The sequence below is a fragment of the Streptomyces sp. NPDC048254 genome, from assembly GCF_043201895.1.
GTDB lineage: Bacteria > Actinomycetota > Actinomycetes > Streptomycetales > Streptomycetaceae > Streptomyces.
Genome location: NZ_JBICZJ010000020.1, coordinates 1 through 57274, shown reverse-complemented (window position 1 = coordinate 57274; position 57274 = coordinate 1). Strand labels below are relative to the sequence as shown.

At 68.3% G+C, this 57274-nt stretch carries 50 protein-coding genes, 3 tRNA genes and 2 pseudogenes (1 of these 55 cut by a window edge); 31 read left to right on the top strand and 24 right to left on the bottom strand.

The annotated features are described in order from the left end of the window. The 8 genes and pseudogenes from ACGFZQ_RS40700 to ACGFZQ_RS40665 form a co-directional block, all read right to left on the bottom strand. On the bottom strand, window positions 1-453 hold the 5' portion of the coding sequence (locus tag ACGFZQ_RS40700) for a TetR/AcrR family transcriptional regulator (protein WP_393844774.1). 282 nt of this gene lie to the left of the window's left edge; 453 of the gene's 735 nt are visible here — the first part of the coding sequence; its start codon is at window positions 451-453; its stop codon lies beyond the left edge, outside the window. Between the two features lie 153 nt (window positions 454-606). After that, a pseudogene (locus ACGFZQ_RS40695) lies at window positions 607-1958 on the bottom strand (MFS transporter). A 57-nt stretch (window positions 1959-2015) separates the two neighbouring features. After that, window positions 2016-4286, bottom strand: coding sequence for a glycosyltransferase family 39 protein (locus ACGFZQ_RS40690; protein WP_393844656.1), 2271 nt, complete (start codon window positions 4284-4286; stop codon window positions 2016-2018). Beyond that, window positions 4283-5773: a glycosyltransferase gene (locus tag ACGFZQ_RS40685; protein ID WP_393844655.1), complete on the bottom strand. Its 1491-nt coding sequence runs from the start codon at window positions 5771-5773 to the stop codon at window positions 4283-4285. The genes ACGFZQ_RS40690 and ACGFZQ_RS40685 overlap by 4 nt, the downstream gene beginning before the upstream one ends. A 14-nt stretch (window positions 5774-5787) precedes the next feature. Beyond that, entirely contained in the window at window positions 5788-7419 is a 1632-nt protein-coding gene (locus ACGFZQ_RS40680; RefSeq protein WP_393844654.1) for an ATP-binding protein, read from the bottom strand. After that, window positions 7416-8156 carry a response regulator transcription factor gene (locus ACGFZQ_RS40675; RefSeq protein WP_026179246.1) on the bottom strand — a complete coding sequence of 247 codons (741 nt, stop codon included), beginning with the start codon at window positions 8154-8156 and terminating at the stop codon, window positions 7416-7418. Before ACGFZQ_RS40675 ends, ACGFZQ_RS40680 begins: the two co-directional genes overlap by 4 nt. Before the next feature lie 306 nt (window positions 8157-8462). Further along, window positions 8463-9332, bottom strand: a complete 870-nt coding sequence (locus tag ACGFZQ_RS40670; protein ID WP_393844653.1) for a DUF2797 domain-containing protein — start codon at window positions 9330-9332, stop codon at window positions 8463-8465. A 106-nt stretch (window positions 9333-9438) separates the two neighbouring features. Then, window positions 9439-9807, bottom strand: coding sequence for an HGxxPAAW family protein (locus ACGFZQ_RS40665; RefSeq protein WP_393844652.1), 369 nt, complete (start codon window positions 9805-9807; stop codon window positions 9439-9441). A gap of 197 nt (window positions 9808-10004) precedes the next feature. Between ACGFZQ_RS40665 and ACGFZQ_RS40660 the strand changes: the two genes are divergently transcribed. From ACGFZQ_RS40660 to ACGFZQ_RS40650, 3 genes are all read left to right on the top strand, one after another. Next, entirely contained in the window at window positions 10005-10523 is a 519-nt protein-coding gene (locus ACGFZQ_RS40660; protein WP_393844651.1) for a MarR family winged helix-turn-helix transcriptional regulator, read from the top strand. A 99-nt stretch (window positions 10524-10622) separates the two neighbouring features. Then, the gene (locus tag ACGFZQ_RS40655) at window positions 10623-11144 is read left to right on the top strand and encodes a hypothetical protein (RefSeq protein ID WP_393844650.1); all 522 of its coding nucleotides are present in this window, start codon (window positions 10623-10625) and stop codon (window positions 11142-11144) included. Window positions 11145-11239: 95 nt separating this feature from the next. After that, window positions 11240-11791 carry a hypothetical protein gene (locus ACGFZQ_RS40650; protein WP_393844649.1) on the top strand — a complete coding sequence of 184 codons (552 nt, stop codon included), beginning with the start codon at window positions 11240-11242 and terminating at the stop codon, window positions 11789-11791. 464 nt (window positions 11792-12255) lie between these two features. Here the strand turns inward: ACGFZQ_RS40650 and ACGFZQ_RS40645 are convergent, their stop codons facing one another. Together ACGFZQ_RS40645 and ACGFZQ_RS40640 are read right to left on the bottom strand one after the other, a co-directional pair. After that, window positions 12256-12477 carry a hypothetical protein gene (locus ACGFZQ_RS40645; RefSeq protein ID WP_351695681.1) on the bottom strand — a complete coding sequence of 74 codons (222 nt, stop codon included), beginning with the start codon at window positions 12475-12477 and terminating at the stop codon, window positions 12256-12258. A gap of 228 nt (window positions 12478-12705) precedes the next feature. Continuing rightward, on the bottom strand, window positions 12706-14664 hold the full coding sequence (locus ACGFZQ_RS40640; protein WP_393844648.1) for a SpoIIE family protein phosphatase: 1959 nt from the start codon (window positions 14662-14664) through the stop codon (window positions 12706-12708). Window positions 14665-15126: 462 nt separating this feature from the next. On the opposite strand from ACGFZQ_RS40640, the gene ACGFZQ_RS40635 reads away from it, so the two are divergent. The 5 genes from ACGFZQ_RS40635 (at window position 15127) to ACGFZQ_RS40615 (ending at window position 19977) form a co-directional block, all read left to right on the top strand. Next, entirely contained in the window at window positions 15127-15867 is a 741-nt protein-coding gene (locus ACGFZQ_RS40635; RefSeq protein ID WP_393844647.1) for a DUF5996 family protein, read from the top strand. Between the two features lie 1001 nt (window positions 15868-16868). Beyond that, window positions 16869-17231, top strand: a complete 363-nt coding sequence (locus ACGFZQ_RS40630; RefSeq protein WP_393844646.1) for a hypothetical protein — start codon at window positions 16869-16871, stop codon at window positions 17229-17231. Window positions 17232-17443: 212 nt separating this feature from the next. Then, a complete protein-coding gene (locus ACGFZQ_RS40625) occupies window positions 17444-18259 on the top strand; it encodes a DUF5819 family protein (protein WP_393844645.1) in 816 nt (271 codons plus the stop codon). 1 nt (window position 18260) lies between these two features. Then, window positions 18261-19550 (top strand): HTTM domain-containing protein, encoded by a 1290-nt coding sequence (locus ACGFZQ_RS40620; RefSeq protein ID WP_393844644.1) that lies wholly within the window; start codon window positions 18261-18263, stop codon window positions 19548-19550. 7 nt (window positions 19551-19557) lie between these two features. Then, window positions 19558-19977, top strand: coding sequence for a thiol-disulfide oxidoreductase DCC family protein (locus ACGFZQ_RS40615; protein WP_393844643.1), 420 nt, complete (start codon window positions 19558-19560; stop codon window positions 19975-19977). Between the two features lie 92 nt (window positions 19978-20069). Here ACGFZQ_RS40615 and ACGFZQ_RS40610 read toward each other — a convergent pair. Next, window positions 20070-20336: pseudogene (locus tag ACGFZQ_RS40610) on the bottom strand (DNA mismatch repair protein MutT); the annotation flags it as partial. A gap of 232 nt (window positions 20337-20568) precedes the next feature. Here ACGFZQ_RS40610 and ACGFZQ_RS40605 point away from each other — a divergent pair. Next, on the top strand, window positions 20569-21021 hold the full coding sequence (locus tag ACGFZQ_RS40605) for a tyrosine-type recombinase/integrase (RefSeq protein ID WP_393844642.1): 453 nt from the start codon (window positions 20569-20571) through the stop codon (window positions 21019-21021). 100 nt (window positions 21022-21121) lie between these two features. On the opposite strand, the gene ACGFZQ_RS40600 is transcribed toward ACGFZQ_RS40605, so the two are convergent. Further along, window positions 21122-21194 (bottom strand) — tRNA-Arg (locus tag ACGFZQ_RS40600). Between the two features lie 255 nt (window positions 21195-21449). Continuing rightward, a tRNA-Ser gene (locus ACGFZQ_RS40595) sits at window positions 21450-21540 on the bottom strand. 171 nt (window positions 21541-21711) lie between these two features. On the opposite strand from ACGFZQ_RS40595, the gene ACGFZQ_RS40590 reads away from it, so the two are divergent. Then, the gene (locus ACGFZQ_RS40590) at window positions 21712-22134 is read left to right on the top strand and encodes an SSI family serine proteinase inhibitor (RefSeq protein WP_393844641.1); all 423 of its coding nucleotides are present in this window, start codon (window positions 21712-21714) and stop codon (window positions 22132-22134) included. A gap of 341 nt (window positions 22135-22475) precedes the next feature. Further along, entirely contained in the window at window positions 22476-26576 is a 4101-nt protein-coding gene (locus ACGFZQ_RS40585) for a PAS domain-containing protein (protein ID WP_393844640.1), read from the top strand. Window positions 26577-26701: 125 nt separating this feature from the next. Here the strand turns inward: ACGFZQ_RS40585 and ACGFZQ_RS40580 are convergent, their stop codons facing one another. The 8 genes from ACGFZQ_RS40580 to ACGFZQ_RS40545 form a co-directional block, all read right to left on the bottom strand. Next, window positions 26702-28357, bottom strand: a complete 1656-nt coding sequence (locus tag ACGFZQ_RS40580) for a long-chain fatty acid--CoA ligase (RefSeq protein ID WP_393844639.1) — start codon at window positions 28355-28357, stop codon at window positions 26702-26704. 125 nt (window positions 28358-28482) lie between these two features. After that, window positions 28483-29040, bottom strand: coding sequence for a SigE family RNA polymerase sigma factor (locus ACGFZQ_RS40575; protein WP_393844638.1), 558 nt, complete (start codon window positions 29038-29040; stop codon window positions 28483-28485). 192 nt (window positions 29041-29232) lie between these two features. Continuing rightward, complete coding sequence (locus ACGFZQ_RS40570; protein WP_393844637.1) at window positions 29233-30399, bottom strand: lipid-transfer protein; 1167 nt, start codon at window positions 30397-30399, stop codon at window positions 29233-29235. Next, window positions 30396-30818: a MaoC family dehydratase gene (locus ACGFZQ_RS40565; RefSeq protein ID WP_393844636.1), complete on the bottom strand. Its 423-nt coding sequence runs from the start codon at window positions 30816-30818 to the stop codon at window positions 30396-30398. Before ACGFZQ_RS40565 ends, ACGFZQ_RS40570 begins: the two co-directional genes overlap by 4 nt. A gap of 16 nt (window positions 30819-30834) precedes the next feature. Then, a complete protein-coding gene (locus tag ACGFZQ_RS40560) occupies window positions 30835-32133 on the bottom strand; it encodes an acyl-CoA dehydrogenase family protein (RefSeq protein ID WP_393844635.1) in 1299 nt (432 codons plus the stop codon). Window position 32134: 1 nt separating this feature from the next. Next, window positions 32135-33082, bottom strand: a complete 948-nt coding sequence (locus ACGFZQ_RS40555; RefSeq protein WP_393844634.1) for a bifunctional MaoC family dehydratase N-terminal/OB-fold nucleic acid binding domain-containing protein — start codon at window positions 33080-33082, stop codon at window positions 32135-32137. Beyond that, window positions 33066-34235, bottom strand: coding sequence for an acyl-CoA dehydrogenase family protein (locus ACGFZQ_RS40550; RefSeq protein ID WP_393844633.1), 1170 nt, complete (start codon window positions 34233-34235; stop codon window positions 33066-33068). The genes ACGFZQ_RS40555 and ACGFZQ_RS40550 overlap by 17 nt, the downstream gene beginning before the upstream one ends. Before the next feature lie 184 nt (window positions 34236-34419). Beyond that, window positions 34420-34737, bottom strand: a complete 318-nt coding sequence (locus tag ACGFZQ_RS40545; protein WP_393844632.1) for a hypothetical protein — start codon at window positions 34735-34737, stop codon at window positions 34420-34422. A gap of 360 nt (window positions 34738-35097) precedes the next feature. Between ACGFZQ_RS40545 and ACGFZQ_RS40540 the strand changes: the two genes are divergently transcribed. Continuing rightward, on the top strand, window positions 35098-36045 hold the full coding sequence (locus tag ACGFZQ_RS40540; RefSeq protein WP_393844631.1) for a bifunctional DNA primase/polymerase: 948 nt from the start codon (window positions 35098-35100) through the stop codon (window positions 36043-36045). 357 nt (window positions 36046-36402) lie between these two features. Beyond that, complete coding sequence (locus ACGFZQ_RS40535; RefSeq protein WP_393844630.1) at window positions 36403-37671, top strand: tyrosine-type recombinase/integrase; 1269 nt, start codon at window positions 36403-36405, stop codon at window positions 37669-37671. A 136-nt stretch (window positions 37672-37807) separates the two neighbouring features. On the opposite strand, the gene ACGFZQ_RS40530 is transcribed toward ACGFZQ_RS40535, so the two are convergent. Then, window positions 37808-37894: transfer RNA gene (locus ACGFZQ_RS40530), tRNA-Ser, on the bottom strand. 244 nt (window positions 37895-38138) lie between these two features. Between ACGFZQ_RS40530 and ACGFZQ_RS40525 the strand changes: the two genes are divergently transcribed. The 6 genes from ACGFZQ_RS40525 (at window position 38139) to ACGFZQ_RS40500 (ending at window position 43527) form a co-directional block, all read left to right on the top strand. Beyond that, complete coding sequence (locus tag ACGFZQ_RS40525; protein WP_393844629.1) at window positions 38139-38669, top strand: Pycsar system effector family protein; 531 nt, start codon at window positions 38139-38141, stop codon at window positions 38667-38669. A 16-nt stretch (window positions 38670-38685) separates the two neighbouring features. Next, on the top strand, window positions 38686-39414 hold the full coding sequence (locus ACGFZQ_RS40520) for a hypothetical protein (RefSeq protein WP_393844628.1): 729 nt from the start codon (window positions 38686-38688) through the stop codon (window positions 39412-39414). Window positions 39415-39680: 266 nt separating this feature from the next. Then, window positions 39681-40910, top strand: a complete 1230-nt coding sequence (locus tag ACGFZQ_RS40515; RefSeq protein ID WP_393844627.1) for a helix-turn-helix domain-containing protein — start codon at window positions 39681-39683, stop codon at window positions 40908-40910. A gap of 55 nt (window positions 40911-40965) precedes the next feature. Then, window positions 40966-41406: a hypothetical protein gene (locus tag ACGFZQ_RS40510; protein WP_393844626.1), complete on the top strand. Its 441-nt coding sequence runs from the start codon at window positions 40966-40968 to the stop codon at window positions 41404-41406. Window positions 41407-42055: 649 nt separating this feature from the next. Further along, a complete protein-coding gene (locus tag ACGFZQ_RS40505; RefSeq protein WP_393844625.1) occupies window positions 42056-43171 on the top strand; it encodes a hypothetical protein in 1116 nt (371 codons plus the stop codon). Then, the gene (locus ACGFZQ_RS40500) at window positions 43168-43527 is read left to right on the top strand and encodes an ASCH domain-containing protein (RefSeq protein ID WP_393844624.1); all 360 of its coding nucleotides are present in this window, start codon (window positions 43168-43170) and stop codon (window positions 43525-43527) included. Before ACGFZQ_RS40505 ends, ACGFZQ_RS40500 begins: the two co-directional genes overlap by 4 nt. Before the next feature lie 1657 nt (window positions 43528-45184). Here the strand turns inward: ACGFZQ_RS40500 and ACGFZQ_RS40495 are convergent. Beyond that, window positions 45185-45685 carry an SCO5717 family growth-regulating ATPase gene (locus tag ACGFZQ_RS40495; RefSeq protein ID WP_393844623.1) on the bottom strand — a complete coding sequence of 167 codons (501 nt, stop codon included), beginning with the start codon at window positions 45683-45685 and terminating at the stop codon, window positions 45185-45187. Between the two features lie 169 nt (window positions 45686-45854). Here ACGFZQ_RS40495 and ACGFZQ_RS40490 point away from each other — a divergent pair, with 169 nt between their 5' ends. The 8 genes from ACGFZQ_RS40490 to ACGFZQ_RS40455 all read left to right on the top strand — a co-directional run bounded on the left by ACGFZQ_RS40490 (window position 45855) and on the right by ACGFZQ_RS40455 (window position 51849). Next, window positions 45855-46214, top strand: a complete 360-nt coding sequence (locus ACGFZQ_RS40490) for a hypothetical protein (protein WP_393844622.1) — start codon at window positions 45855-45857, stop codon at window positions 46212-46214. Further along, window positions 46211-46423 carry a hypothetical protein gene (locus tag ACGFZQ_RS40485; RefSeq protein ID WP_393844621.1) on the top strand — a complete coding sequence of 71 codons (213 nt, stop codon included), beginning with the start codon at window positions 46211-46213 and terminating at the stop codon, window positions 46421-46423. The genes ACGFZQ_RS40490 and ACGFZQ_RS40485 overlap by 4 nt, the downstream gene beginning before the upstream one ends. Continuing rightward, window positions 46420-47841 carry a cell division protein FtsK gene (locus ACGFZQ_RS40480; protein WP_393844620.1) on the top strand — a complete coding sequence of 474 codons (1422 nt, stop codon included), beginning with the start codon at window positions 46420-46422 and terminating at the stop codon, window positions 47839-47841. The genes ACGFZQ_RS40485 and ACGFZQ_RS40480 overlap by 4 nt, the downstream gene beginning before the upstream one ends. 52 nt (window positions 47842-47893) lie before the next feature. Beyond that, window positions 47894-48622 (top strand): DUF2637 domain-containing protein, encoded by a 729-nt coding sequence (locus ACGFZQ_RS40475; protein WP_393844619.1) that lies wholly within the window; start codon window positions 47894-47896, stop codon window positions 48620-48622. Window positions 48623-48773: 151 nt separating this feature from the next. Then, window positions 48774-50258, top strand: coding sequence for a replication initiator (locus ACGFZQ_RS40470; protein WP_393844618.1), 1485 nt, complete (start codon window positions 48774-48776; stop codon window positions 50256-50258). Continuing rightward, on the top strand, window positions 50255-50461 hold the full coding sequence (locus tag ACGFZQ_RS40465) for a helix-turn-helix transcriptional regulator (RefSeq protein ID WP_393844617.1): 207 nt from the start codon (window positions 50255-50257) through the stop codon (window positions 50459-50461). The genes ACGFZQ_RS40470 and ACGFZQ_RS40465 overlap by 4 nt, the downstream gene beginning before the upstream one ends. Next, window positions 50455-51534, top strand: a complete 1080-nt coding sequence (locus ACGFZQ_RS40460; protein ID WP_393844616.1) for a site-specific integrase — start codon at window positions 50455-50457, stop codon at window positions 51532-51534. Before ACGFZQ_RS40465 ends, ACGFZQ_RS40460 begins: the two co-directional genes overlap by 7 nt. 123 nt (window positions 51535-51657) lie before the next feature. Beyond that, the gene (locus tag ACGFZQ_RS40455) at window positions 51658-51849 is read left to right on the top strand and encodes a hypothetical protein (protein ID WP_393844615.1); all 192 of its coding nucleotides are present in this window, start codon (window positions 51658-51660) and stop codon (window positions 51847-51849) included. A gap of 106 nt (window positions 51850-51955) precedes the next feature. Here the strand turns inward: ACGFZQ_RS40455 and ACGFZQ_RS40450 are convergent, their stop codons facing one another. Further along, window positions 51956-52594, bottom strand: a complete 639-nt coding sequence (locus ACGFZQ_RS40450; RefSeq protein ID WP_393844614.1) for a C39 family peptidase — start codon at window positions 52592-52594, stop codon at window positions 51956-51958. Between the two features lie 587 nt (window positions 52595-53181). Here ACGFZQ_RS40450 and alr point away from each other — a divergent pair. The 4 genes from alr (at window position 53182) to ectA (ending at window position 57089) form a co-directional block, all read left to right on the top strand. Then, complete coding sequence (gene alr / locus ACGFZQ_RS40445) at window positions 53182-54222, top strand: alanine racemase (protein WP_393844613.1); 1041 nt, start codon at window positions 53182-53184, stop codon at window positions 54220-54222. A gap of 40 nt (window positions 54223-54262) precedes the next feature. Beyond that, window positions 54263-55195: an ATP-grasp domain-containing protein gene (locus ACGFZQ_RS40440; RefSeq protein ID WP_393844612.1), complete on the top strand. Its 933-nt coding sequence runs from the start codon at window positions 54263-54265 to the stop codon at window positions 55193-55195. A 130-nt stretch (window positions 55196-55325) separates the two neighbouring features. Next, on the top strand, window positions 55326-56513 hold the full coding sequence (locus ACGFZQ_RS40435; protein ID WP_393844611.1) for an MDR family MFS transporter: 1188 nt from the start codon (window positions 55326-55328) through the stop codon (window positions 56511-56513). Between the two features lie 96 nt (window positions 56514-56609). Beyond that, entirely contained in the window at window positions 56610-57089 is a 480-nt protein-coding gene (gene ectA / locus ACGFZQ_RS40430) for a diaminobutyrate acetyltransferase (RefSeq protein ID WP_393844610.1), read from the top strand. The last annotated feature ends 185 nt before the right edge of the window (window positions 57090-57274 follow it).

Genomic DNA, 57274 nt, shown 5'->3' with positions numbered 1-57274 from the left:
GCCGGTCACCCCGTGTGCGGGCAGGCCGGCGCGGCGGACGACCTGCTGGACCACGCGGGAGAAGGCCAGCGAGTGGGGGCCGATGTTGAGGTACCGGCCGGCCAGCGGGGAGAGCCAGGGGTGGCGGACCAGCAGAGTGCGGTACTCCGTGGCCAGCGCCCGCAGTTGTTCCCGCCAGTCGCTGTCGGCCGCCTCCGGCAGGCGCAGTTCGCCGAAGGCCGCGTCGAGGGCGAGTTCGAGCAGGTCGTCCTTGGTGTCGACGTACCAGTACACGGACATGGCGGTCACGTTCAGCTCGGCCGCCAGCCGCCGCATGGAGAACTTGTCGAGCCCGTCGGAGTCCAGGAGCCGGACACTGACCGAGGTGATGCGATCCCGGTCGAGCCCGGACGGCTGACCGCTACGGCCGCCCTTGCGGGCCTTCTCCTCCAGCCACACACTGGCCCGCGCCATCACGACACCTTCCTCCACGATCACTTCTGAAGATGCTAGAGCTCCAGCGCCCCTTTAGGGACGCGGGGCTGTGTCCGATATGCGGCTCCGCCGCGTGGGCGCGACCAGCCACATCCCACCCGCACCCGCCGATGGACATGTACCCCCTGCCCACTAGGCGACATTCCTCTCCGCCCTACTGAGCAGCCCCGCCGCCACGAACCCCCCGACCACCACAGCCACCGCCCCCACCAACTGCCCGGCACCCACCCCGGCCTTGGCCGGAGGACTCGCGCTCATGATGGCGTGCGCCATGGCCGGATTGGCGATCGCGCACCCCGCTCCGATCAGCAGCAGACCGAGCAGCGTGCCGCCGTACCCGCTCGAGTCCAGTACGGCGATGGACACCAGTCCGAGCGACATCAGCAGCATCCCCAGGGCTATCGCCACCGGCGTACCCGGCTTCGTCGCCCACCTCGCGGACAGGCCCGTGAAGTTGAGGGCGACGACCGTGAGCACGAGCGGTGCCGTGCGCAGCCCGGCCTCCAACGGGCCGTAGCCGAGGACGAGTTGCAGGTGCTGGGTGAGCAGGAAGAGCGCGCCGCCCATGCCGAAGGTGATGAGCACCGCGCCGGCGACGGCGCCCGTGGAGCGGCGGTCCCGGAAGAAGTGGGGGTCGAGCACGGGGTACGGGATCCGGTTCTCCCAGTACGCGAACAGGGACAGGACCACCACCGCCACGGCCGCCGTGACCAGCAGCCGTACCGACGTCCAGCCGTGCTCCGGGCCGGAGATGATCGCGAAGACCAGCGCGGCCATGCCGATCGTGGAGAGCAGCGCGCCGAGCAGGTCGGGGCGGTCGCCCTGCACCGGGGGTCCGGGGTTGCCCCCCGGGGGGACACGGCCTTCGACTCGGGGACCAGGACGACGACCGCCGCCAGGGCCAGCGCCGCGACCGGGAGGTTGATCAGGAAGATCGCGCCCCACCAGAAGTGGTTGAGCATGAACCCGCCGATCAGCGGCCCGGCGGCGAAGCCCAGCGCGTTGACGGCGCTCCAGATGCCGATGGCCTTGGGGTGCTCGTCGGGGGTGAAGATCTGCATCGCCACGGCGAGGGTGGTGGTGAGCAGGAGTGCGCCGCCCCACGCCCATGCCGGCCCGTGCGGCGATCAGCTGGGCCGTGGAGCCGGCCAGGCCCGCGGCCAGCGAACCCGCGCCGAACAGGACGAGTCCCGTGATCAGCATCTTCTTGCGGCCGATGGGGGTCCCCCCACGCCCTTCGGGCAGTGGGGGAGGTCGGCCGCGCTGCCCGCGGTGAGCAGCAGGCCGGACTGGACGAGCGAGTACGCGTTGATCATCTACTGGATGTCCGCGGTGGCCGCGTGCAGCTCCCGGGTGAGGGAGGGGATGGCCACGTTCAGAACGGTGTTGTCGAGCAGCACGGTGAGCTGCGCGAGGCAGATCACACCGAGGATCAACCAGCGCTGGGGGGCGTACAACGCGGTTTTCCCGAGCGTCCGGCACAGGGCACATGGCAAAGGGCGGTGGCCGAAGCCACCGCCCTGCCGCAGATCGGGCAACCGTCAGCTGCTGCTCGCCTGCTGCGTGAGGTCGTAGAAGGTGGACGAACCGACCGTCACCTTCTTGAAGTTCTTCTCGACCCACGAGGTGATCTGCGAGGACGTGCCGCTGCTGCTGCCGCCCATGCCGCCGCCGGTGCCGGAGGAGATGAAGTAGTGGATCTTGCCGTCCGCCACGTACTCCTTGAACTGGGCCAGCGTCGGGGACGGGTCGGTGCCGTTGAAGCCGCCGATCGCCATCACCGAGTCGTCGGTGGCCAGCTGGTAGCTCGCCGCGTTCTGGGCGCCGATGGCCGCCGCCACCCAGGTGTACTTCGAGGCGTCCTTCTCCAGCAGCTTCTTGGCCTCGGAGGTGACGGTCGCGCCGTTCAGCAGGCCGCCGACGCCACCGCCGCCGCCCATGCCGCCGCCTTCGCCCATCCCGCCGCCGCCCGGGAAGCCGTTGCCGTTCTGCGTGCTTCCGTTCCCGTTCTGGCCCTGGCCCTGCTGGTTCTGGCCCGGCATACCGCCGCCGGTGCCGCCGCCGAAGCCGCCGGTGCCGCCGCCCGGGAAACCGCCGGTGCCGTTCTGGCCCTGCTGGTTCTGGGTACTGCCGTTGCCGCCCTGCTGGTTCTGGCCGCCCTGGCCGAAGCCACCGCCGCCCATGCCGCCACGGCCGCCGCCCATGCCGCCACGGCCGCCGAAGCCCATCATGCTCGCGCCCGCCGGGCCCGCCGTCGGGATGGAGCCGGTGTGCGCGGAGCTCACCGTGCTGAGGGTGTACGCCGTCGGGCCCGCCAGCGCTGCCACCAGGCCCACCGCGGCCGCCCCGAGGGCGAGTTGGCGGCTGATTCGGCCCGCGAAGATCAGGCCGAGCGCGGCGGCCAGACCGCCGATCAGGACCAGCCACTTCAGCCAGGGCAGGTAGGTGGAGGTGCGGTTGAGGAGGACGTAGCCCCAGACCGCGGCCGAGACCACGGCGGCGGCGAGGGTGATCGACGCCCACAGCTCGGCGCGCTTCTCCCACAGCAGCCCGGCACCCATGCCGACCACGGCGGCGATGTAGGGGGCGAGGGCGACCGTGTAGTACTGGTGGAAGATGCCGGCCATGTAGCTGAAGACCACCATGGTGATCAGCAGCGAGCCGCCCCAGACCAGGAACGAGGCCCGGGTCACCGAGGTCCGCCGCAGCTTGCGCGTCGCCACCAGGCCCGCGGCCAGCAGGATCAGCGCGGCCGGGATCAGCCAGGAGATCTGGCTGCCGATCTCGGAGTTGAACATCCGGTCCCAGCCGGTGGCACCCCACTGCCCGGTGCCGGTGCCACCGCCACCGCCGCCGACGCTGCCGGTCTCGTCGCCGCTGAGGCGGCCGAGGCCGTTGTAGCCGAAGGTCAGCGACAGGAAGCTGTTGTCCTGCGAACCGCCGATGTAGGGGCGGGAGGAGGCCGGCCACAGCTCGACGATCGCGACCCACCAGCCGGCGGAGACGATCAGCGCGCCGGTCGCGAGGGCCAGCTGGCCGATCCGCTTCCTCAGCGTGTGCGGGCCGACGGCCGCGTACACGAAGGCCAGCGCCGGCAGGATCAGGAAGGCCTGCAGGGTCTTGGCGAGGAAGGCGAAGCCGATCGCCACGCCCGCCCACACCAGCCACTTCGTCTTGCCGTCCTCGACGGCGCGGACGACGAAGTAGCAGGCCAGCGCCATCAGGAGGGCCAGCATCGCGTCCGGGTTGTTGAACCGGAACATCAGCGCCGCGACGGGGGTGAGCGCGAGCACGGCGCCCGCGATCAGACCGGCGGCGGGGCTGAAGCGGCGGCGCACGGAGGCGTAGACGACCGCGACCGTGCCGACGCCCATGAGGACCTCGGGGCCGAGGATCGTCCAGGAGTTCAGGCCGAAGATCCGGGCCGCGATCTCCATCGGCCACATGAACGCCGAGGGCTTGTCGACGGTGATCGCGTTGCCCGCGTCCAGCGAGCCGAAGAACATCGCCTTCCAGCTCTTGGTGCCGGCCTGGACGGCGGCCGAGTAGAAGGAGTTGGAGTAGCCGTTGACGCTCAGGTTGTAGAAGTAGAGCACCGCGGTGACGAGCAGCAGGCCGAGGAAGGCCGGGCGCGCCCAGCTGGGGTCCTCGGGGCGGCCGCGCCAGAGTCTGCGGGCGAAGGGCTGCTTGGGCTCGCCCGAGTCCGCCTGCGGCACCGGCGCGGCCGGGACGTCCGGCGTCTGGCGGGGGGCCGGGGGAGCCTCGGGGGCCGGGCCCCACTGGGTCGGACGGTCGGTGTGGGTGCTGCTCATCGGGGATCCCCCGGATCGGTGTCATGGGGGCGCACCGGCTGCAACTGCATGGTGGCGTCCCTCCAGGTGCCGTCCGCGGCTTCGCCGGCGCGGAGTTGGGTGGTCGTGGCGGAGCCCTGGGCGTAGGGCTGGTGCGGCGGGCGCTGCGGCAGCGGGCCCTGCTGCTGGTATCCGCCGGAGGCCGTGGTGTACGTCGGCGACGACGGGGTGTGCGTGGCCACCACCGTGGAGGAGTCCTGCCGACCGCCGTCGCGGTCCGGGAAGACCCAGGCGCGGAAGAGCAGGAAGCGCAGGACGGTCGCGGCGAGGTTGGCGGCGACCAGCACCGCCAGCTCGGTGGAGTGCGCGGGGTCGCTGCTCGCCGCGTTCAGGGCGGCGAGCGAACCGCTGGTCAGCGCCAGGCCGATACCGAAGACGACCAGGCCCTGCGCCTGGTGCCGGACCGCCCCGCCCCGGCCGCGCACCCCGAAGGTCAGGCGCCGGTTGGCGGCCGTGTTGGCCACGGCCGACACCAGCAGCGCGAGCGCGTTGGCGATCTGCGAGCCGGAGAGCTGCCGGAAGAGGCTGTAGAGCACCAGGTAGAAGAGGGTCGACAGGGCGCCGACCACGCAGAAGCCGACGAGCTGGCGGGCCAGGCCCTTCGGCACGTCCTGGATGTCGCGGTCGCGCGGGTCGTCGCCGAACGGGCGGGCGACCCGGTCCAGCGGCAACGAACCGGTGGCCAGCGCCTTGCCGACCCGCCACACGCCCTTGAGGTCGTCGGTGGCCGTCTTCACGATGTGCACGGTCGAGTTCGGGTCGTCGACCCAGTCGACCGGCACCTCGTGGATGCGCAGGCCCGCGCGCTCGGCGATCACCAGCATCTCGGTGTCGAAGAACCAGCCGGTGTCCTCGACCATCGGCAGCAGCACCTGCGCGACATCGCGCCGGATCGCCTTGAAGCCGCACTGCGCGTCCGAGAAGCGGGCCTGCAGCGAGCCGCGCAGGATCAGGTTGTACGAGCGGCTGATGAACTCCCGCTTGGCACCGCGCACCACGCGCGACGAGCGGGCCAGCCGGGAACCGATCGCCAGGTCGGAGTGGCCGGAGATGAGCGGCGCCACCAGCGGCAGCAGCGCGTTCAGGTCGGTCGACAGGTCCACGTCCATGTACGCGAGGATCGGCGCGTCCGAGGCCGACCAGACGGTCCGCAGCGCACGGCCGCGGCCCTTCTGCTCCAGCCGGAACGACTTGACCTCGGCCAGCTCCGCCTCGAGCCGCTGCGCCACCTGGGGGGTGGTGTCCGTGGACGCGTTGTCCGCGATGGTGATGCGGAACGCGTACGGGAAGGTGCGCTTGAGGTGGTCATGCAGTCTGACGACGCATGGGCCGAGGTCCTTCTCCTCGTTGTAGACGGGGATCACTACGTCCAGGACAGGCGTACCGGCGTCTCCGGCCGGGAGGTGCTCCCGCGCCGGCAGGGTGCCGGGAGAAGAGTCGGTTCGCATGGGAACGACTCTGGTCAAGCGCCCTGTTGCACCCATGTGGTGGCACTGTGCTGTGCCTGTGAGTGCGATTGCCAATTCGTTTCGGGGGCCGGCTGCGGGGCCGCCGGGGCAAGCGCGGGCAGATACAGCGTGAACACCGTGCTGCCAGGAACGCTGTCCACAGTGACGGCACCGCCGTGCGCGGAGGCGACGGCCTGCACGATGGCGAGCCCCAGGCCGGTGGACCCGGTGGACCGCGACCGCGCGGAGTCGCCGCGCGCGAACCGCTCGAAGACGTGCGGCAGCAGGTCCGGCGGAATGCCCTGTCCGTTGTCCTCGACGTCCACGCACATCCACGGTCCGCGCCGCTGGATACGGGCGGTGATGGTGGTCCCCGGCGGGGTGTGCTTGCGCGCGTTGCCCAGCAGGTTGACCAGCACCTGCTGGACACGGGCCGCGTCGGCGGCCACCAGGGCCGGCTCGTCGGGCAGGTCAAGGCGCCAGTTGTGGTCCATGCCGGCCGCGCGCGAGTCGCTGATGGTGTCGACGACGAGCGGGATCAGGTCGGTGTGCTCGAACTGCAGCGGACGGCCGGCGTCCAGCCGGGCGAGCAGCAGCAGGTCCTCGACGAGAAGGGTCATCCGGCCGGCCTCGGACTCGATACGGCCGAGGGCGTGCCGGGTGTCGGGCCCGACCTCCTCCCGGCCGCGCCGGGTCAGCTCGGCGTAGCCGCGGATGGAGGCGAGCGGGGTGCGCAGCTCATGGCTGGCGTCGGCGACGAACTGCCGTACCCGCATCTCGCTCTGCTGGCGGGCGTGCAGGGCGCCGTGCACGTGGTTGAGCATGCGGTTGAGCGCGGAGCCGACCTGGCCGACCTCGGTGTGCGGGTCGCACTCCGACTCCGGGACCCGCTCGCTGAGGTTGACCTCGCCGGTGTGCAGGGGGAGTTCGGAGACGCGGGTGGCGGTGTTGGCGACCCTGCGGAGCGGACGCGTGGCCACGCCGACCATGACGGTGCCGGCGAGGGAGGCGGCGATCAGGCCGGAGAGGGTGAGGCTGATCTCGACGATGATCAGGGTGTTGATCGTGCCATCCACGTCGGAGGTCGGGATGCCGACGTAGAAGGTGCCGTTGTTGCCCTTGACGTACTGGGCCTGGTACGTGCCGAGGCCCGGGATGTCGACCGTGTGCGGCCGCTCGTCCTGGGCGACGGAACCGAGCGCCTTGGTCTGGGCCCCGGTGAGGTCGTCGGGGGTCATCTGGGTGTAGCCGGCGGAGTTGTTCTCCTTGGTACCGACCTTGCCGCTGGTGATCGACCCGTTCTCGACCTGGGCCGCGATGGTCTTCTGCGGCTGCGGCCCCTGGGTGACGAAGTCGCCGAGGGTCTTCGGCTGGCTCGGCTTGAGCTTGTTGGCGTTGCCGGCCAGGGGGCTGCCCTTGCCGTCGAAGCCGCCCACGGGCCCGCCGGCCGCGCGCAGCGCGACCTCGCGCAGGTTGCTGTTCAGCTGCCCGTACAGGTGGTCCCGCAGCACGAGCGTGGTGACGGTCCCGATCACCGCGCAGACCACGGCGATCAGGGTCACGGACACGACGACGAGCCGGGTCCGCAGGGTGCGCGGCTGTGCTGCTCGTCGCTTCTGCGCACGCGGCCGTCGTCGCCCGCTCATGACGCGGCGGGCTTGATCAGGTAACCGGCCCCACGCCGGGTGTGGATCATCGGCTCCCGGCCGGCGTCTATCTTCCTGCGCAGGTAAGAGATGTAGAGCTCGACCACATTGGCCTGCCCGCCGAAGTCGTACGACCACACCCGGTCCAGGATCTGGGCCTTGCTGAGCACGCGCCGCGGGTTGCGCATCAGGAAGCGCAGCAGCTCGAACTCGGTGGCGGTGAGGTGGATGCCCTCCCCGGCCCGCGAGACCTCGTGGCTGTCCTCGTCCAGGGTGAGGTCACCGACGACGAGCACCGAGTCCGACCGCCGGTCGGCGGCACCGGAGCGGCGGATCAGCCCGCGCAGCCGCGCCACGACCTCTTCGAGGCTGAAGGGTTTGGTGACGTAGTCGTCGCCGCCCGCGGTGAGACCGGCGATCCGGTCCTCGACGGCGTCCTTCGCGGTGAGGAACAGCACCGGCACGTCGGGCAGCTCGCGCCGCAGGCGACCGAGAACGGTGAGGCCGTCCATGTCGGGCAGCATCATGTCGAGGACGACGGCGTCGGGCCGGAACTCCCGGGCGGTCTGGATGGCACCCGTGCCGTCACCCGCACTCCGGATCTGCCAGCCCTCGTAACGCAGGGCCATGGACAGGAGTTCGGTGATCGACAGCTCGTCGTCCACCACAAGCACTCGGACGGGGCTCCCGTCCGGCCTCAGCAGTTCGGTGCGCCCCTGGGGCGAGGTCGTGGTCATGATGGACACCTTGTCGGGGTCCTCTGAGAACACGCTTTCACTAATCTGTGATTTCCCTAAGAAACACACAGGCGCCTCTCAGGGAACGCCTGGGAATCCCATCACCTGCGCACGAACTCGTGACCGCGCCCGCCTGCGGGCTGTGCGGATCATGTACGTCCGGTGTGCGCCCCGGCCCGCTGATGAAAGCCCGATGAACCGCTGATGAGAGCGTACCGGGGTGGCCGGCCGGGCGCCTGTCGGGTGGCTTCGGGCGGATCTCGGCAGGTCCGTCCCGGGGGTTCCTTCCCGGGTGGCCGGCACGGGTCAGAACAGACCCTCCTGGGGTGCGGTGAACTCCCGCACGGGTACGCCGAGTTCACCCTCCTCCCCCGCTCCGGCGGCGGCCAGTTCCCACCCCGGCAGCAAGCGCGTGTCCAGGACGACGACCCCGCGCCGGGTGGCGAGATGCAGATCCGGCCCGGCGGCCGCGACGAGCTCACCGCTCACCACGCCACCCGGGACCAGCTCGGCCACCTCTCCGACGGCGGCGGGCACCCCGTCAAGCCCGAACACCCGCACGTGGTCGACGACTTGGCAGGGCTCGGGAACGAGCGCCTCGGGCCAGGCCCCGAGCGCCAGGGCCCGCGCGTGCAGGACGACGACCTCGGCGGCCCGCTCGGTGTCGCTGCCCGGTAGGGCGGCCCGTACGACGCGCTTGTGGCCGTAGGGAATCCGGTCGGGCACCTTGAGCGCGGCCCGCAACAACTCCTCGGCCCGCCGCGCGGCCATCAACGGCCCGGCGCCCAGCCAGGTGAAGCACACGGCCCCCTGCTCCAGCAGCCGCGCCGGACCGCGCTCGACGGCGGTGATCCCGACCTTGACCATGCCGGGCCCGAACCACGCCAGATACACGTGGTACGGCCGGGGATCATCGGCGATGCCGTCGGCTGCCACGGAGTGCGCCCGGTCCAGCCGGGCACATTCCTCGCAGCGCGCGCCGGTACTGCGCCCGGACACGGGCGCGCGTACCGCGCAGGGATGCCCACGCGCTCCCACGCACTCCCGCACAGCTCCGTCGGTCCTGAAGGCGACGCGCCTCCCCGGCCCGAGCACACTGCGCCGCCCGCCGCTCCACACCAGCACGGGCCCGTCGTCCGACCACCGCAGCCCCGAGCATTTCCACACCTGTGCCATCACTCGCGAGCGTAGAGGGCGGCACTGACATTGATGCTGATACTCAGGTTCCGGTGGCTGTGGCGGAAGGGAGCGGCCGACGTGGAGGCGGGGTACCGGCTCCTGGTCAGCCGCCGGTCCGGGCGGTCACCGGCTCGGCATCACCCGTGGTGGTCACCGGCTCCAGCACGGACCCGGTACGTCGTCCCCGGCCCGCCAGCCGGCACGACACACATCCGGGGTGGCCGTCGCGGGCGCTGGTGTCCCGGGCCCCTAGCGGCCACTGCGTCCGGGGCCGGGGGCCGGGCGGCTTGCCCCAGCCGGCGAGATGCAGATACCAGGTGACCAGGACGCTCACGGCACTCACCGCGGCCCCTCCGACCAGGGCCGGTACCGAGACGGCGCACACCCCCAGCCCCAGCAGGCCGCTTCCGACCGTCGCGATCGCGGTACCCGTCCACCCGGCGACCGTGTGACCTTCGTCGTGCTGACTCACGTACCCGCCTCCCCTTCCTAGGCAGCGGAAACTTCACTGGCAGCAGAAACACAACATCCGACGCGAGGACGACTAGAATCCCTCACGGGCTAAGGAATTTACCCCCTACATCTCTCACGTGCTAAGGGATTCGGCGAATCTCCGAGGATCGACGCATCTCCAGGGACCTCGAACCCTTCAAGGAATCGGGAACGACCATGCACGGCAAGCCGCGACCGCCCGCGGACCCCGCCCGGGCCCGGTCCGCGATGGACCACCTCATCGCGGCCCATGTGATCGGCCAGCAGGAGCTGGCCCGGCGGCTCGGGCTCAGCGTCACGGACCTCACCTGCTTCGGCTTCGTCCTGGAGGCGGGCGAGGACCTGCTGACGGCGGGCGACCTGGCCGCCCGCGCCCATGTGACGACGGGCGCGGTGACGGGCATCCTCAACCGCCTGGAACGCGCGGGCTACGTCACAAGGCGCCCCGACCCCGACGACCGCCGCCGGGTCCGCGTGGCCGCGGTCCCGGACGCGGTCACCCGCGTCGAGGCCGTGTACGCCGGCCACTACGCACGCCTCACGGACCTGTTCGCCGACTACACCCCCGACGAACTGGCCACCCTCACCGACTGGTTCACCCGCGCGACGGAGCTGGCCCACGAATACCTGGAACGACTGAACCGCAACGGCTCCAAGGACTCCGCCCACTGCGGCGACGCTACGGATCCGGGCTGAGTCCTCCCCCGGGTAGAGCAGCCGCATCCACCCGTTTTCCACCCCGCTTCCACCCATGGGTCCACGTGCCGGACGGGGTCGGAACCGGATAGTCGGGGCATGACGATTTCCGACTGGATCATCGATGTGGCACTCATCCTCGTGGTCATCAAGCAGATGCGGGAGGAGCGGCTGACGGCCTTCAGGCTGCTGCTGCCCCTGGGCCTGATCACCTGGGTGGCGACCAGCTACCTGCACGAGATCCCGACAGCGGGCAACGACCTCTCCCTCATCGCGGCGTTCGCCGGAACAGGCATCGCCTGCGGCGTGGCCGGCGGCCTGCTCACCCGGGTCCGCTTCGCGGACGGGCACGTCCGGGTCAAGGCGACCCTGGGCGCGGCGGCCCTGTGGGTACTCAGCATGGGCTTCCGCCTGGGCTTCGCGATCTGGACCTCCCACCCCTCCGACGAGACCCGCATAGCCCACTTCTCCGCCACCCATGACATCACCGGCGAACAGGCATGGGTCGCCGCCCTGGTCCTCATGGCCGTCAGCGAGGTCGTCATCCGCCTGGGCATCATCGTCGTACGCGGCCAGACACTCCGCGGCCGCGAGCGCACCCGCGTCCTCGCCACGGCGTGAGCCGGAGCCGTGCACGGCGGCCCACGGATCCGCCGCCGTCGCCACGCCCCCCGGCCCCCACCGCGCATCTGGGGACCACGTACAACTCCCGCACCGTGACGCTCTACGACCAGCCCGCGGGCAAGCCCCGGACACAGCTCAAGAGCGGCAAGACCGATGCGCACGGGAACCTCGTCGCCTCTTACAAGATCACCCGCAACGCCGTCCTCAGCACCGCCTTCACGGGGGACTACCGCTACGCACCGCGTACGGTGACCACCACCGCGACCGTCACACCGACGACCCGGACGCAGACGCAGTGGCCGCTCTCGACCACCGGCATCGGCTCCACCACCTACCAGGTCTTCTACAAGTCCGAAGTCAACATGGGCTTCAACGTCCAGGTCACGCCCCGTCAGGACGGCGGCTGCACCTCGGTGTTCGTCGAGCACTACCACTCGGGGTCCTGGCACCAGGTCACCTCGAAGAGCTGCGTCCCCCTGTACGCCGACGGCTGGTACGGCTACGGCCGGTCTCTCAAGCTCTTCACGAGCAACGACCGCTACCGCATCCGCGCCCACTACACCCCGCCGGCCAAGGGCGCCCAGACCGGCAGCACCTGGACCCGGTGGACCTACCTCACGGTCCGGCCCGGCAACCCCTCGTAATCCCTGGCCCCTCGGGGCCACCCCGCCCCGAAACGCCAAAGGCCCCGGACCGAACCGGGGCCTTTGCTGTCGGTTGCCCAAGCTGAGGACGTTGGGGGCGGTAACGGGCGCCGGCTCCGTCACGCCCTTCCGGGGCGACCAGACGCCCGCACTCCTGGCGGCACCGCGGCGCCGCGACACTCAGCGGTCATCCGTCCAACCGACCGCTAGGCAGCCTCGGGCCGCGCCGTACGCGTGTCAGAGGCGGGCTCCTGTGCGTCCTCGGACCCCTCGGACCAGGAGATCTCGTCTTCTCCGAAGTCCGGGGCCTGGAAGGGCTTTGTGGTCGGAGGCGGCGATACAGCGGTGGAACGGCGGGGTTGCCCTTCCAGGGCGGAGAACAGCGACGTCGAGTCGATGAGAAGTCTGCCTTTCGTTACAGGTCCCTGACGGGGCCTGGCGTGCCGCGACCGGGCACGGCGGTCCTACAGCTTGGTCATCTTGGCGTACGGGCTCAGGATCCGCATTTGCGCCGAACCGAAGTCCACGAGCGCCGCGGTTCCCTCTTCGATGCCGATGACCCGGCCGAGGCCGTACACATCATGGGTGACCTGATCGCCCATCGCGAAGTGCTTGGGAGCTGGTGCGACCGGGGCTTTGAAGGGGCTGGTAGGCAGGTGACGCTTCGGTGCCGCAGGCTTTGTCATGGCTCAGTATGAGCCTACGCGCGGCCCGTTTGCTGTGGCCGTCGGCACAGATCCATTCGTGAACTCTCACGCCAGACCGCTGACCTGGTGTTTCGAGACGCTGTGCCGTCAGAACCTCGATCGAGCCGGGGCCGCCTCACTCGCCTGTTCGCCCCGCGTTCGGCTCAGGGCATGCCGGTCAGGGGTTCCGCACAGCCGTCCATGCCGATCGGGCGGGCAGGGGGCGCGTCACGCGCGTCGAACGATCAGCACGGCGATGTCGTCGGGGTTGTTCGAGGCGATGGCGGCATCGAGGATCCGGCCGGCTGTCTCCTCGGGGCTCAGTCCGTCGTGGAGGGCCTGGGCGGCCAGTGTTCCGGTCTGCTCGAGCCCGGCGTCCAGTGTGAGGTCCGGCCCTTCGACCACGCCGTCGGTGACCATGACCAGCGCGGTGTCCTTGTCCAGGGTGAAGGTCTCCTGCGGGTAGTCGGCGTCCGGCAGGATGCCCAGGAGCGGACCGCCCGACAGCCGGCGTACGTCATGGCTGCCGTCGTCGTGGGCGCACAGCAGGGGCACATGGCCGGCACTGGCGCCGGTGACCTGTCCGCTGCCCGAGTCGATGCGCAGCATGCTGCAGCTGGCGAACCGTGGTGCGTCCATCGCGACGAGCAGCTGGTTGGCGTTCCTCAGCACGGTTCCGGGGTCCGGCTCGTGGGCGGCGATCGCGCGCATGGAGCCGCGCACCTGCCCCATGAAGGCGGCCGCGTCCACGTCGTGCCCCTGGGCGTCGCCGATCTCCAGGACAACCGTGCCGTCCGGCATCAGGAAGGCGTCGTACCAGTCTCCGCCGATGTCGAGCCCGGAACCGCTGGGCCGGTAGCGGGCAGCGACCCGCAGGCCCGGCAGGTGCTCGGGCAGCTTCGGCAGCATGGTGCGCTGGACCGCCGTGGCCAGCTCGACGCGGGCCTGCTGGGATCTGATGCGCACCAGTGCCTGGCCGGCCAGCTCGGCCAGGGTGAGCGTGAACGCGGTCTCGTCCAGGGACGGGCGGTGCCCGCTTTCGTAGGTCACCACCCAGGCCCCGAGGGGGTGGTCGCCGGCGGGGCCGAGGGGGGTGATCGATATGGCGACGTCGGGGCCGCCCCGCTCCGGGGGCGCCGCGCACACGTGCGGCCAGCAGCGCAGAAGCTCCTTCCGATCGGCGATGAACTGCGGCTTGCCCGTGCGGATCACCTGGGTCAGCGGCTGCCGCTCGTCCAGGTCCATGCTGCGCACCTCGTCGGCGTGCCACGAGGGGAACCCGCCGTCCGAGGAGACGGAGAGGTGCCCGTGGTCGACGAGCGCGAGTGCCGCGCTGGTACCGCCGAAGGTCGCGGCGAGCCGGGTCAGAACGACCTGCTGAAGCTCCTGCTCGGAGGCGGTGCGGATGAGGGCGGAGGAGAATTCGGCGATCTCGCCGGCGCGGCGCCGCTCGGCCCCCAGCCTGGCCAGCATCTCCTTGCGGCGGGCCTCGTGCTTGGTGTCGTCGCGGATCATCCCGAAGACCTGCTCGGGACCGTCGTACCCCAGCCGGACCCTGCGGGTCTGGCAGGCCAGCTCGTACCGGTCGCCGTGGTCGGTGTGGAACCGCAGTTTGGTCCAGGTGCGCTGGGGAGCCTCCGCCGCCAGGAGCCGTCGCAGGGAGTCCCGATCGTCGGGGTGGACGTGCCGGACCACCCAGGGCAGGGACACCGAGGCCTCCGGGAACAGCGCGCCCACGTCGGCCGCGCCTCCCAGCCATTCGAGCTCCTGCACCTCGGGGTGGTAGATGCACAGGCCGAGGCCGGCGGCCCTCGCCGACAGCCGGAACGGCATCAGCAGGCTGCCGAGGTCCTTCTGCACGTTCAGGGAGTGCAGCCAGACGAGCTGCTCGCCCCCGTCGGTGGTCACCGGCCGCGCCTCGACGAGGAAGGCCAGAGATGCTCCGTCGGGACTGGGAAGGTCCAGCACCCGCATCGCCAGCCGCTGCCTGCTCGCGTGGGTCACCATGCGCTCGACCACAGGGCGCTGGCTTTCGGGCACCAGCTCCCACGCGTACCGGCCCACACACTGCTCCGCCGGCCTGTCGAGCGACGTGGCCATCGCCGTGTTCAGGGAGCGGACGATGCCGTCGGGATACAGCAGAGCCGACGGTTCAGCCCTTCGCAGGAGTTCGTCCGACGCATCCACCTGTCGCTCCTCGAGATCATCGAGGGATCAGTCGGTAGTTCCAATCATTGCATTCCGGTCATTTCGTCGCGCCGTCAACGCTTTGGGGCAACGCCTCGTGGCACGGGCGCCGAAGCCTCGTTGACCTGCTCTTGCCGCCTTGGTTCCGGGCGGCTGCCGGGCGCACCGTCCGCCGAGACGCTGACCTGCGTGTGACAATCGGTAGGTGGATCGCGGTTCCGCGTCCGAGGCTCGCCCGTCGCCGCGATGGGAGGCTCTCCGTGAGCGACCGTCTCAATGCGTGGCCGACGCTGGTCCGAGCGGACCTGGCGCCGATGGTCGACTAGCTGAACCGGGTGGTACAGGTCGCGGGCAAGTACACCCTCGACGAACCGTTCGAAGCCGGCTGGGGAAACACCGTCCTCGATGTCACCCCTCGTGGGCTGAACGTCGGCGCTTCGGCAGCGAGCCACGACGTTCGCGGTGCACTACAACCTGCTCGACGGTGACGTGGCCATCGAGGCCGACAACGGCTCGCGGACGGTGCCCTTGCCCAAGGGATCAGGCGCCACGTTCTATACGTCTTTCTGCGATGCCGCGGACGGGCCCGGCATACACCCACCGCGCAGCTCGTTGATATGCGAGATTCCGGATGCACCGCCGCGCTTCGAGGACGATCGCGTCGAACGCGTCTGGGACGACCACGCCGCCCGGCTGATCTGGACGGCGCTGGACCTTGCCGCTGACGGGCTCGAGGCGTGGCAGGCCCCCTTCCTGGGATACCGCCCCCGGGTCGGCGTGATGTGGGGCGTCGCCCTGTCCGCCACGCGTTACCGTGCGGGGACCGCCGTGCCGACGCCCCACCAGCCGCCCTTCCTGCAGAACGCCCAGCGCGACACGTACGTGTCGGTGGGATTCTCCTTCGGGGACGCCAAGGCGCCGGACGTCGGCATGTACGCGTACATCTGGCCCCCGCCGGACGGAGACCGGTCCTGGGGCGTTGAGGGTGCCGCATGGCATCCCGACGCCGGCCTGGTTCGTCTGCCGTGGGCCAGGCTCAGGGAGACAGCGGACCCGCACCAGGTCATCATGGCGTTCGGTGACGCCGTCCACGACGCCGCCGTCGAGACAGCGGGCTGGCCGTCAGAGCTCGTCGGGCCTCGTGTCGAGGGTTGGTACATGAGCAGGACACCGCCCGGGTCCGTCCAACACCAGCACGGCTGACCCACCGGCTGCCGTCCATCCGTCCGTGTGGTCGCAGGAGTTCGGACCAGGGCCTTTCACTTCGCCGCCGTACGCCCCCGGAAACAACAAGAGCCCCGGACTGATCCGGGGCCTTCACTCTGTGTGCACTCGGCAGGATTCGAACCTGCAACCTTCTGATCCGTAGGATCGGGCAGGCGGTTGGGCGGGGGCTCTGCCCTCGTCCCGGCTGATCGCTGGTGGTCGTGGTCGACGGCCTCTGGGTGGCGTCGTTGCCGTCAGGGTTGCCATCAGCGCTGAACGGTGGCACCGACTCGCAGAGTGCACAGGACTTCAGGCCCAGCCCGGCTGAGAGTTACAACTATCTCTACTGGTTCAAGGCGGCTCGCTCCGCTCACCGCGCGCGGCCCGGCCCCTGGCCGAGCCTGCGCTCCTATCTGTCTCCGCCCCGCTCCAGCCCGGCCGGCGCCCGTGCCGCGCGCACAGCAATCAGCCACCTGACCTCAGAGAAAGGGTAGTCGCGGCTGGGCGGTCGGCTCCACGGCTTTACGGAGCCACTTCAAAGCTGCTCCACCGACCTTTGGGACGCGCCCGAAGCCTTGCCAAACCGAGTCGCTCTGACGCATGGGCAGGCGAGGGGCACGCGGTGCCGGCGAGGTGCTCCAGGTCGTGAAACCGAGCGGATGGTGCAGCTCGACGGCACACCGCAACGCCCTGTGTTGCCGAACGAGCGGCAAGGTCACGCAAATTGCGCGTATAGGAACTGAAGTCAACGTGGCGTCGCCATTGACCGGAGCCAACCGTTTCAAAAGGGGTTGGTATAAGCCCGAGCGGGTGAAGATCCGAGTGCTATTACGTCGTTTGGGTCACCCTCCCCTGCGTGTTTCGCTACCTCTGCCATACCGAAAGGCTGAAGGATCCATACAGTCTTCTGATCCACCACAGAGAAAGGTAGTTCACTGATGAAGGCTTTCCGGGGCCTCGTTGTAGGGCTCGTGACCGGCGCCCTGTCTTTGGGGGGCGTGGCACTCGCCAATCCGTCCGTTCTACCCGCTCACCGAGTAATCACTGCCACCGGTCACATCCTCGGTTATGGCGGCGAGGGTGCGGACCACGGGAGCGGCTCCACGTCCCTGAACCTGGACCACAACTGCAAGGGCGGCACCTTCGGGTACTGCACCCAGAACGCGACGTTCAACCCGACAATCACGCTGATTCCCGTGGGCCTCATCGGTGGCTCCAACGGCACGAACAACCCGACCAACGCCAACAACGGGAACAACGGCAACAACGGGAACAACGGGAACAACGCCAACAACCCGAACAATGCCAACAACGGGAACAACGGGAACAACGGGAACAACGGGAACAACGGCAACGGCTGACAAGATCGCCTGATGCACGTCGACCCCTGCGTCACGGCATCCCACTGCTGCCGAAGCTGCGGCCCAATTATGTAGGGGCGCCAACAAGGGGCAGGGAATTCCGGCGTCGCCCTGACGGGCGGCGCCGGGGCGCCCGCCGTACGCGAGGCGCCGAAGCGGCGCACGGCTCTCTGCCGTTGCGCGTGCCGGTGAGACGGCAGATCACGAGGATCATGATGGAGCAGTTCACGAAGACAACGGGCGACTCCGCGCCGCCCAGAAGCTCCGACACGTGGGTGGGCCCGCCCAGGGCGTCCGCGGCAGCCGGCTCGGCAACGGGGTGCGTCGAACCGTCCACCCTTCCCGACACGGATGCCGCCGACGGCGCACCCCCTGCCGAAGGAGCCGGGCGAGATACCGCCACCCACATTCGGCTCACGACATCTCTGGCTGCATTGACGGCTACGGCCACCGTTCTGCTCGGCGCGGTGTTGTGGCACCTCGGCATGGTTTTCCTGACTCTCGCACCGGCTAACTCCGTGACGAACAGATACCAAAAGGCGATCAACGGTTATATCTATCCGGAATTCGGTCAGAACTGGCAGATGTTTGCACCCAACCCGCTGGCCCAGAATATGTCGGTCGGTGCACGGGTCCAGACGCTGGGGCGTGACGGCGTCCGACATGTCTGGGACTGGGAAAATCTTTCCTTCCCGCATCTGAATGCCATGAAGCACAATCCGGTTCCCAGTCATCTGGACCAAAATGTGCTGCGCCGGTCCTGGGATTTTTATACGCAAACGCACGATCTGAAGGACAAGCCTACGAACGGCATGCGCAGCGCACTGTCCACCGAATACCTGACGCGGATTACGCTTCAGCGTTTCGGCCGCCAGTGGAACGGCGAGCGGATCATCCGTATCCAACTCGCCAGCCGTACCAATGATGTTGCCCCTCCGAAGTGGACAGGGGAGAAGGCGCCGGACACGACGGCCTACAGGGTCCTGCCATGGTGGCCGGTCGAGGAAAAGTTCTACAAGGAGCTGTGACGTGTACGAAAACCGCAATGCGGCGACGGTCGTCGTTCCGGCGCCCCAACCTCCCGCGGACGGCGTCACCGCCCCCCGTCCCCCATCGGCCCCGGCGTCACAGCCGTTGACAACGGCGCCCCCTGCCGCTCTGGGCGCCCTGCGCGACCGTGTCGTCGGACATCTGTCGCGATTCATCGCTTTCGCCGTCCGTACCCACTCCCCGTACCAGGCCGCTGTCATCCGGATCGGATACGGCTTCTTCTTCACCTGCTACCTGCTCCGGGAGTGGCCGAACCGCCGCGTGCTGTTCGGTGACCACAACCCCTGGTCGCTGGCCATGACCAGGACCCTTACCGCCGACACACACGCGTTCACCGTGCTCACATGGTCGGGTGGCCGGTGGTGGTTCGAACTCGTCTACCACGGGGCGATCGCAGCTGCCGTACTGCTCATGCTGGGTTGGCGCACCCGCGCCACATCGGTGCTCTTCCTCGTGGGAGTGCTCGCGATCGAGAACCGAAGTCCTTTCGCAGGCGACGCCGGTGACGACATCATCCGCATCATGGCGGTCTACTTGGCCTTCACCCGCTGTGGCCAGGTCTGGTCGCTAGACACGCGCCGCCGTGGACCGCAGGTCGGCGACGCACGACGAGACCGGGCCGGGGCGGCGCTGTGGCTCACGCTCGGCCCGCCGCTGCTGTGGGCTTCATGCGTCCACTGGGACGGCTGGCTCGGGGTCTTCTGGGTGATGTGGAGCCTCCAGGGCCTGTGGTTCGCCCTGGGCCGGTGGGCCCATCGGCACGCGATGCGCTCGCTGCTGGACTCCGGCGCCGCCATGCTGCACAACTGCGCGATGCTGGTCATCGCCGCTCAAGTCTGCTTCATCTACGCCTCAGCGGGCCTGTACAAGAGTCAAGGGACGAAGTGGCAGGACGGAAGCGCCGTCTACTACGCGATGCGCCTGGATCTCTTCCGTCCCTGGCCGTGGCTGACCGACCTCGTCTCGGCGAACATGCTGCTGGTCTTCCTGCTGTGCTACGGCACAGTCATCATGCAGATCTCGTTCCCCTTCACACTCATGTACCGCAGGGTCAAGAACGTGCTGCTGGCAGTCATGATCCTCGAACACGTCGGGATCGCGGTCATCCTGGGCATCCCTTTCTTGTCGCTCGCCATGATCGTCAGCGACTCGGTCTTCCTGCCCACAGCCCTCCTCATCTGGGCCGACGGCCGGTCCGCAGGGCTGGTGCGGCGGATCCGCGAGCGACACGGACGTTCTAGGGGTGGGCAATGCCTGGAAGGGGCGTGAACGTCCGATGAGCCTCTCCCACCGCACCGAGAGGCGACTCCAGCACCTCCCCCTGCTCGTCTACGACGGCGACTGCGGTTTCTGCGCCGGTTCGGTGCGGTTCCTCAAGCGTCGTATCAAGCCCAAGTGCACCGTCAGGGCCTGGCAGTTCAGCGACCTCGACGCACTCGGTGTCACGGAGCGGCGGGCACGGCGCGAGGTGCTGTGGGTCACCCCGACGGGCACGGTGTACGGCGGCTCCCGAGCCCTTGCCAAAGCCCTGCTGAGCGCGGGCCGAGGGTGGCACATCCTCGGCGGTCTGCTCCTCACGGTCCCCGTCCGGTGGCTCTCCCACGGCGTCTACAGACTGGTCGCGGCCAACCGCCACAAGCTGCCGGGCGGCACAACCTCGTGCCATGCGGGCGTCCATCCGGGCCAGCCTACGTAGCGTCTTCAGCCGTCGCCCTGGCCACACCGCACAGAGGGACGCACCCACGTGGGGCCCGGATCGAACTCCTGAAGCGGGTGTCGCAGGTTCGATCAGCCGAGACAGGGCCGCTCCCGGTGCTCCAGGAAGTGACGGATCCGGAGCCGCTGCGTGTGGTGCATCGGGAGTTGATCGACCTCCTCCGGCTGCACGAACCGCAGCTCCGTGGACTCGTCCGAGATCGCCAGCCGGCCACCGACCACACGGGCGGTGAAGCAGATGTTGAACTGTCTGCGTACCTCACCGTCCGAGTAGGCGATGACGTGGTGAGGCTCGGTGTACGTGCCCACGAGCCCGGTGATCTCTACGTCCAGCCCCGTTGTCCCGTCGGCGCTGAAGGAGCATGCGCACGCAACGTGGCCCGGAACGTGGAGCTGAGCATGGGAACCAAGCGCGAGATCGAACCGCTCACCGCCAAGGAGGGGCGTCAGCTCCTGGCGGCGGCCCGGGACAACCGACTGTGGGCCGCGTACGAACTGGCGGTGCGTATCGGCCTCCGGCGCGGTGAGCTGCTCGGGCTGCGCTGGTCGGACGTGGACCTTCACGCAGAGCGTGCTCACCGTTCGGCAGGCCCTACAGCGCGTCGGCGGGGAACTGCTGATCGTCGCGCCGAAGACTCAGCGCTCGGCCCGTCGCGTGGCCCTGCCGGCCGAGTGCATCACGGAGGGCACGGGTCAGGGCCTCGTCTTCACCACCAAGAACGGGACCCCCATCGAGCCGCGCAACCTGAACCGCTCCTTCGAGGTGCTGTGCGTCCGCGCCGGCGTCCGCAAGGTCCGCTTTCACGACCTGCGCCACACCTGCGCCTCGCTCCTCCATGAACAGGGCGCCGACGCTCGCATGATCATGGAAGTCCTCGGCCACAGCTCGATCCGCGTGACCATGGACATCTACACCTTGGTACGGCTCGACTCCCAGCGCTCCGCGTTCGATCGTGTCGGCGACGCGCTGAGGGGTGACGGCAACGATCTGGACGACGATGACGGCGCCGCGGTGTCCGGGTAGCCGTCTGCTCGGCCCCCGAAATCCGGTTGCCGTCAAACACTGCCGTCAAGGCATAAAACAGAGGCCTTGTGGATCACTCCACAAGGCCTCTGACGTGCTGTGCACTCGGCAGGATTCGAACCTGCAACCTTCTGATCCGTAGTCAGATGCTCTATCCGTTAAGCTACGAGTGCTTGTTCTCTTGTCTTTTTTGTCTTCGCTTCCGGCCCTTCCGGCCCGCTCGCGGCGACAGGAAGAACATTACATGACTGCCGCCGCCATGTGAAATCCGTTAGGTGCACCCATTGTGACCTGCGGAAACGCCATATCTCGGGGTCCTGCGCACACCGGCCGCCGGGGGGTGGTGGTGATCACGGCGGAGTGAAGGCAGGGCCGTAAACGACTCAGGGAGCCCGGACCGAAAATGGTCGGGCTCCCTGAGTCAGGTGCGGAGGCGGAGGGATTTGAACCCTCGATGGGATTGAAGTCCCAAACCGCATTAGCAGTGCGGCGCCATAGACCGGACTAGGCGACGCCTCCCGCACAGCCGCCCGCGCGAGCGCGAGTGGTGCGTGCAGATGATGACACAGTCGAGCGTGCTGTCACCAATCGGCTCCCACGGTACTAGGCAGTCGGGCCGCAGGGCAAAGCCCTTCCCGTGAGGCCCGGAGCGCGCCGCAACATCCGGGCGGCCGACGCGTTGGGCAGGGCATGTCTCACTTCGCCGTGCGGGGCGCCCTCGGGGCCGTCGCCGCCGTTCTCGGATCCTTCCCCGCCCTGCCCGCCTCCGCCTCCGCCGACGTCCAGGGCGACCATCTCACCGTCACCGTCCGGCACGCCGGGGACGGGCGGGACGGCACGTACGAGCTGTCCTGCCATCCCGGCACCGGCAGTCACCCGGACGTGAGCGGGGCCTGCCAGGCGCTCGACCGGAACACGCGCTGGGGACGGGACACCTTCGCCCCGGTCGCCCCCGACACCGCCTGCACCATGCTGTACGGCGGCCCCGCCACCGCCCATGTCACCGGCACCTGGGCCGGCCGCCCGGTCGACGCGACCTACGACCGCAGCAACGGCTGCGAGATCGGACGCTGGAACCGCATGGTGCCCCTCCTGCCGGAGCTGGGTTCCTAGGGTCCGGCCCGACCTGGGTTCCCAGGGCCTGGCGGCCCGGTCGGCCCGGTCGGCCCGGTCGGCCCGGTCGGCCATGGAGCGATTCAGCCGTCAGGGCGGCACAGCGGTTCCATGGCGGAGGCCCTGCTCCCGTAAAAGTCTCGCGGAGGTACAGCGGAGGTACAGCGGAGGTGAGGCATGTCGGTCACATGTTCACCGTCACTTCGTCGTGCGACCTCCCTCTCATCCGGCGCCGTGAGCGCAACCGGTGCCTTTAGACTCCCTCGCGTGACACGCCGCGGGCCGGTTGGCAAGATGGCCCGAGCGGTCGGCAAGGTGCGGTAACAGGGAGGAAGCGTCTCGTGAGCAGCAGGCCATCCCGAGGCGCTGCTCGCCTCGCAGCCATACTCGATGCGCTGCCGGACGCGTTGGTGCTGGTCAACGCCAACGGGACCGTCGTCAACGCGAACACGATCGCTCTGGAGGCGTTCGAGGCACCGGGTACCGCGCTGGTCGGGCGAGGGCTGCTGGATCTGCTGCCGCAGTTCGACTCCCGGCTCATCCCGGGGTCCATGCGGCGGCCCGACCACATGGATCCGCGCGGGCGTACCAAGCCGACCCGGATGGTGGCGCGACGGACCGACGGCTCGGAGTTCCCGGTCGAGGTCACCAGCGCCAACCTGGAGAACGGTCAGCAGGCGTACGACGGTTACGGCTACGGAGCCGACGAGCTGCTGATGCTCGTCGTGCGCGACCTGACCGGCACCGTGGACACCGAGGCCGAACTGGCCCGCTCGCAGCGGCAGACCGAGATGATCCTGCGGGCCGCGAGCGAGGGTGTCGTAGGGACGGACACCGACGGGCGGATCGTGCTCGTGAACCCGGCCGCCGCTCAGATACTGGGATACCGGGCCGGTGAGCTGGGCGGCAAGGAGCTGCACAACCTGGTGCTGCACGCGCGCGCCGACGGCTCGCCCTTCCCGTACGCCGAGTCGCCGCTCGCCGACACCCTGCGCTCCGGGCGCAAGCACCGGGTGCGCGGCCAGGTGCTGTGGGCCAAGGGCGACAAGAAGGTGCCGGTCGATCTGACGACCGCGCCGGTACGCGACGGCGACCAGCTCGTCGGCGCCGTGATGACCTTCACCGACCGGCGGCCGTACGACACCCTCGCCGAGGAGAAGGACTCCCTGGAGACGGCACACGCCGAAGAGCTGGAGCGGCTCTCCGAGGAGCACGCCTCCGACCTGACCGCGCTGCGCCAGAAGCACGTCACCGAGGTCGAGGAGCTGCGCGAGCGGCAGGCCGAGGAGCTGGCGTCCGGCGAGGAGCGGTACGCGGCCCTCGGCGAGCGCGAGAAGGACCGGTACGAGGCTCTCTCCGGGCGGCACGAGCAGCTGCTGACCCTGCTCGCGCAGTCGCTGCGCGGCCCCCTCGACGAGCTGCGCCGGGAACTGGCCGCGCTCGCCGCCGACGACGCCGGGCAGCTGTGGCCTGAGGCCAACCAGGTGCTCCATCACCTTTCGGCCGGTTACTCGCGCATCACCCAGCTCATCGACAACGTGCTCGGCTACCAGGCGCTGGACGCCGGGACCGAGGACATCAACCGCACGAAAGTGATGCTGGACGCGGTCGTCGCCGCCGGTGTGGACGGGGCGGTGGAGCTGATCGGGCCCGGGCGGGTCCAGTTCGCCGTGCACGCGCCGCCCATCGAGGCCGAAGTGGATCCGCAGCGGCTCGCCGTCGCGCTCGCGCATCTCGTCGCGGACGTGGCGGGTGTCGACGCGACCGGCAACGCGCCCGTCTCGGCCGGCGGCTACACGGACAACACCGTGGTGGTCGCGGCGGCGCAGCGCGGTGAGGTCGTCCGTATCGAGGTGCGCGGGCCGTACCCCGGGGGCGACCCGGTGCACGAGCCGATCGTACGCGGGATCGTGCGCGCGCACGGCGGTGTGCTGCAGACGCACGAGGTGCCGGGCATGAGCGGCAGCGCGTTCGTCCTGGAGGTGCCGATCGGGGGCGGCGCAGGGGCCGTGACCCCGCCGGTCGGTACGGCGGTGGCCATGATCCCGGCCGCCGACGACAGCGGTGCCGGTGGACGGCGGCGGGCCCGGCGGTCCTCGGTGGACGCTTTCCTGGAGAGCGACGTGCCCGGCGGCGAGGGTGGCGAGGGCGAGGTCCCGGCCGTGCCGCCGACCGGGCGCCGGCGTCGGCGTGCCGCCGAGGCGGCGGCCCTGGAGAGCGGGCCCGCCGCGATCGAGAGCGCCGCGAGCGCCGAGAGCGCGGAGTCGGCGTCCGGCGGTAGCGGGCGCCGACGCGGACGGCCGGCCGACGCGGGCGCCGACGGAGACGCGGAGGGCGCCGGCGTCTCCGAGGGCGCCGTGGTGACGGCGGCCGAGCAGGGCGCCGGTACGGCCGCCGCGGGTACGGGCCTCGGTGGCACCGTTCCGCCGCAGGGCGTGCCCGCGCCGGCGGCGGGGCGACGCGCCCGGCGTGAGCCCGACGAGCGGCAGGCGCTGCCGCCGGCGCTGCCCGCACCCGCTGCCGCTGCCGTGCAGGACGACGAGGGGCAGCCGAGCGGGCGGCGGCGCCGTGCGCTGGCCGCGGCGGCCGAGCGGGCGGAGCAGCAGCAGGCGGGCCCCCGTCCGGTCTTCGCGCTGCCGCCCGCCGAGGCCGACCGCACCCCCGATCCGGTCGCGGTGGCGGGCGAGGAGGGCCGGCACGACGCCGTGGCCCACGACCAGGCCGAGGACCACACCCCGCCGCAGCCGCACCCCACCAACGCGCCGACGGGCCGCCGTCGACGGGCCGTGGGCCAGCCCGAGGAGACCGCGCCGGCCGCTGTGCCGACGGTGCCCGCGCAGGCGAGCGCACCCGGCCAGCCCGGCCAGCCGGTACCGCCGGGACAGCTTCCGCCCGGTCAGCCCGGCCAGGGCATCCCGGCCCAGGCCGGGCCCGCGGCCCAGGTCGCCGCACCGTCCGGCATCCCCGTCGCCCCTGCGGCCGCCAACCAGCAGCCCGTGCAGCCGGGGCAGCCCGGCCGGCCGGTTCCGCAGCCGCTGCCGGGCGTGGCCGCCGTACCGGCCCAGGCACAGCAGCCGCAGGCACAGCCGCAGATCCCCGCTCCGGCGGCCCCGGCCCAGCCGGCGCCCGCGCAGCCCGCGCCGGCCGCTGAAGCCACCCCGGCCGGCGCCCAGCCGCTGCCTGCGGAGGCCGCGCCCGTGGCCCCCGTACCGCAGCAGTGGCCAGGCGGCGCCGAGGAAGCGCCCGCGCCCGCCGCTCAACCCGCCCGCGCCGCGCAGCCGTTGCCCGCCGAGGCGGCGACGCCCGCGCCGGCCGACCCGGACTCCACGCAGGGCCGGGCGTTCAGCGTGCGGACACTGGGGCAGGGGGTGCCGTTCTCCCGGCAGGCCGCGCAGGTGCAGCAGCCGACGGCGACCCCGCCCCCGCACCAGTCGGGCGGCAACGGACGGCGCCGCAAGCTGGGCACGCGCAACGAGCAGCAGCAGCCCGAGCAGGCGGCCCGGCCGCATCCGCCGGCCGAGCAGCAGGTGGCCCAGCCGCTGCCCCAGCCGTCGCTGGCGGGGCAGTCCCGGCTCACGGGCGCCACCGAGGGCGCCGGACGGTCGTACGCGATAGGCGCACCGGACGTGAACGCCGCCGAGGGCCCGGAGCCGCTGGACGGTCCGGGCGGGGCGGTCGAGGTCGCGGATCCGCCGCGCCCGCAGCCGATGGACGACGAACTGCCCCCGGAGCCGCTGGACAACCCGCGCCGGCTGCTGGTGTGGCCCGCGCCGGACGTCACCACCCAGCAGGCGCTGAGCGACCGCGGCTACCGGCCGGTGATCGTGCACTCCCGTGAGGAGGTCGACGCGCAGATCGCCGCGTTCCCGGCGGCGCTGTTCGTGGACCCGCTGACCGGGCCGATCACGCGGACCGCGCTGCAGTCGCTGCGGCAGGCGGCGGTGGCGGCCGAGGTGCCGGTGATGGTCACGGCCGGACTGGGACAGGCGACGCGCGAGGCGGCGTACGGCGCCGATCCCGCCGTACTCCTGAAGGCGCTCGCGCCCCGGGACAGCGAGCAGCATCCGCCGCGGGTGCTGCTCATCGAGGAGCACGCGGAGATCGCCCTCGCCCTGACCGCGACGCTGGAGCGGCGCGGGATGCAGGTCGCGCGGGCGGCGAGCGACGCGGACGCGGTGACGCTGGCCGGGCAGCTGCGGCCGAACCTGGTGGTGATGGACCTGTTGCAGGTGCACCGCCGCCAGGCCGGCATCATCGACTGGCTCCGCGCGAACGGGCAGCTCAACCGGACGCCGTTGGTCGTCTACACGGCGGCCGTCGACCAGGCGGACCTGCCGCGGCTGGCGTCGGGGGAGACGGTGCTGTTCCTGGCGGAGCGGTCGACGAGTTCCGAGGTGCAGGACCGGATCGTCGACTTGCTGGCGCGGATCGGGACGAACTGACGTAGCGCCGTTGGGGAACTGCCGACCGTCGGTTCAGGTGGTCCGCGGCTGGTCGCGCCCACGCGGCGGTAGCCGCATATCGAATACAGCCCCGCGCCCCTGACGGGGCGCTCACAGCAGGGCATCTACAAGCTGGTGATGTCCAGCTCGCCCTCGGCGTACTGCCTCCTGAGGACCTTCTTGTCGAACTTGCCGACGCTCGTCTTCGGCACCGCGGCCACCACCGTCCAGCGCTCCGGCAGCTGCCACTTCGCGATCTTGCCCTCCTCGGCGAGGAAGACACGCAGGGTCTCGAAGGTGGCCGTGGAGCCCTCCCGCAGGACGACCGTCGCCAGCGGGCGCTCGCCCCACTTCTCGTCGGGTACGGCGACCACCGCGGCCTCGGCGACGTCCGGGTGGGACATCAGCGCGTTCTCCAACTCGACCGAGGAGATCCACTCGCCGCCGGACTTGATGACGTCCTTCGCACGGTCGGTGAGGGTGAGGAAGCCGTCGGAGGAGATGGTCCCGACGTCACCGGTCTTCAGCCAGCCGTCCTCGCTGAACTTGTCGGCGGGGCGCAGCGGGTCGGCGTCGGGGCCGTTGTAGTAGGCGCCCGCGATCCAGGGGCCGCGCACCTCCAGCTCGCCGGCCGACTCGCCGTCCCAGGGGAGGCGTTCGCCGCCGGGGCCGGTCAGCCGGGCCTCGACACCGGCCGGGAAACGGCCCTGGGTGAGGCGGTAGGCGAACTCCTGCTCCGTGCCGACCGCGTGGGCCGGCGGGCGGGAGACCGTGCCCAGCGGCGAGGTCTCGGTCATGCCCCAGGCGTGGCAGACCCGCATGCCCAGCTTGTCGAACGCGGCCATGAGGGAGGGCGGGCAGGCCGAGCCGCCGATGGTGACCTGGGTGAGCGAGGTGACGTCCCGGGGCCGGGCGGTGAGTTCGCCGAGCAGGCCCTGCCAGATGGTGGGGACCGCGGCCGCGTGCGTGGGCCGCTCCCTCTCGATCATCTCGGCGAGCGGGGCGGGCTGGAGGAAACGGTCCGGCATGAGCAGGTTGACGCCGGTCATGAAGGTGGCGTGCGGCAGGCCCCAGGCGTTGACATGGAACTGGGGCACGACGACCAGGGAGGTGTCCTGGTCGGTCAGGCCCATCGACTGGGTCATGTTGACCTGCATGGAGTGCAGGTAGATCGAGCGGTGGCTGTACACCACGCCCTTGGGGTCGCCGGTGGTGCCGGAGGTGTAGCACATGGCGGCGGCCTGGCGTTCGTCGAGCTCCGGCCAGTCGTACGTCGTCGGCTTGCCGGCGATCAGGTCCTCGTACTCGTGCACCTGCGCGGTGGCACCGGCGAGCGGGGAACGGTCACCCGGACCGGAGACGACGATGTGGTCGACGGTCGGCAGCTTGGACAGCAGCGGCGCGATCATCGGGATCAGCGAACCGTTGACGATGACGACCCGGTCGGCGGCGTGGTTGACGATCCAGACCAGCTGCTCGGCGGGCAGCCGCAGGTTGAGCGTGTGCAGGACCGCGCCCATGGAGGGGATCGCGAAGTACGCCTCGGTGTGTTCCGCGTTGTTCCACATGAGCGTGGCCACCCGGTCGTCGCCCTGGACACCCAGGTCGTCGCGCAGGGCGTGGGCCACCTGGGCGGCGCGGGCGCCGACATCGGCGAAGCTGCGGCGGTGCGGCTCGGCCTCGCCCGTCCAGGTGGTCACCTGTGACTCGCCGTGAACCCTCGACCCGTGCGTCAGGATCGTGGAGATCAGCAGCGGTACGTCCTGCATGGTGCTCAGCACGGCGGTCCTCCCGGGGGCGACATTGCCTACTCGGTGGTAAAGGGGCTGCGCTGATTCTGCTCACATACCGGACGGTATGTCACTAGGGGAGAGCGAACTAACACCGGTCGGCGGCCGTTCGCCCGCTATCGGGCGACGTCCAGCTCAGGGTCCTCGCGCAGCTTGCCGAGCGCACGCGACACGGCGGACTTCACCGTGCCCACCGACACCCCGAGCACCTCTGCCGTCTGCACCTCGCTGAGGTCCTCGTAGTACCGGAGCACGACCATCGCCCGCTGCCGCGCGGGCAGCTTCATGATCGCCCGCCACATCGCGTCGCGCAGCGCCTGCCGTTCGGCCGGGTCGTCCCCGCCGCCCGCCGGCTCCGGCTCGGGCAGTTCGTCGCAGACGAACTCGTCGACCCGGCGCTTGCGCCACTGCGAGGTCCTGGTGTTCAGCAGGGCCCGGCGCACATAGCCGTCGAGCGCCCGATGGTCCTCGATCCGCTCCCAGGCCACGTACGTCTTGGCGAGCGCGGTCTGGAGGAGGTCCTCCGCGTCACTGGGGTTCGCTGTCAACGACCGGGCGGTGCGCAGCAGGACCGGCTGGCGGGCCCTGACGTACGACGCGAAGGACGGGTACGGCCGGGTCTGCCTCGCCGAGACGGCGGCGTCCGAAGCGCTGGTGCAGACGGGTGTGGTCATGGCTCCACGCTATGAGCGAACAGCGTGATGGCGGATCGGCCGCAGGTCCCGATGGAGAGTCCGCCTCAGGTTGTAGGGGTAGGGCTGGCTACACCTCCTGAAGGTGGAGTACGCGGGCAGTGCTCCTGCGGGTTTACCCCTGAGGGGGCAGTACGGCCAAGGCGGCCGGCCGCGCCCCGGCAGGCCACCGGTTCATCCGCCCGAGGTCAGGACCAGCCCTGACGTCGGTACTCCGGTACCAGCGGTCACCAGGATCCGGCCCGCGCCCGGTATCTGGTTCACGCCCGTGCCCCGCAACTGGCGTACCCCCTCCGCGATCCCGTTCATCCCATGGAGGTACGCCTCCCCGAGCTGTCCCCCGTGCGTGTTCAGCGGCAACCGCTCCTCGGCCACGAAGTCCGCCGCCTCCCCGCGTCCGCAGAACCCGAACTCCTCCAGCTGCATCAGCACGAACGGGGTGAAGTGGTCGTACAGGATCCCCACGTCGATGTCGGCCGGGGCGAGCCCGGAGGTACGCCACAACTGCCGGGCCACCACGCCCATCTCCGGCAGCCCGGTCAGGTCATCCCGGTAGAAGCTGGTCATCTGCTCCTGGGCCCGCCCGGCGCCCTGCGCGGCCGCCGCGATCACGGCCGGCGTATGCGGCAGATCACGCGCCCGCTCCACCGACGTGACGACGAGCGCCTGTCCGCCGTCCGTCTCCTGGCAGCAGTCGAGGAGCCGGAGCGGTTCGACGATCCAGCGGGATGCCGCGTGGTCGGCGAGGGTGATCGGACGGCCGTGGAAGTAGGCCGCGGGATTGGTCGCCGCGTACTTCCGGTCGACCACCGCCACCTGCCCGAACACCTCCGGGGTCAGCCCGTACGCGTGCAGGTAGCGGTGCGCCGCCATCGCCACCCAGGACGCCGGGGTGAGCAGCCCGAACGGCAGCGCCCAGCCGAGCGCCGCCCCCTCCGCCGACGGCTCCCGGTGCTGCACGCCCGAACCGAACCGGCGCCCCGACCGCTCGTTGAACGCCCGGTAGCAGACGACGACCTCGGCCACCCCCGTCGCCACCGCCAGCGCCGCCTGCTGGACCGTCGCACAGGCCGCGCCGCCGCCGTAGTGAACCCGGGAGAAGAAGGACATTTCGCCGATCCCGCAGGCCTGGGCCACGGTGATCTCCGGGCTGGTGTCCATCGTGAACGTCACCATCCCGTCCACGTCCGCCGGGGTCAGCCCCGCGTCGGCCAGCGCGGCCCGCACCGCCTCCGCTGCCAGCCGCAGCTCACTGCGCCCCGAGTCCTTGGAGAACTCGGTGGCCCCGATCCCCACGATCGCCGCCCGCCCGCCGAGCCAGTCCCGGCCCCGCACGCTCATGCGTCCCCCTCGTCGGTGACGGTGACGGTCACCAGGCCCCCGGTGAGTTCGACGGTCACCGTGCCGGTCACGTGGTTGCCGAGGCTGTTGGCGCCGACCACCCGGATCGTCGCCATGCGCGTCTCGTCGTCCAGCTCCTCGATGCGGCCGGTCAACACCATCGTGTCCCCCGGGTAGTTGGGTGCGCCCAGCCGGATGGCGACCTTGCGGAGCTCTGCCGTCGGGCCGAAGTGGTCGGTGATGTACCGGCCGACCAGGCCGTTGGTCGTCAGGATGTTCATGAAGATGTCGGGGGAGCCCTTCAGCCGGGCCAGTTCGGCGTCGTGGTGCACGTCCTGGTAGTCCCGGGACGCGATCGCGCCGGCCACGATCAGCGTCCGCGTGATCGGGATCTCCAGCGGTGGCAGCCGGGTGCCCACGCCCGGCCGTGTCGTCTCAATCCTCACTCGCGATCAACCCCCCCAGTTCCTGGAGCACTTCGCCCCCACTGCCCAGATACGCGTCCAGCTGGCGCCCCCACAGGAAGTGCCGGTGCACCGGATGCTCGACGTCGGCGCCCGCGCCGCCGTGCAGATGCTGGCCCGTGTGCACGACCCGCTGCCCCGCCTCGGACGCCCACCAGGCGGCGGTCAGCGCATGCGTGGCGTACGGCAGCCCCGCGTCGCGCCGCCAGGCCGCCTCGTAGGCCGTCACTCGTATCGCCTCGGTGTCCATATGGGCGTCGGCTGCCCGGAGTTGCACGGCCTGCCGGGTGGCGAGCGGACGCCCGAACTGCTCGCGGGTGTTGGTGTGCGCGACGGCCCGGGCGAGGGAGCCCGCGCAGACACCGGCCTGGAGCCCGGCGAAGGCGGTGCGGGCGGTGGCCAGGGTGTCGGCGTAGGCGTAGGCGTGGGCGTAGGCGGTGGGGCCGGTGCCGGGGTCGGTGCCCGGGCCGGGGTTGGGGCCCGGGCCGGTGCCGAGGCCCAAGCCGGTGCCGGTGCCGGTGCCGGTGCCGAGGCCCGAGCCGATGCCGAGGCCCAAGCCGATGCCGGGGCCGGTGCCGGTGCCGAGGCCCGAGCCGGTGCCGGGGCCCGAGCCGGTGCCGGGGCCCGAGCCGATGCCGGGGCCCGAGCCGATGCCGGGGCCCGAGCCGATGCCGGGGCCCGAGCCGATGCCGGGGCCGGCGCCGAGGGGCTCGGCGGGGGCCTCGTGGAGGGTGAGGCGCCCCGCCGACCAGGGGGCGGTGAGCTCGGTCTCCTCGATGCCGGTGCCCTCCCCGAGCGGCACCAGCCAGAGCCGCCGGCCGGCGTCCGCGACCAGGACATGCGTGGCGTCGCGCAGCCACGGGACGACGGGGACGGTGCCGGTCAGCCCACCGCGCCCGGAAGGCCGTACACCCAGCTGGGCGGGAAACGCCCCGGCGACGACCACCGACCCGTCCCCGATCCCCGGCAGCAGCCGCTGCCGCTGTTCGCTCGTGCCGTGGGCGGCGATCGCCAGCTGCCCGTACACACAGGTCGCCGCATACGGCACCTGGGCCGTGGTGCGGCCCTGTTCCTCCAGGAGCAGCACCAGCCCCAGCAGGCCCAGTTCCTCGACCGCGGCCACCAGCCCGGCCGCGGTGAGGGCCTTCCACAGCTCCGGGTCGCTGCCGGTGCCGGCGGCCCGCAGCCGCTCATGGGTGGCCAGGTCGGCGAAGATCCGGGCGGCCAGGTCCCGGGCCTCGGCCTGCGCCTCGGTGGGCGTGAAGTCCATGTCAGACCTCCCCGTCGAAACCGGCGAGAGTGTCGTGGGTGTCGAGGGCACGGAAGACGGGCAGGGTCAGCGCGCCTTCCTCGTCCTCGTACCGGCGGAACTCCACCCGTACCGGCAGCCCGATCCGCACCTTGTCGTACGGCACCCCCACCATGTTGCTCACCATCCGCACGCCCTCGGCGAGTTCGATCAGGCCCACCGCGTACGGAGGGGCGAAGGCCGGGAAGGGTGGGTGGTGCATCACGACGTACGAATAGACCGTGCCCTCGCCGGCCGACTCGACCGTGTCCCAGTCGAGGCAGCCGCAGGCGTTGCAGCCGGGCAGCCAGGGGTGGCGCAGGGTGCCGCAGTCGGCGCAGCGCTGGATGAGGAGGCGGCCCTCGGCCACGCCCTCCCAGAACCCGGCGTTGTCCCGGTTGACCACCGGGCGGGGGCGCCGGGCCTTCCCGGCGGGCGGCCGGGCGCTCGGCGCGTACTTGAGGATGCGGAAGCGGTGGGTGCCGGCGAGGTCGTCCCCGACACGGACGTCCGTGCGGGTCGTGACGAAGTACCCGGTGCCCAGCTTCGTCCGCTTCCGCTCCGACACCGACTCGATCACCGTGTCGAAGACCACCTCGTCGCCCGGCCGCAGCGGCTTCAGGTACTCCTGCTCGCAGTCGGTGGCCACCACCGAGGTGCAGCCCGCCTCGTCGAGCAGGGTCATCAGCTCGTCGTACGCGCCGGTGCGCCCGCCGTGTCCCGACAGGCCGCCCATGGTCCACGCCTGGAGCATGGTGGGCGGGGCGATGGCGTCGGGCCCCTCGTACGCGGGGTTCGTGTCGCCCGTCGCCTCGCACCAGTGCCGGATCATGGGCAGGTTGACCGGATCCCTACCCACGCCCGAGACCGCCGCCGGCTGCCCCTCGTACGCCTTGAGCCGCACCCCCAGCTCGTCAGTCCCCCCGGCCACGGCCACCCCTCCTCATCCCGAGCCGCATCGTCGCGACGATCTCCCGCTGCACCTCGCTCACCCCGCCCCCGAACGTGTTGATCTGCGCCGCCCTGTTGAGCCGCTCCAGCTCGCCGTCCTCGAACGCCCCCGGCGATCCGGACCGGACCAATGCCGCCTCGCCGACGATCTCCTGACACATGCGATACGTCGCGACTGCCGATTCCGTTCCCGCGAACTTCACGCCGCTGGCCTCCGCGGGGGCCACCCCGCCCGCCCCCGCATCCCCCACCAAACGCCAGCTGAGCAGGCGGTTCGCCGCCAGCCGGGCATGCGCTTCGGCCAGCCGAAAACGCACCCAGGACTCGTCAACACGGCGTTGGCCCGTCACTGGATCGGGGGTGCGGGCGGCGGTGAGCGCGGCCTCGTAGAAGTCCTCGGCCTGCATGGCGGTCGCGGCGAGGGCGACCCGCTCGTGGTTGAGCTGGTTGGTGATGAGCGACCAGCCGTCGTGCTCGGCGCCGACCAGGTGGCCGGCGGGGACGCGGACGCCGTCGTAGTAGGTCGCCGTGGTGATCTGGCCGCCCACCGTCTCGATCGGGGTCCAGGAGAACCCGGGGGCGCCGGTCGGGACCAGGAGAATGGAGATGCCGCGGTGCTTGGGCACTTCGGGGTCGGTACGGCAGGCCAGCCAGATCCAGTCGGCGTGCTGGGCGCCCGAGGTGAAGATCTTCTGCCCGTCGATCCGCCAGCCGTCGCCGTCCCGCACCGCCCGGGTGCGCAGCGAGGCGAGGTCGGTGCCCGCGGAGGGTTCGCTGTAGCCGATGGCGAAGACCAGGTCGCCGCTGAGGATGCCGGGCAGGAAGCGGGCCTTTTGTTCGTCGCTGCCGTACTTCATGAGCGTGGGCCCGACCGTGTTGAGCGTGACCATCGAGACGGGGGCGCCGGCCCGGTAAGCCTCGTCGAAGAACACGAACTGCTCCTCGGCGCCCCGCCCTTGACCGCCGTACTCGACGGGCCAGCCGAGCCCGAGCAGGCCGTCCGCGCCGATGCGGCGCAGCAGGGCCCGGCGTTCCTCGGGCGCCTCGGGGGCGGGCGACGGGATCAAGGACCGGAAGTAGGTACGGAGTTCGGCGCGCAGCCGCCGCTGGCGTTCGGTGGGGGCCAGATGCATGGTTTCTGACTGTCCGTCAGATAGGGCGCACTGTCAAGGTCGAACAGGCGGCACGCAGCGCCGGAAGGCCGGGAGACACCGGAAGGTGGAACGCCGGAAAACGCCTGCGCGGCGGTACCGGAGTACCGCCGCGCAGGCGTGCTGCATCCCCACAGAGCACACCCCACCAGGGCTCAGACGGGGACTACCACAGCTGGGTGAAGTGGACGGCGACGTTGTCGTTGCCCTGCTGGACGGCCGTCCACGCGGAGCCGTTGACCTGCGCGGTGTTGCTCTGGTTCGAGGCACCGTTGCCCACCGCGTTCTGCTGCGTGGTGGAGGAGTTGCCGTTGTTGTCGTGGCCGACACCGCTGCCGATGATGCCCGCCACACCGGCGTTGGCGCTCGATCCGTTGTCCGCGATCGCACCGTTGTCCGCGGCGGCGACACCGGCGAAGAGAGCGGCGGCGAGCGGGAGGGCGGAGACGGCGGCGAGAACGCGGGCGGTACGGATGCTTGCCATGTTGTTTCCTCTCAGAGCCCGGCTATGCCGGAAGTACGTCAAGTAAGGCTGTTTCCAAGGCAGTTGGCCGACCGCCTCGGTGGTTGTCATCGACGTCGCGAGATCAGAGTTGCCCACCGAATCCCCGGCGAACCACCCCGGACACCCTCATTCGCCCTCAAGCGTGATGACAAGTCGATAAACCCCTTTCGCCATCTTTGGTTGACTCCAGCCCCAGTCATGACCAGTCCGGACATCACCCCTTCAAGCACCCCAAGGGGAGAACCGATCCGGCACCTTTTCCGGCCAAGCCGCCGCCCTCGGCGTGTCACGCCCGACCCCCCTCTTCCCTTTTTCGAACGTACGTACGAACATGAATCCATGGCCACCACCGACCGGCAGGCCACGACGCTGGCCCTCGCACACGCCCTGTCAGCCGCCGAGCGCGGCCTGGCCGTCATCCCCCTGTCCCGGACCAAGCTCCCGGCCCTGCGCTCCCCGCACCGATCCCTGCCCCTGGACCGCTCCCCGGACCGATCCCCGTCCCCCGACCGATCTCCGGACCGTTCCCCGGACCTCGACGAGCCGGAACCGGCGCTACTGCCCTGCCACGGCGAGTGCGGCCGCCCCGGCCACGGGGTGTACGACGCCACCACCGACCCGGCCCGCATCCGCGAGCTGTTCGCCGCGGCGCCCTGGGCGACCGGCTACGGCATCGCCTGCGGGCTGCCCCCGCACCGCCTCATCGGCATCGACCTCGACATGAAGTCCGGTACGGACTCCACCGCCGCCCTGCGCGAACTGGCACTGCGGCACCTGTTCACGATCCCGCCCACGGTCGTCGTGCTCACGCCGAGCGGCGGCCGCCACCTCTGGCTGACCGGACCGCCGGACGCCGTGATCCCCAACTCGGCCGGCCGGCTCGCCCCCGGCATCGACATCCGGGGCGCGGGTGGCTACCTGGTCGGCCCCGGCTCCCGCACCGACCACGGTGTCTACGCCACCGCCCCGGGAACCGAACACCTGGTCCCGGCGCCCTGCCCGCCGTCCCTGCTCCGCCTCCTGCTCCCGCCTCCGCGAGCGCCCCACCCCGCGACCCACCCCTCGGTCGGCAACCGCGGCCAGGGCCTGGTCCAGTTCGTCCTCGCCGCCCACGAGGGCCAGCGCAACACCCGCCTGTTCTGGGCGGCCTGCCGCGCCTACGAGAACGGCATCGGCCGCGCCCTGCGGGCCCCGCTGATCGACGCGGCGGTCCACACCGGCCTGACGGAACGCGAGGCTCGCGCGACGATCGCGTCAGCGGCCCGCATGACGGGCCACCGCCCCTGAAAATCGAACACAGAAAGCCACCCGCCCCCTGACCTGCCGCCCACGTCCCAGACCCGGGTCGTCCTCGCCTCCGGCCGCTCGATCGGCCTCTCGCGCCTGCGGCTCTCGCCGACGTACGCCGGACTGCCGGACTCCGGGCTCTGATCTCCGGACTCCGGCCGTTGGCCGCCGGGCTCTGGCCGCCGGGCTCAGGCCGTGGGCCGTCGGCTCCGAACTCCGGCCTGCGGGCTCTGACCGACCGCCGACCGCCGCGCTGGGCGTCCCAAGCCGTGGGAACTGCGTTGGCGAGTGGGTGAGCGGCCACACTCTCGCAGTTTCAAGCTCAAGCCCCAGGCTGACGGACGGCGAGCGGAATTGATGGCCGCGCTGCGCGACCGCCAGCAATTCGACGAAGAAACGGGGCTCCCCGCAAGCGAATTGGCGTCACGTACCTCCCCTTCATGGTACGAGCACGTTACCGGTTACGTGCTTATGAAATGGCCGCGAGCCGCTGCCAAGCACCGCGCGAGTATCGCGGAGTCGCTCGCCGTCATAACCCCCGCACTCGTGACCAGTAAAAGGGGAGCGCCGAACCCTACGGTTCTGCGCGCCGCCCTGTACCAATGGGCTTTCCGGGCGGTCCGCTCCCCTGACGGGGCATGGGTGCAGCGCCACATGGTGGAGAAGCCACCGGAGAGTATCCGCGCAGCCCTGGAGTGGATTGCGGCACACTCCATCAAGGTCAAAGACTTGGAGGACCCTGCGCTACTGCGGCCAGCTCTTGAAGCTTTGTCGCTCCGTCTGAACGGAGGCAAAGCCGCTGAGAACACGGCTAGGCGCAAGCGCATGGTGCTGAGCAACGTGCTTCGCTACACGGTTGAGGAAAAGGGGCTACTCACCGCAAACCCTCTTCCGCGTGTGGACTGGACGCCCCCTGAGAGCGATGACGAGATCGATTTCCGTTACGTGCCAGACCCTGCTCTTGCGCGGTCCTTGCTCGGGGCTGTCCGGGATTCTGGAGTGCGAGGCGAGCACCTGCATGCGTTTTTCGGGTGTCTCTACTACGCCGCCATGCGGCCCGGTGAAATCGTCGCTCTCACGGAATCGGACTGCACCTTGCCCCCCAACTCACCCGAGACCGTGAACGAGTGGGGCGAGCTGCTGCTGGGGGAGAGTCGCCCAGAAGTGGGCGGTGGATGGACGGATGAAGGAACGTCGTACGAGAAGCGCGGACTCAAGCGACGAAAGCGCGGTGCGACGCGGCCCGTTCCCATCCCGCCCGTCCTCGCGCATCTGCTCCGGGAGCACATCAAGCGCTACGGCACGGCCGATGACGGCCGGCTGTTCCGGGCGGTCCGAGGCGGGCGGGTCCCGTCAACCGAGTATTGCGACATCTGGGAGAAAGCGCGGAAGGCGGTGCTGTCCCCTCGGGAGGTCGAATCAGACCTCGCGGCTGTGCCGTACTCCCTCCGCCACGCGGGCGTATCCCTGTGGATCAAGTCGGGGGTGGACCCGGCGGAAGTCGCCGCTCGCGCCGGCCACAGCATCGCTGTGCTGTACCGCTTCTACGCGAAGATCCTTAAGGGCGGTCAGCAGCACTCCAACGACCTGATCTCTCGTGCCCTGGAGGAGGGAGACACCCCCTGATCCTGGCCCACAGATGGCCCATACGTACTGGTCAGCTCTGGGATACGGGCGAGAAAGGGTGAGACAGGCTGCACGCGGAAGGGGTGCCCCGTTGCCCGGGACACCCCTTCTGACCAGCACGTACGCTGACCTGCTGCGGTGGGTGTGGGATTTGAACCCACGGTGACATCGCTGCCACGACGGTTTTCAAGACCGTTCCCTTAGGCCGCTCGGGCAACCCACCTGTGCCCCGGCCCACCTGGGGCGGAGCGGGTACAGCGTACCGGCCTCCGGCCTCCCGCGGGGGCCGTGGTCCACACGGGGTCCACTGACTCCGTCTCCCGTGACACACCAAGATCACTGGTTCCGGCGCCCGCCGTCCGGTAAGCGCCACCGATGCCGTCCTCCGCTCGGGCCAACCAAGCTCCCCCACATGGCCTTTCGTCCATCGCGTCCTCATTGTCAGTGGTGCGGTGGATGATAGCTGTGTGACGGAAACGCCCCCGGCTCCGAAGCCCGCTCAGGGCCCAAACGCCGATCATGCCTGGAAAGCTCTCGGCCTGGTCATCGATTGGATCAAGCACGCCGAAACCAAGGCTGGCGCCACGCTTGCCGCCACTGGCGTCACCGGCGGAGTGCTCTACAACCTCGTCAAGGGTGTAACCGCTCCATCCGTCTGGTTGATCTTGAGTTCCATGCTCTGCGCCCTTGCCGTAGTCGGAGCTGGACTGTGCGCTGGCCTGGTCTTGTGGCCTCGCCTGAAGATGAAGGAAGCACCGACCAGTCTGCTCTACTTCCACCACATCGCCCGCGGCCAAACAACCGGCGATATGTACGCCACGTCTCTAGTCGCACTCACCCAAGATGTCGAGGCACTTGTCGCGGAGATTGCCAGACAAGGGTGGGCAAATTCGAAGGTAGCCCACAGTAAATACATGTGGGGCGGTCGAGCGATACGTTTCCTTCTATTCGCATTCATCACGCTCGCCATGACCGCCGCATTGCGCATCGCCAACTAGGAACTGGAGAAATGAAATGGACAGCAATCACAAATCCTACAATCACGTCGCCAGCGCTGCGCGAATCAAGGAATACCTTACGAGTGCACAGCAAAACTTCGAAGAAGTGGACTCCCTGCCCGACCGATCAAAACTCACATTCTCGAATGGTTACTACGCTAACTGCTCAGCCATCTTTGTAGACATCCGCGGCTCATCGAAGCTACCGAACCACTACAAGCGTCCCAGACTCGCACGCATCTACCGCGCCTACCTGTCAGAACTCGTAGCAATCTTTAACGGCGACTCCAATACTCGCGAGATCAACATTGCAGGTGATGCAACTTGGGCAGTGATCAATACTCCATACAAAACAGACATCGATGGAGTCTTTAGCTTGGCAGCCCAAGCAAATTCTATGGCCAAAGTCCTTAACTATGAGATGCGAAAGGCGTATTACGACCTACCGATCAAGGTCGGAATAGGAATGTCCTGGGGCCGGGCCCTTATGATCAAGGCAGGTTACAACGGTAGTGGGATCAACGACGTTGTCTACATGGGAGACGTCGTGAATCAAGCGGCCAAGCTCGCAAACTATGGCAACAGCAACTGGAACGTACCCGCAATCGTGACATCCTCAGTTTTCTACGAAAACCTAAACAAAGAGAATCAGAAGCTGCTCAACTACAACTATGGGCGGCAGTGCTACACAGGCGACGTGATTTCTATAGCAATGGAGGAATGGTTCGAAGAGAACTGCAAGTAGACGATGGCCGTCACCCTTGCGCGTTCCACCCACGTGCTTCCATTGCCGGTCAAGCTGCTGCGCTTCATCGCACTGGTGCCGGAAGTTGTCACTGTCTGAGTCCGTAACCCGCATCGACAACACCTCAGGTTGCTACTTCCCGACCGGAGCACTCCACACCCTGCCCGTGACCTGGGTACCGTCGAGGGTAGAAGCCCCGACGGATGGAGCACGATGCCTCGCCGCCTGCTGGACCGCCGGCGCCTCACCTACAGGGGGGCGCGCTGATGCTGGAAGAAGCCGAAGAGATCGGCCGTCGCGCACGCCGCGCACGGCTCCGCCCAGGCATGACTCAGGCCGACCTCGCTGCCGCTCTGGGCAAGACGCAGGGGTGGGTCTCGAAGATGGAACGCGGACACATAGAGCTGGACCGGGTCGGCCTGCTCAACCTGCTTGCCTCGGAACTGCACGTACACCCGAACGACCTGATCGGGCGGCCGTACAACAGCTCCCCGGCGGAGAATCAGTGGCAGGTCTCCGCCGCAGCCATCATGCGCGAACTGCGCCGCTACGACCTCACCCCCGTCTTCGACGGCACGCCCCGACCCGCGCGCCAGCTCTGGCAGGAAACCACTCGCCTTCACCGCCTGCGTGACGCTGCCGCCAACGTGGCGATCATGGAGGTTCTCCCCGACCTGTTTCGTGAGGCACGCGCCCTCGCTGAAGTCTCCACGGGGCACGAGCGGGAAGAGGCATTCGCCATCTACGCCGTGTGCTGCAAGTTCGCCCACACCTCCGCGCACGCCCTTGGGCACCCTGAGCTGATCGCCATGGCATGTGAGCGGGCCGCTTGGTCTGCCCGGCTGTCCGGCGACTCTGTCATGCCTGCCGTCGCCGACTGGATGCGTGTCTGGGACATGTGGGCCACGGCGGACTGGGACGACGCCATTGCCCTGTCTGACAAGGCAATTCGCAGCGTGCAGCAAGAATATGACCAGGGTGAGCCACTGGCCGTGCGGGCGTGGGGGTCACTGCAACTGCGCGCGGCGGTCTCGGCTGCACGGAGCGGTCGCAAGGCCGAAGCGAAGGACCGGATCAAGCATGCGCGGGGTGCAGCCAAGCGGATGACAGAGGCCGTCGGCCCTCCGGTCTACGACCGCCACAGCCTGACCTTCTCGCCGGGCAACGTGCAAATCCATGCGATCAGCGTCGCTCTGGAGATGCATGAGCAACGTGAGGCCCTGTCGATAAACCGGCGCACGAGTAAGGAACTGGTCGAGGCGCTCCCCAACTCCCGTCAGGGGCACCACCACATGGACCTGGCCCGCGCTTGGTTGTGGGATGGGAACCGCGACAAGGCGCTGAAGGAACTGGAGAAGGCCGAGCGCATCGCCCCCCAGCTCGTCCGCAACCACCCCATCGCCCGGTCAACCCTGCGCAGCATCGTGTACGCCGAGCGTGCGAGCACCCGTGAGAAGCTACGCCGCATGTCAGACCGCTTCCACCTCAACGGTTGAGGGTCGTATTCCTGCGGTTCATATTGGGCCCTGGAGATCTTCATAGCTTCGAGGCATGGCTGAACAGACCTCGAAGCAACTTCCGGCGCGGGGCGCCGAGTTAATCCCTGGCGCCCCGTTTCATCCTCGCCTTGGCGACCTTGCTCTCGACCTCGCCAAGGGCGGGAAGATCGGCGTGTGCGTCGCCCTGCCGAGCGACAGCTCCGCGTCGTACCAACTGCGCCCGCCTGGTGGTGGTGAGGAGTGGCGGGCCAGGTCCGACGGAAAGACCTTGCGCCCCGTGCCCGTCCCGGTCACGCATGCCACCCCCATGCAGCGGGACGCCGCCTACGACCATCGCGCGCAGCAGGCCGCGCTGCCGGTCACTGTGCACTACGAGGACGGCGGCGCCTGCGAGACGATGCTCGTGCTCACCCCGGCGCAAGTCGAGCTGTACTACAGCCAACTCGGTCGGCTCATCGAGGCGAGGGAATCGGCTCGGGAGCATGAGCGGTGACCCCGGCCGTGCTGATGCTCGCCCCACCGACCTCTGCACGGGCCCTCACGCGGCCTGCCGTCGCATTCCGCTGCGAAGCCACCGCCCATGACCTCAGTGGCTCCCGTGAAGTCCTGCTCGACACCTACCGCAGCCGTTCCCCACGCCTTGCTGCCCGGTGGCTGCGGGCTTCCGCGTACCGTTTCGCCCGGCTGCTGTCCCCAGACCTCGGTGCGGTGAGTCTCCGTAACGCACCGCTCATCCTCGCAGCGCCTGGACTCCCGCGTCCCGATGCGGAGTTGCGCGCCTGGGCCGACAGCGATCAGGCGTACGAGCAAGCGCTCATAGCCCTCGCCGAAGGCCGCGCGTTCGCGTTCACCGTGACGGACTACGACGCCCGATACTCCCTCCGCGTGTACCCGCTGCCAACTCGCCGGCCGCGCCTTCCGCAGCATCCCGACCTCGCCGGGTGCTCGCCTCATCTCCCGGCAGGGGCTGGCCGCCACCGACGTCCCCGCGGGCGTCGCCCGACCCGATGACTCCCGCCCCAACGCTTCTTCCGGTTCCCCCCGGCGCGGGGGCGGGTCCAACGCGCAACGCAGCTCTACCGCTGAACGCACACCCGTCGCTCTGCGGCGCAGTCCTGCCCATCTACCGAGGGGAAGACGCGGTGACCACCTACCCCGTATCGCCGAACACCGTGCTCGCCAACGCGCTCACACACGCCGAGGACCTGCTCAGGCCGCACATCACCAACGCGGCTCCGAAGCGCATCGTGTTCGTGGTGGGAACTCAGATCAACGGAGCCCCGCACGTCGGGACGTCCCTGGTGCAGTCGCTCACGTTCGCCACTGCGGCCCGGATTCGGGACAGGTTCGGCCTCCCGACCGAAGTCCAGTTCGGCGCCCTCGACAACGCCCCGTACGCCATCGTGACCGACAAGGAGACCGGGCACCGCTATCAGCGGGCTTACGCGCACGCCCTGGGCGAGGTCGGCATCGCTGACCAGGTCGACAAGCTGTACCGCCCACTGTTCACCGCTCTGTCCGAGCGCCTGAACGTGCCGTACTCCATCGAGACCTACAGCCAGCAGCAGGCGGGCGAGCACTTCCGCCGTACCTGGTTGCTCATGCTGCCCCGGTTGGAAGCCGCCCGCTGGTATCTGTCCCCGTCATCGGGCGTCCCGCACGTTCGCGTTCCGTGTCCCCGGCCTGGCTGCGGGTGGGCCGAGAAGTACGCCGAGCGCACCCACGTACGCGACGACGGCTTCGAGCGGGCAACCATCTCGGCCGAGTGTCTGCAGCATGGCGAGTACGAGGTCGTCATCGAGCCGACGAGCGGCGGCTACCTGGACCTCGCCACGCTCTACCGGAACCTCGTCAAGGAACTGGCCGTCACCGGAACGGTCGGCACCTTGCACGTCATGGTGAAGGGTGCCGACTGGATGCCCGGCTGCCTGCTCGTCGACGGTGCCCTACAGGCTGTCGGCCTCACCCGTGGACAGCTGACCGCGCGACTGTTCTGCCCCCAGGTGGTCACGGATACGGGTGCCAAGCTTTCCAAGTCCCTCATCCGGGAAGGCCGGGCCTCCCTGCCCGAAGGGGCAACCCCGTGGATGCTCGACACCCGAGAATGGCCGGGGTCGTTGACTGAGTACGTCGACCGCCTACTTGCCCTGACCGAGGTGTTACTCGCCGACCCTCGCCACTTCTTCCGCTCGTACTCGGCCGGTGAACTCTGCCGGCTCATGTCCACTGCAACAGCAAGGAGCGTTCCCGCCCGATGACGGAAACAGCCGCCGCACGCGTCCGCGAACTGAACCTCTACCGACGGTACTTCGACCTCGTCGCCGCCGGTCAGAAGTCGATCGAAGTGCGGGTGAAGTACCCCCACCTCGAAGACCTGGCCTCCGGAGACGTCATCCGCTTCCGCATCAAGGGCACGGACGAGACCTGCGACGTCCTGGTGAAGCGGGTCACGGAGTACAAGACGTTCGAGGAACTGCTCGACGGGGAGGGTCCGGCGAACGTCAACCCGGCCTCGTCCCGTGAGCAGCAGCTCGCCAACATCCGCGAGATTTACCCAGCGGAGAAGGAAGCGCTCGGCGCGCTCGCCATCGAAATCGAGCTGCTGCCCCAGTAGGCCCGCCGCACGGTCCTCGCTCCCCGAGGGGACAGCGGCTTCCTCGGCGCCCGCCGCTCGCCGCCCGTGCTATGAGCGGCGGGCGCCAACAACAAGAGACCGGACCACCCCTCAGCCTGGACAGCGATCTGGGGTGGTCCGGTCCTGGAATCCCTGGTCAGGACCCCGGTGCCTATGGTACCGGGGCGGTCGGCGTGCTCGAATTCGGGTGCGGCTGCAACCCCCGCTCCCCTTTGTTGAGTTGGAGAGGATCACTGTTGCGGTTCGGTCGGCGAAAACTCCCTTCAGACCTGAGCCACCGAAAGTCAGCCACGGCGGCGGGCGTGCCGAACGAGCACCCGTCACGTGTGTCTCCAGCAACCCCGTACTGACCTCAACCACGCTTCTTCCATGCGTCACGGGCCGCACCTCGATCTGGCCTGGGCGTAGCCGACGTGGCATGGCAATTGGGCGGTGCACGGATCTGCGGGACATGCGACTTGGAACGGAGCTCGGTTGGGTGGCGTGGTCTCGCTTGGTGAGCGTCGGCCTGGTCCTGGTGCTCGGAGTGGTCGGGTTGCTTCCTGGTCTGGCTGTACGCCTCGGCGATCCTGCGCGCTGAGCGGGTGGGGGCCGCCGGAGCGGTGGCGGAGACATGGAGCGGCGGCGGCCCATGGCCGCCCGCGCGCGCGGCCCGCCGTAGGCGGGCCGCCTTGATCCAGTAAAGAAACTCTGGACAGCTCCGCTGCCCTGGGCCCCTGGCCGGTCGTGCGGCCATGCACTGACCTCGGCTTCCCGACCGCTCGCCGGTTCCTTCGCCGCTTTAGGTCCGATAGATGCGCATCCGGACCCATTCGTTCCGGCGGTCGGCGGAATTTATCCACAGGCGGGGGATTGCAGGATGCCATTGCGAGCTTGGTCGGGGCTTACCAGGCCACCCCGTGACCGTTTCGTGACCTTGGTCGGGTGTTGGTGGTCGGTCTCGTGGTCGGTGGTGAGTGGTGGGCTGATTTTTGCCCGGCGACTGTCACACCGACTGCTTCTACGGCACCTGTAGCAAGCGAGGAGAGACGTCCGACTGGAGATGGAGAAGTGGCGTGGATCACAGAAGTGGGGGTCACACCGATGCGGATTTCGGCACCCCTATAGGCGATCCCCGATGGATCGAGCGGCGCAACATAGCACCGAAGTGCCGGTTACCCAAGCCGGCGATTCTCCGGACTATTGATGCTTCTGGCCGACGAATGGATGGACAAGTGACGTGAGCGCACGGAATCGCGCTTTCCCGTCCAGCGGGATGCAGCGGAATCCGAAGGACGGATTCTGCCCGCCCTGCGGGAGTGCAGTGCCGCGCGCCTCGTACGTGTCCGGTCTGGCATGTAGACCTAGCTCAACAGCCGCGATGACGGCTTGCCGAGCGACACGGGCAAGCCCTGATCCGGCGGAGGATGACCGCTGGGCAAGCCTTCGGACAAGCCCCCGGCGGTTGGCTGAACGCAACAACGGCACAGCAGTGAACGGGGAGACATGACCGAGCAGATACGCGACTCAGAAAGGGAGTTGATCGCCATTCACAGCCGGGAGGCGGCAGAGGTGGCCGCACTGGTCCGCGAAATGAGGGCCACGGTGGCAAGGCTCGGCCGTGAAGCGATGCAAATGCGACAGGAGGTCGCTCAGCTTAAGACTGCGGCGGCCAGGACGGCGGCGGTTGCTGGGCCTTCTTCAGGGCATCGACTTCCCGGCGCAATTCCTGGTGCTCCGCGCTGAGTGCTCGGATCTCGTCACGCAGGGAGGCGAGTAGTTCGATGAGGGAGGACCCGGCGGATTCGTTGTCGGGCTCCCCCTCCTCGACTTCTTCGTCCGGCTCTCCCTTGCCCTTCTTGGCCAGGTACCAGGCGGGCGCGTTGTAGTCGATGGTGAACTCGCCCGTGTGGTCGGCGACGTCGGCGACGAAACTGCCCCGGCCATGGATGGTGTAGATCAGCCCTTCGTCCCGCAGCACGTTCAGGGCACTTCTCGCGGTCATATTGGCTACGCCGAAGCGCTCTTGCAGCTCACGGACGGACGGCATCTGTTCGCCGGGCTTGAAGCGGCCTTGCTTGATGTCGCGCCGGAGCTCGTCGGCTGCGTGTTGATACGGCGGCCGGCGGTCCTGCTTCTTCTCTGGCGCGGGAGTCATGCCCCAAGGGTAGCGACTCCTAGCTCCCCTAGCACACCCCACTGACATAGCTGAACTGCGTCAGCTCCCACCTAGCTCACCCTCGTGACTTGATAGTGCTAGGTCAGCGAGGTTCTATAGATCACGCCCCGCCACCCGGCGGAGCACCTACCGAAAGGACGTAACACCCATGGCCCGTATCCGTGTTGGCCTGCTCCCCACCGCGTCGTTCATGGTCGGCACCCTGCCGGTGCCGAAGTACGCGGACGCCGAGAAGACCCAGTTCGCGACTGACCGTGAAACCGGCGCGAAGCTGATGACGATCACCCTCTTCTTCATGGAGGAGGACCGTGCCGAGGCGCTGAAGATCACCGTTCCGGAGACCGGTCTCCCCAACGGCCTCAAGCCGGGTCTGCCGGTCATGCCGGTGGAGCTGTTCGCCACCCCGTGGGCCCGGATCTTCAACGGCCAACTCTCGGACGGCATCGCCTACCGCGCCGACCGCCTGGACCTGGTCGGCGGCCCCGCCCCGGCTGCTGACGCGGCGTGAGCGGCACCTCTTTCCGGTTCGGCGCTGAGCGCAGCTACCCGCTGGCTCACGCCGGGCCGGACCCCCGGTTCACCGAGTCGCTCGTCAACTCGGTGGCGGCCGTGCTCGTCGGCTACGGCTATCCCCGCCTGGCGGCCGTCGAGGACTGGGCGGCCCTCGAATCGGCCCTCGCGGTCTTCCTCTACAACTCGCAGGAGATAGACGCATGAAGGACTTCAACGATCCGACAGGAGGGGCCTTCGGCTACGGCCTCCTGGTGGTCGCCGTGGCGCTGGCCGTGCTGGTGGGCTGGTCGGCGTGGTGGGTGGTCCGCTACGTGCGGGCCGATGCCATGACCCGGCAGTCCATCAGGCAGGCCGTGCGCGTGCGGCGGGGCTGGAAGCGGCTCGCGCCGATGCTGAAGCTGTCGGCCACGGACAAGACGCCCACCCCGATGGCGTCGCTGGCGAACACGGACGGCAAGCCCCTCAAGCCCCGCGTCCTGGTCCCGGTCCTGAAGGTCACGTACGACGCATACGGGGTGATCGCGCGGGCGACGTGCCTGCCCGGCGTGGGCCTGGAGCAGTTCCAGAAGGCGGCTCCGCACTTGGCCGACGCCTGGAGGTGCACGCGGGTGGCGGTCACCCAGGACAGGCCCGGACAGGTGATCATCCGTGGCGTGCGGCTCGATCCGCTGAAGTTCACCACCGAGCACCATCCCACGGGGGAGGTGCCGGAGGAGATCGCCCGGTGGGACCTGGGCTTGGACGAGTACGCACAGCCGGTTTCCGTCGACCTCACACAGGTGCCCGGCGTGACCGTGGCCGGCCTTCCCGGCTTCGGTAAGACCTCGCTCATCAACCGGCTGATCTGTGACTGGTCACCCTCGCCCGCAATCCAGTTCGCGTGCGCCGACGGCAAGGTGTCCACGGCCAGGGAAGGCGACTACGCCCACCTCGTGAAGCGGATGTTCGCCTTCGTCGGTGACGACCTCGAAGAGGCCAACGCCCTGTTCCGGCGGCTGGTGGAGCTGCGCCGCGCCCGTGTCTCGGCCGCGGAACGCATCCTCGGCGTGCAGAGCATGTGGGAGGTCGGGCCGTCCGAAGCGTGGCCGCTCGTCGTCGTGATCATCGACGAGGCGCACACCTACTTCCGCGACTACAAGGGCAGCGACCCGAAGACGAAGAAGCTCGCCGCCCTCGCCGCCGAGAACGCCCGGCTGGTGGAGGACCTGGTGAAGAAGGGCCGCAGCATGGGCATCCTCGTCATCCTCGCCACCCAGAAGTCCACCGGTGACGCCATCCCGACGTTCATCCGCGACGTGTGCCCCATCGGCCTGTCCTTCGCGCAGAAGACCGCCGAAGCTGCCGTCGCCGCGCTCGGTGAGGACATCCGAGAGTGGCCGGACGCCAACCCGATCAACCTCCAGGATCGTGCCTACGTCGGTGTCGCCTCCATGAACCACCAGTCGCAGCCCGGCTTCACCCGCATCCGAACGCCCTTCGTGTCCGGCAGGGACTCCTCCGACATCGCCGCCCGTACCGCACACCTCACCGCTGACCCGGCCGAGCTGCTCACCGCCGAGCTCCCCGGCGTCGAACTCGGCAAGTCCGGCCCGGACGACACCACTCCGCCCATGGCGGCCTGACCACCTGTCGAGCTTCCCCTCGTGGCTTCACCCGGAAAGGAGGTGAACACTCATGACTGAGGACCGGATTACTCAGCGCACCATCACCGCCGTGATGATCGTCATCGCCGCGCTGGCGTTCGTCTTCTCCTTCGGCAACGTCTGGGCCCTGGCCCTGCGTCTTGGCGTCCCCGCCCCGATCGCACCGCTCATCGCCCCCATGGTGGACCTGTCCGTGGTCGGCCTCCTGGTGGCCCTGCGCTACCTCTCTCTGCGCGGCGTCCCGGCCGAGCAGATGAAGTCGGTCACCCGGCTGATGCACTTCTCCGGGCTGCTGACCCTGGCCCTCAACATCGCCGAACCTGTGGTCGCTGGGCACTATGGCCGCGCTGCTGTCGACGCCGTGGCGCCCCTGCTCCTCCTCGGCTGGGGAGCCGTCGGGCCGCAGCTCCTGCGTGCCTTCCACGCGGTCACCTCCAACGCCACCGCCCCCACGGCTGCCAGAACGGAACCCGCCGAAGAGCCCGCCCCGGCCTCCGGCGAATCGGAACCCGCCTCGAAGCCCGTACCTCCGGCCCCCGTTCCGGCGCCTGCTCCCTCACAGCCCCACCCCGCCGCACCCGCCATGGCTCCCGCCCCGGCCGTGCCTGCGGTCAAGGTGCCTGAGCCGCTACTGACTGAAGCGCGCTCGATCGCCGCATCCCACCATGCCGAGCACGGAGAAACGATTACTCCAGCTCAGCTCAAGATGCGGCTCGGCATCGGCCTGCCCATGGCCACTGCGCTCCACGCCCGCCTGTAGAGCCGCGCTCTCCCCGCCGGCCTTCCCGGCCCCTTCCCCCTCGCCCGCCCCTGGGCCCGATCCGTCATGCCTGCGGGCAGCAGCCCGAGCGCACTGAATCGCTGCTGCCCGCAGGTCCCGCCATCGCGCCAGAAGGGAGACCCCGCCACCCATGCGCCGCCCCCTCGACCTGCGCCACGCCATCAGTCCCGGCCTGCGGGACCTGATCGAACTGGCCAACACCCACGACTTCGACCGCGTCACCGAACAGGTCCGCAACCTGCACGGCTGCACAAGCCCCGTCAACCTTCACGGCTGGACGGTCACCACCGACCCGACCACCAAGCAAGTGGTCCGCTCCTACCGCTCCGAAGACGAACCCTCCGGACGCCTGCTGACCACCTGCGGAAACCGCCGCGCCTCCCGCTGCCCCGCCTGCTCACGGGTCTACGCCGCCGACACCTACCACCTGATCAAGGCCGGACTGTCCGGCGGCAAGACCGTCGCGGAAACCGTCCGCGACCACCCCCGCGCCTTCGTCACCCTCACCGCCCCCTCGTTCGGCCCCGTCCACAACCGCCCCAGCACCGACGCGGGCAAGCCCCGGCCCTGTGCCTGCGGCCAGACCCACGCCGAAGATGCGCCGGAACTCGGCACTCCTCTGGACCCGGCCACGTACGACTACACCGGCGCCGTGCTCTGGAACGCGCACGCCGGACAGCTCTGGGCACGCTTCACCACCTACCTGCGCCGCGCCCTGGCCGAACACCTCGGCATGACACAGAAGGCGCTCAACGCTGCCCTGCGTGTCTCCTTCGCCAAGGTCGCCGAGTACCAAAAGCGCGGCCTGGTCCACTTCCACGCCGTGATCCGCTTCGACGGACCCGACGGCCACACCACCGAGCCCCCACCCTGGGCGACCTTCGACGCCCTGAGCGCCGCCGTGGGCCTGGCGGTCAAGCGTGCCCGGCTCACCGTCGAGTCCGACGCCATCGGCGAACGGGTCATCGCCTGGGGCCGCCGGTTCAAGGTCGACCCCATCACCGCCCTGGGCGACGGCGAACTCACCCACGCCCGCGTCGCCGAGTACACAGACGCCAAGGTCGCCGGATACGTCGCCAAGTACGCCACCAAGAACGCCGAAGGCACCGGCACCGTGGACCGCACCCTGATGTGCCGCCCCTGCCAGGGGCGGGGGTACGTACGCGGCCCCGACCGCTTCCACGACCGGTGCGCCGACTGCGACGGCACCGGACAGGCCGAACCCATCAAGTCCCTGCCCGTACAGCAGCACGTACGGCAGATGATCCGCACCGCCTGGGCCCTCGGCCACCTGCCGGAATTCGCCGAACTCAAGCTCTGGAAGTGGGCTCACATGCTCGGCTTCCGCGGCCATTTCTCCACCAAATCCCGCGCCTACTCCACCACCCTCGGCGCACTCCGCGACGTACGCCGCGTCTGGCGCCTCGCCCAGGCCGAAGCCGCCCGCGCCCGCGCCGGCCTCCCCACTACCGACGAGACCACCCTCGTCACCGCCTCCTCGTGGACCTACCTCAGCAGCGGCTACCGCCCCGGCGAAGAACTCCTCGCCGCCCAGGTCCGCCACGACATCGCCCATTCTCAACGCCTCAAGTCCGAAGGAGACCCCTGGCTGTGACCACTCCGACCAAGGCCGACAGGCAGACGCTGAAGCTGGGGGAGGCTCTCGCCGAGATCGGGGTGTCCCGTGCCGCCTTCTACCGCATGCGCGCGCGGGGCCAGGCGCCCAGGCACCTGAAACTCCCCAACGGTCAGATCCGCATACGTCGGACCGACCTCGACGCCTGGTTCGACTCCTGCGAGGTGCAGGAAGCGTGCTGACCTACGACGTACAGATCTGGGGCATCCGCAAGCGGCCCAACCGTGTGGCGGCCTATCAGCTCCGTTGGCGAGTGGGCCCACGGCCCTTCTCCAAGAGCTACAAGATCAAGGCTCAGGCCGACGGTCGGCGCTCGGAGCTGCTGGCCGCTTTGCGTAACCGCGAGCAGTTCGACACCGAAACCGGCCTGCCCGCCTCGGAAGTGCAAGCACTCAACTCCACCACCTGGTACGCCCACACGCGCGCCTATGCGGAGATGAAGTGGCCCGGCGCCTCGGCCAAGCACCGTGCGAGCATCGCTGACACACTGGCCACCATCACGCCGAAGCTGGTCAAGGACAACCGTGGGGCCCCCGCTCCCAAGGTGCTCCGCATCGCGCTCTACTCGTGGGTCTACCGCTTCGTTCTCGGCGACGACGGGACGCTGAAGCCCCGCATCGACGTTGAGGAACCTCCCGCCGACGTGGTGTCGGCGCTGGACTGGATCAGCCGGAAGTCCGTCGACATCACCGCGCTCAACACGCCCTCGGTGGTGCGTACCGCGCTCGACGCCCTGAAGCTGAAGCAGGACGGCACGGCCGCTGCCGAGAACACGGTGAATCGCAAGCGAACGGTCTTCAGCAACTGCCTCCGGTACGCGGTGGAACGGGAGTTGCTGGCGACCCTGCCCCTCGACAAGGTCGACTGGACCCCGCCCGAAACTGACGACGAGATCGACTTTCGGTTCGTCCCCGGCCCCAAGCTGGCGAAGGCGCTGATCGACGCTGTAGGCGAGCAAGGGGCACGCGGACGCCACCTGATGGCGTTCTTCGGCTGCCTCTACTACGCGGCCAACCGCCCTGGGGAGGCGGCCAATCTCCGGGAAGAAGACTTCACTTTGCCCGAAGAGGGCTGGGGAGAAGTGCTGCTGTCCACGAGCACGCCCCGCGTCGGCTCCGGGTGGACCGACACGGGCGAGTCGTTCGATATGCGCGGCCTGAAGAAGCGGGCGCGCAAGGCGACCCGGCCCGTGCCGATTCCCCCCGTCCTCGTGCGCCTGGTCCGCGAGCACATCAAGGAGTTCGGCGCCGCTTAAGACGGCCGGCTGTTCCGTGCGGCCCAGGGCGGCGGCCTACTGTCCAAGGAGTACGGGGAGGTTTGGAAGACGGCTCGACTCGCAGTGCTGACCGAATCTGAAGCGGCTTCCATCCTGGCTGACGTGCCCTACTCCCTGCGCCACGCGGGCGTCTCACTCTGGCTTGCGTCCGGCGTCTCCCCGGCCGAAGTTGCACGCCGGGCCGGACACAGCATCGCGGTTCTGTTCCGGTTCTATGCCAAGGCGATTCACCGCAACCAGCAGCGCTCGAACGAACAGATCGAGCGGGCCTTGGAGGCAGCAGAGGAGGAGTAGACGAGCCCCAGCGCTGCACACCGGCCATCGGCAAGCCATGAACCCGCCCTCTGCTCCACTTTGAGCAGAGGGCGGCACTTTGCTGTCTGCTACACGCCTGCGGCGATCAGCTGGGCCCCTCAGGTTTGCCCAGTACCACACCGCGATCGGCATAGAAACGGTCGAACTCACTCCAGGTCACCCGAGCAAACTCCTGAGATACTCCATGGAAGCCAGACGGGTTATGGATGATCAAGTGATTCGCCGTAGCTCCGACAGCCAGAACGAGGTGCCCGCCCTTCCTCAACGGCACTACGTGCGGTTCCCGAATGGACGGATGTACCGACAACATCAGCAGGTTTCCAGAGGCGAGGAGAGCCGGAATTTCGCCTGCCGCCATCTGGGGACGCGACTCCGCACAGATTCCCCAGCGACTGGTGGCGTACTCGGCAAACGGTGCGTAAATCAACCCGTCTAGCCCGTCCACGCGTTTGACGTACGCTCCAGCCTCAACGCACTCAGTGGCAACTTCAAGAGGCGTGGGGGCGATATTTAACCAGTACTTGAGTGCCATACGAAGGCAGGCAACCCCGCACAATCTCCAGGACCACCACTCGTACTCCTCAGGAGTCTCCGCCCCGTATTCGGCCCACAGCGGGTCGTCCGCTGCCTGAAGCATACCGGTAACAATCTCGCGCACCAGTCGATGCGAAGCCCACTGCGCGAAGTAGGGGACGGGATGAATGATCACAGAGCCATCGGTCACAGCCCCTCAGTGTGCCCCAGTTGCGGAGCGCCTTGTCAAACTCTTCAGCACTCCTCGTGACCTGGCCCTCGAGTCGCAGACAGGATCGCGCCGCCTCGTGGCCACGTTTCAGCCTCACCCAGAAGGCAGCTGCCCCCAGCCGGACCAGTTCCCCCACCTGGCCATCAATCCCCCGCAAGTCAGATTTCCCGCCCAATAAGTGCACGTGTCCAAGCAGTAACCAGCCAAGCCGCTCCCCCTATCAGCCCCGTGGCCAATATGCACCATTTGAGAGTCAGACACTCTGGCGCCATCACACATCGTCACCGTAGCCGCAGGTAAGAGTGAGGGAGAGAGGCGTTCGGATACAAAAACGGGCTATTCAACCTGTTCCGTAGGGGCGATAGCGGCAACCGATCACTTTGAGACGCGCGTGATCGTGCCCCTTGCATCTAAGTGGATGCCAGACTCAAGATTGTCATCGCTTCTTATGCGGCAGCCCACGCCTGCCGCGCCTTCATGAAACGTTGCAGAGGGCTACCGAGGAACCGTATTCCTTCTTAACTGAAGAGGTGCCGGCAGCAAGAGCAACAAGAACGGGGGTGTAAATGCACAGGAGCGAAATAACTCTTGACCTGGCCGCAATAAGGCACAACACGCAGTACGTCACCAAAATAGTCGATGGTGCGGAACTGTGGGCTGTACTTAAGGCAGATGCGTACGGGCACGGCGCTATCCCAGCAGCCAAAGCAGTACTTGAGGGAGGCGCCCAAGCACTTTGCGTCGCAACTCTTGAAGAAGGTTTGACGTTGCGAACAAAATTCCCGCAGGCGCGCGTCATAATACTCGGCCCGATAAGCCCTCAAACCATTCCCGTGGCGCATGATGCACGCTTGGAATGTGTCGCATATGACAGCGCAAGCCTCAAAGCATTATCCAACTCTGTTCGGTTTCACATCAAAATCAACCTAGGATTGAACAGATACGGCTTTGAGGATATTCCTACAGAGTTGACAAGGGAGCCAACCGGGGTTTTCGGTCAATTTTCCCACGCGCACGCAGATCTGAATATTACCGCAAGACAACTTGAGCGGTTTCTGGACATCTGCTCGATGGTGCCAAATGTGACGCGCCATGTGTGCAATAGCTCGGCAGCGCTACGCATTCCCGAGGCGCATCTGGACGCTGTTAGATCAGGAAGTGCCCTGCTTGGGCTATCCCTGATCGATGATCAGTCGGTCAGGATCCATTTAAAGCCTGCACTCAGGTGGGTCAGCTACATCGCACAGGTGAGGAATCTTCCGCAGGGAGCCAGCGTTGGCTATGAGGCTTCTTATAGAGCCGCATCTCCAATGGTCATGGGAGTCGTCCCTGTCGGTTATGGAGACGGGTTTAGTGCCCGCTTATCAGGCACGACTGTACTTGTGGGTGAGGAACGAGTACGAGTTATTGGCTCGGTATCCATGGATGCAATTACGGTCGCTCTCCCGAAGAGAGTGCCGACTGGTACACCAGTCGTCATCGTCGGCGATGACCTTCCTTTCGAGACGCACGTCCGGTTCGCCGGCATGGCCAACTGGGAGCTGTGCACCGGCCTGTCGAGCGATCCGCGGCGAGTGCAACGAAGAATAATTAACGAGAACGTCTAATCTCCCGTTTCAGCAAAGATAAAGAGGATGGAGTTCACGCATGCGTATCGCCATTTTGGCCGGAGGTCCCAGCCCTGAAGGCCAGGGTTCATTCTTGTCGGCCGAAGAAGCCGGGAGGGCGCTGAAAGAGCTCGGCCACAGTGCGGAGCTCGTTGACATGGCGGAGCCAGCATTCTGGACACGCGTAACGACGTACGATGCAGCCTTCATCGCTGGGCACGGCTGGTACGCCGAGGACGGCAAGCTCCAGGGGCTTCTAGAGGTTCTGGGAGTCCCCTATACCGGTTCCGGCGTATTAGCTAGTTCTGTAGGAATGCATAAGCCTACGTTCAAGAACCTCATGGTCGCTGAAGGTATCAACACTCTCCCCTGGGCACCTGTGAGCAGGGGGGCCACGTCAGAGACCATCTCGCAAGTAACGACGAAACTCGGCCTTCCTCTATTCGTAAAGCCGGCATCCAACGGAGAAAGCTTTGAAGCGGGCATCGTCAGGTCGGACGAAGATTTCGAAAAACTCCTCTCCGCGGAGAGTGAGTACAGCTCTCAAGAATTCATCGCGGAGCCATTTATCGAAAGCAACACCCTCACTGTAGCCGTCCTTGAGATCAACGGTACGGTCAAGCCGCTTCCGGTTCTGGAAGCCATATCCCTAAACGAGTTCTATGATAGTGAGGCGAAGCAGGACCCCAGTCTTCATGAATACCGATGCCCGGCGCCACTTCCAGATTTTCTGACTGAGCGTATACAGGAGCTGGCCGTCAGGGTGTTCACAGTTTGCGGATGCCGCGGAGTGGCTCGTGTCGACTTCATGTTGTCCGAAGGCCGCCCCGTTGTCCTTGAAGTCAACACGGTGCCTGGTCTGACCCTCCAAGGGAACCTTGCCGCGATGGCCGATGCATCGGGCATGGGGTACAAGAGGGTCATTGAGATAATGTTGCAGAGCGCATTTGATCGGCCTTCATATTGCCCGTAAGGGCCGATGCGAATACTGCGAGGGCTGTCCATCGCAGGTTCACTATCAGCACGGCAGCCCTCGCACCAGGAAGTGATCACGCTCAGTGAATGCAAACAGGCCCCGTACAGCGTCGCTTGGCCGAAAAGGCGTGACTCAGCTCAAAAAGCTGGTGGGCGGATTCAATCGTTCATTCTGGAGTGTTTGCGCCGCCCTGTTCACGAATCAGCTCGGCGCCATGGTTTTAACCTATCTAGGTTATTACCTGATCCAGGAGCAAGGACTTTCAGTCGCAACGTCAGGAACCATTCTGACTGTATCGGGCATTGGAGGTGTCGTCTGCCAGTGGGTGGGCGGGATTCTTGTCGACCGCCTAGGGTATCGGTCCGTAATGGCGGGCAGTATGTCGCTGACGGGCTTCGCTCTTCTCTTGCTGGGCGCCTCAGACGAACTAGCAATTATTGCAGTTTGCACATTCCTTGTTGGCGCTACGGCGGAGATGTACCGGCCGGCAGTGTCAGCCATGGTAGCTCACCGATTTTCGCCCCAAGAACTTCCACGCGCCTACAGTTTTGTATACTGGGCAGTAAACCTTGGATACGGCTGCTCAATGATCCTCGGCGGCATTCTGGTTCGCCACGGCTATTCTTCTCTGTTCTATGTGAACTCTGCCACTTGTATCGCCGCAGGAATTCTAGTCCGGTACTCGATTCCCAAAGAGAGTTCAGCACGGGAGAAAGCAGAAGACCCTGAGCTGGGAGGATTCTCCAGGGTGCTGCGCGATAGGCTTATGCTGGGCTACCTCGCAGTCACCCTGTGCTATGGAGTCGTCTTTCGTCAGGCAGGCACCACACTTCCCATTGCCATGGGGCTCGATGGCTTATCTCCGTCAATGTTCGGATTCATCATGGGGATCAATGCGGTAGTAATTGTTGTATTCCAACCACTATCTGTGCCGGTCGTGAGCCGCATGGACCCCAATCGAGTTCTGATCCTTGGAATAATCTTCTTAGGGGCGGGTTTTGGATTAACCTCTGCTGCATCCTCCGCGATCGAATACTCCGGCACTGTGATCATTTGGTCTCTGGGTGAAATTGCGGTGAGTTCCGTTAACCAGGCTATTGTGGCAGCACTGGCCCCACCTCACCTGCGCGGGCGCTATTACGGCCTATATGGAATGGTTTGGGCAACCGCAATGCTGTTGGCACCTCTACTCGGCACCCGTCTTCTTGAGCATGGACCCCAATTGCTCTGGAGTATTTGTGCCGGGTTGTGCGTGGTAGCAGTCTCCGGTCATCTGTTCATGGCTCCACGAATCCGAAGCAGGGAATCCAACTAACCGAACAATCGCATGAGAGAGTAGGGATCGACTGGAATGGATTTACCCTCGACGGTAGGTAGAGGCGATCAGTCAAGTCCACCACAGCGCATCACAATGGACTTGCCGAGGATAGTAGACGGAAAATTCCTCTGGCGCATCGCTCGTGACAGTGAACTTCTCGATCTGAACTCTCTGTACACCTATTTACTATGGTGTCGCGATTTCGCAAAAACTTCCCTCGTGGCGCGCGATAACGGCGGCACCCCGATCGCCTTTGTCACTGGCTACATCCGACCCGATCGCCCCGACACGCTCTTTGTGTGGCAGATCGCAGTCGACAGTGAGTACAGAGGCCGTGGGCTCGCCGGTGAGATTCTCGATGCCCTCACTGAACGTGTCGCCTCTACCCATGGGGTCAAGGCAGTTGAGGCAACAGTGACCCCTGACAACATTGCTTCTGACAAGCTCTTCACCTCGTACGCTCAGCGGCGACAGGCCACGCTGCACCGAATTGTGCTGTTCGACAGCAGTCTTTTCTCCGACAGCACGCATCAATCTGAGGTGCTGTACCGCATCACGCCGATCGCGACCTGAGACGGCCTTGGCACCTCGGACCGGGACAGGTCTGCCCACCCCGCAGACTTCAGCGCTTCCCCACCTTGTTGCACGATCCCACCAAACCCAGGAGTCTCAATGACGAAGTCAAGCCGCCTGCGTGACCGGTGGGGCGGAGGTGAAGACCCGTCCGTCACGCAGCAGCGCCCACAGCACGCTGGCCC

Coding starts and splice junctions, on each gene's coding strand:
- ACGFZQ_RS40690 (WP_393844656.1), bottom strand. CDS start 4,286: ATGAGCAGCACCCACACCGACCGTCCGACCCAGTGGGGCCCGGCCCCC.
- ACGFZQ_RS40685 (WP_393844655.1), bottom strand. CDS start 5,773: ATGCGAACCGACTCTTCTCCCGGCACCCTGCCGGCGCGGGAGCACCTC.
- ACGFZQ_RS40680 (WP_393844654.1), bottom strand. CDS start 7,419: ATGAGCGGGCGACGACGGCCGCGTGCGCAGAAGCGACGAGCAGCACAG.
- ACGFZQ_RS40675 (WP_026179246.1), bottom strand. CDS start 8,156: ATGACCACGACCTCGCCCCAGGGGCGCACCGAACTGCTGAGGCCGGAC.
- ACGFZQ_RS40670 (WP_393844653.1), bottom strand. CDS start 9,332: ATGGCACAGGTGTGGAAATGCTCGGGGCTGCGGTGGTCGGACGACGGG.
- ACGFZQ_RS40660 (WP_393844651.1), top strand. CDS start 10,005: ATGCACGGCAAGCCGCGACCGCCCGCGGACCCCGCCCGGGCCCGGTCC.
- ACGFZQ_RS40655 (WP_393844650.1), top strand. CDS start 10,623: ATGACGATTTCCGACTGGATCATCGATGTGGCACTCATCCTCGTGGTC.
- ACGFZQ_RS40645 (WP_351695681.1), bottom strand. CDS start 12,477: ATGACAAAGCCTGCGGCACCGAAGCGTCACCTGCCTACCAGCCCCTTC.
- ACGFZQ_RS40625 (WP_393844645.1), top strand. CDS start 17,444: ATGATGGAGCAGTTCACGAAGACAACGGGCGACTCCGCGCCGCCCAGA.
- ACGFZQ_RS40615 (WP_393844643.1), top strand. CDS start 19,558: ATGAGCCTCTCCCACCGCACCGAGAGGCGACTCCAGCACCTCCCCCTG.
- ACGFZQ_RS40590 (WP_393844641.1), top strand. CDS start 21,712: ATGTCTCACTTCGCCGTGCGGGGCGCCCTCGGGGCCGTCGCCGCCGTT.
- ACGFZQ_RS40575 (WP_393844638.1), bottom strand. CDS start 29,040: ATGACCACACCCGTCTGCACCAGCGCTTCGGACGCCGCCGTCTCGGCG.
- ACGFZQ_RS40570 (WP_393844637.1), bottom strand. CDS start 30,399: ATGAGCGTGCGGGGCCGGGACTGGCTCGGCGGGCGGGCGGCGATCGTG.
- ACGFZQ_RS40560 (WP_393844635.1), bottom strand. CDS start 32,133: ATGGACTTCACGCCCACCGAGGCGCAGGCCGAGGCCCGGGACCTGGCC.
- ACGFZQ_RS40550 (WP_393844633.1), bottom strand. CDS start 34,235: ATGCATCTGGCCCCCACCGAACGCCAGCGGCGGCTGCGCGCCGAACTC.
- ACGFZQ_RS40545 (WP_393844632.1), bottom strand. CDS start 34,737: ATGGCAAGCATCCGTACCGCCCGCGTTCTCGCCGCCGTCTCCGCCCTC.
- ACGFZQ_RS40540 (WP_393844631.1), top strand. CDS start 35,098: ATGGCCACCACCGACCGGCAGGCCACGACGCTGGCCCTCGCACACGCC.
- ACGFZQ_RS40535 (WP_393844630.1), top strand. CDS start 36,403: ATGGCCGCGCTGCGCGACCGCCAGCAATTCGACGAAGAAACGGGGCTC.
- ACGFZQ_RS40520 (WP_393844628.1), top strand. CDS start 38,686: ATGGACAGCAATCACAAATCCTACAATCACGTCGCCAGCGCTGCGCGA.
- ACGFZQ_RS40515 (WP_393844627.1), top strand. CDS start 39,681: ATGCTGGAAGAAGCCGAAGAGATCGGCCGTCGCGCACGCCGCGCACGG.
- ACGFZQ_RS40510 (WP_393844626.1), top strand. CDS start 40,966: ATGGCTGAACAGACCTCGAAGCAACTTCCGGCGCGGGGCGCCGAGTTA.
- ACGFZQ_RS40500 (WP_393844624.1), top strand. CDS start 43,168: ATGACGGAAACAGCCGCCGCACGCGTCCGCGAACTGAACCTCTACCGA.
- ACGFZQ_RS40495 (WP_393844623.1), bottom strand. CDS start 45,685: ATGACTCCCGCGCCAGAGAAGAAGCAGGACCGCCGGCCGCCGTATCAA.
- ACGFZQ_RS40490 (WP_393844622.1), top strand. CDS start 45,855: ATGGCCCGTATCCGTGTTGGCCTGCTCCCCACCGCGTCGTTCATGGTC.
- ACGFZQ_RS40480 (WP_393844620.1), top strand. CDS start 46,420: ATGAAGGACTTCAACGATCCGACAGGAGGGGCCTTCGGCTACGGCCTC.
- ACGFZQ_RS40475 (WP_393844619.1), top strand. CDS start 47,894: ATGACTGAGGACCGGATTACTCAGCGCACCATCACCGCCGTGATGATC.
- ACGFZQ_RS40470 (WP_393844618.1), top strand. CDS start 48,774: ATGCGCCGCCCCCTCGACCTGCGCCACGCCATCAGTCCCGGCCTGCGG.
- alr (WP_393844613.1), top strand. CDS start 53,182: ATGCACAGGAGCGAAATAACTCTTGACCTGGCCGCAATAAGGCACAAC.
- ACGFZQ_RS40440 (WP_393844612.1), top strand. CDS start 54,263: ATGCGTATCGCCATTTTGGCCGGAGGTCCCAGCCCTGAAGGCCAGGGT.
- ectA (WP_393844610.1), top strand. CDS start 56,610: ATGGACTTGCCGAGGATAGTAGACGGAAAATTCCTCTGGCGCATCGCT.